The sequence below is a fragment of the Natronococcus jeotgali DSM 18795 genome (assembly GCF_000337695.1).
In the GTDB taxonomy this organism is placed as follows: Archaea; Halobacteriota; Halobacteria; order Halobacteriales; family Natrialbaceae; genus Natronococcus; species Natronococcus jeotgali.
In genome coordinates, this window is the sequence record NZ_AOIA01000122.1 from 1 (window position 1) to 53,501 (window position 53,501).

Consider the following 53,501-nt stretch of genomic DNA (forward strand, 5'->3'; position numbering starts at 1 on the left):
ATCAGGATGCTGTTGGCCGCGTTGCGATCGATACCCTCGCGAAGCCGCTCGGTGTTCGTGACGAACAGGTCGTCGCCACAGACCAGCGTCCGCTCGCCGACCGCGTCGGTGAGCTCGGCGAAGGCGTCGTAGTCGTTCTCGTCGAGGGGGTCCTCGACGTAGGCGAGGTCGTACTCTCGAACCAGGTCCGCAACGTACTCGATCTGCTCGTCGGTGTCGCGGCTGACGCCGGCGGAGTCGTACTCGTAGGTTTCCGACTCGGCGTCGTACATCTCGGCGGCCGCGACGTCGAGCCCGAATCGGATCTCGAAGCCGACCTCGTCTTCGACCGTCGAGACGGCCTCGTCGACGATCTCGAAGGCCTCCTCGTCGTCGATCGAGGGCGCCCACGCGCCCTCGTCGCCCTTCCCCGAGGGGTGGTCGCGCTCCTCGAGAACGTCCGCGACTGCGCCGTGGACGGCCGCGTTGGCGAAGACGGCGTCCTGAACGCTCGGCGCGCCGACGGGCGCCGCGAGGAACTCCTGGATATCGGTCGCGTCGGCGGCGTGTTCGCCCCCGCCGACGACGTTGCCCAGCGGGATCGGGAAGTTGTTCCCGCGGAAGGTCCCGCCGAGGTGCTGAAAGAGCGGCGCGCCGAGCACGTCGGCGCCGGCCTTCGCGGCGGCCATCGAGATCGCGACCGCGCTGTTGGCGCCGATCTTCGAGAAGTCGTCGGTGCCGTCGGCGGCCCGAAGCGCCGCGTCGATCTCGCGCTGGTTGCCCGCGTAGGTCTCGCCGACGAGCCGCGGGACGGCGTGTTCGCGGGCTGCGGCGATCGCCTCGCCGGCCGGCAGTTCGATCGCCTCGAACTCGCCGGTGCTCGCGCCGCTCGGTGCCGCGGCGCGGCCGAAACCGCCGCTCTCGGTGACGACGTCGGCCTCGACCGTGGGGTTGCCCCGCGAGTCGAGGATTCGGCGGAGCCGGACGTCGGTGACCAGCGTCACCGCTTGCCACCCCGTCGTACCGTAAACGGCAGGACGTCCGCGTCGTACTCCTCGGCGGCGATCAGGATCGGCTCGCTCCGGTCGGTCTCGATCAGCACAGGTGCGCCGTAGGAGATCTGCAGCGCTCGCGCGCCCAGAATGCGTGCCTTCTCGTATCGGTTGTGGCGTTCCTGTTGCATCGTTACTGGTAGGGTGAAACCACGTCGACGAGGTCGGTGTGACTGACGAGCATCCGCCGACAGCAGTAGCGGTCGACGCCCAGCTCGTCGAGCACCTTCTGGGGGTCCTCGTCGCCTTGGTTCGCCCGCTCGTCGAACTCCTCCCAGTGTTCGCCGACGACGTTGCCACAGGTGAAACACCGAACCGGTACCATCATGCTTGAATCACCTCAGCGGTAGGACTTCTGGTAGCGAGCCCGTGCGCCCGGGCCGCCCCACTTCTTCGGTTCGGACTGGCGCACGTCGTTGACCAGCAGCGAGCGGTCGAACTCCATGTAGGCGTCGCGGAGTTCGGCGTCGTTCGAGTGCTGGACGATCCCGCGGGCGATGGCGGTGCGGACGGCGTCGGCCTGACCGCTGATCCCGCCACCCTCGACGTGGACCTCGATGTCCATCTCGTCGCGAAGCTCGTCGCCGGCGATGCGGAACGGCTCGAGCATCTTGAGCCGCGACATCTCCGGTTCGACCAGTTCGACCGGTTTCGAGTTGATACGGACGCGGCCCTCGCCCTCGCGGACGGTCGCGCGGGCGACGGCGGTCTTTTTCTTTCCACTCGTGTTCGTTACCATGTGACGTTAGCACCTAACTGTTCGCTGACCTCGTGCAGGTGCACGAAGCGGATGTTCGAGAGTCGATCCAGCGACGTGTCCTCGAGGATCTCGGCCTCGCGGTCGTCGTCCTCGTAGGGGTTACCGACGTAGACGCGAACGCTGTCGAGCGCCTCGCGACCGCGGGGCTTTTTGTACGGCAGCATGCCGCGGATCGAGCGCTTGAAGATCGTGTCCGGCCGCTTCGGATAGTAGGGGCCGCTGTCGGAGCCAAGCTCCAGGCGCTTGCGGTAGGTGCCGAAGATGTCGTCCTCGTCGCCCGTGATGACGGCGTCCTCGGCGTTGACGACGGCGACGCGCTCGCCGTCGAGCGCGCGCTGGGCGACCTGGCTGGCGACGCGACCGAGAATGCAGTCGCGGGCGTCGACGACGACGTCCGCGTCGAACTCCGCTAGACTCATCGAATCACCCGGACGTTGGATCCTTCGGGGTTGTCCTCGAGCACCTGCTCGAGGGCGACGGTGTCACCGACCTGTTCGATCTTCGTCTCCGCGGACGACGAGAAGTCGACGGCGGCGACGGTGACGTTTTTCTGTAGCGCGCCGGATCCCAGCACCTTGCCGGGAACGACGACGGTCTCTTCCTCGCGTGCGTATCGCTCGATGCGGCCCAGGTTGACCTCGGCGTGAGTGCGCCGGGGCTTCTCGAGTCGATCCGCAACGTCTCGCCAGACGTCGGCGTCCCGCTCTCGGGACGTCGACTTCAGCTCGGCGATGAGATCGTTGAGCCTCGGATTGGTTTTACTACTCATTGGTTTCCTCCAAATCTGCGAGATCGACGGACTCGGAGGTGCCGTCGATCGTGTAATCGGTTGGTGAGAAGTGATGCAGGGAGCAGGATTTGAACCGCCGGGAGACGCTGTCGCGACTCCCGTAGCTCAAACCTGCACGTTCCATTTTTGCGGCTCTTCCGTTCGGTCGAGCCGAAAAATGCAGGGAGCAGGATTTGAACCTGCGGACTCCTACGAGACAGCGCCCTGAACGCTGCGCCGTTGGCCTGACTTGGCTATCCCTGCTCGCACTTCCGTGTACCCGTCGCCCCTTCAAACCCCTTTCGATTCCGACTGCCGACGGCTCGCCAGTCTCGTTAGCAACGGCGCTGGCGAGGCGGGCGTCGGCGGCGTGGGTTCGGGGGCGTCGGATCATGATCTATAGCTGTACCGCGTCCTCGAGTTCGGTCGCGCGCGCCTCGATCGAGTCGACGGCCCGCGTGACCAGTTCCTCGACGCTGAAGGAGCCGTCCGTCTCCACGTGGAAGACGAAGGCGTTTGGCACGTCCTCCAGACGAATCTCCTTGCCGGGGTGGCGGGTCGAGAGATCGTGATCGAACTCGCTTGTCGGCACGAGCTCGCCGTTTTCCTCGACGACGCCCCGGACGATCTGGGACTCGGGCTCCTGGAACTCCGGCAGGTCGTCGACGACCTCCACGCGCTGGAGGTGTCGGTAGCCGACCGCGACCCCGCCCTGATGTTTGGCGTGGTCCTTCCCGCGCTCGAGGCGGGCGTCGGCCTCGGCCTCGAGGCGCTGGCCGTCCTTGAGCTCGATGATCGGGACGTTCTCGTCGGCCGGTTCCACGAGGGAGTCGCTCGAGACGAGATCGCCCGAGTAGGCGGTGGCCGGTCCTTCGACGTCGATCGAAAGCGTGACGGTGTCGTCCTCGACGAACTCGCCTTCCGGCGGGGTCGTCAGCGGGACGAGCCCGAGACGCAGGGCGAGCTGTTCGTCGAACATCACCGACGAGTTCTCGATGAACCGGACGGTGTCGATCGCCATCGTCGGGACGTCGGCGACCATCGCGCGACGGATCCCGTTGGCGAACCCGGGCGTGATCCCCCGGACGAGGAATCGAGCCTCTCGATCCCCGCGTTCGACGAACTCGACGTCGTACTCCTCACTCATGGTCTAGTAGCCGCCCTTGCCTTTCGGTGCGCGCGATCCGTCGTGCGGGATCGGCGTGACGTCCTCGATGCGCCCGATCTCGATGCCCGAGCGTGCGAGCGCGCGGATCGTCGCCTGCGCGCCCGGACCGGGGGACTTCTGGAGGTTGCCGCCGGGGCCGCGCACGCGAACGTGCAGGCCCGTGATGCCGGCGGCCTTGACCTCCTCGGCGATCGACTCGGCCATCTGCATCGCCGCGTACGGCGACGCCTCGTCGCGGTTCTGCTTGACCGCGGTCCCGCCGGAGGACTTGGCGATCGTCTCCGACCCGGTGAGGTCGGTGACGGTCATGATCGTGTTGTTGAACGATGCGTGCACGTGGGCTACGCCCCACTTGTCGTCGTCCTGGCTCATGTTATTGCTCCTCCGCGCGTTCGGGGTGCAGGTCGTCCGCGAGCGGACTGTTCTCCTCGAAGTCGACGAGATCCTCCTCGTCGACGTCGACGACGTAGGAGGGGACCCGGTGGCGCTGACCGTCGACCACGATGTGGCCGTGGACGATGAACTGACGGGCCTGCTGGGTCGTGTTCGCAAGCCCCTTCCGGTAGACGACCGTCTGGAGCCGGCGCTCGAGGACGTCCTCGACTTCCAGCGAGAGGACGTCGCCCAGCTCGTCGGCCTCGTCGAGGACGCCGACGCGCTTGAGCCGACCGAGGAACTCCTCGGAGCGGCGGACGACGGTCTCGTCGTCCTGGGCCTGGCCGAGCAGCTCTCGAGCCTCGCGCCGGTAGGAGCGAAGCTCGGACTGGGCTCGCCAGAGTTCTTCCTTGTTCGAGAGCCCGTAGCGTTCGACCAGCGAGTGCTCGTCGGCGATGCGCTCGCCCTGGTAGGGGTGGTTCGGCGTCTCGTACTGCTTGGTGTCGGTTCCGAGCGGCATTATTCGTCACCCTCCTCGGCAGCCTCTTCTTCTTGCTCCTCCCGGATCTCCTCGACGTTGACGCCGATGGTACCCTCCGTCCGGCCGGTGGACTTGGTGCGCTGGCCGCGGACCTTCTGGCCGCGCTTGTGGCGAACGCCCCTGTAGGAGTCGATCATCTTCATCCGGTTGATGTCGTGTTGCCGGGTCAGCTGGAGGTCGTTGCCGATCTCGTGGGTCGTCTCGCCGGTGTAGAAGTCGTGCTGGCGGTTGTTGAGCCAGTCCGGAACTTCGTCGGCGTAGCTCTCCACGACCTCGACGACCTCGTCGATGACGTCGTCGTCGAGTCGGCCGAACGTCGCCGTTCGGTCGACGCCCGCCTTCTCGGCGATGAGTCGGGCGGTCCGACGACCGATCCCGTTCATCTCCGAGAGCGAGCGCTCGACGGACTTCGTCCCGTCGAGGTCGGTTTGACCGATGCGGACGAAGTACTGAAGGTCTTCGTCCTCTTGCTCTTGAGGTTCTTCCTCGCTCATGTGTGGTGAATGTGTGTCTGGTGTGCGCGCGTTGCAAAGCCGACCGACTGGCCGTCGATCGGGTAAGCCGACGTCGTGGCGGGGATTTGAACCCCGGAGGCTTGACGCCACATGGTTAGCAACCATGCGCCTTGGGCCGCTTGGCTACCACGACACGGTCTGGCTATCGTCGCCCGTACGGACTCGGGGACCGCGTCCCCTGCACGTATTGCACTCTCACCTATCGCCGACGGGTACTTAAGCGCAACGAATGCTGGCGCTCGGGGCGTGAATCGTTGCCGATAGCGAAGGACCCACTCGTCCGGTTCGTCACCGACGGCCTCGAGTCGATCGTCGTCGGGTTCGGCGGCGGACGGGCGGGATCGACCCGTCGTCGACGACCCCGTTGCTGAGCCGGAAAGCGACGGAACGTATCGGCCACAATTGTTTTGTGTACTAACAGAAACGGTCGGTGTGGAGCGATGCGCGTTCCTCGCGACGGCGGCGGTCGGGGGGTTCGCCGCCATCGCGGGCTGTCTCGAGCGGCTTCCGGGCGTCGGGCTCGAGGCGACCGCCGGCGAGGGGCTACGTCGGGTCGTTGCGACCGAACACCACGCCTTCGGAGAGAGTTCTCGAGGACGGTCGGCGGACTGGATTAGACCTCGGCGTAGCCCTCGACGTAGTCGTCGTTTATCTCCCACTCGTCGTCGTCGTTTTTGATCATGTACTCGCCGTAGTAGGGAACCCGGTTCGCGACGACCTCGCGGTAGGCCTCGCGGATCTCGGCGTCGGTCATCTCGCCCATCGAGCGCAGATCGTCGCTGCGGTTGAGACAGCCCTTCAGGTACCCCTCGTGGGTGACCCGCACGCGGTGGCAGTTCGCACAGAAGGTGGGGTTCTCGACCGGGTCGACGATCTCGACCATCCCCCGTCCGCCGTCGTCGTTCTCGATCCAGTACCGTTTCCGGTCGTGCATCTCCCGGTGTTCGACCTCGGCGGCCTGCTCGGCGAGCCAATCGTGGACCCGCTGGATATCGATGTTCCACTCCGGCCGACCGGTCAGCTCGGGCATGTACTCGATCAGCTGGAGCTGGAGCCCGTCGTTCTCGGCGACGTGGTCGACCATCTCCGGGACGTATCCCGCAGTGTGTTCGAAAACGACCATGTTGAGTTTGACGGGATCGAGGCCGGCGTCGACGGCCGCCCGGACGCCCTCGAGGACCTTCTCGTAGGCGCCGCTTTTCGTGACGGCGGCGAAGTCCTCCGGGTCGAGCGCGTCCTGGGAGACGTTGACCCGCTCGAGCCCGGCGTCGACGAGGTCCTCGGCCCGCCCCGGGAGGAAGGTGCCGTTGGTCGTCAGCGAGACCTCCATCGAGTCGGGCGTACGCTCGATGATCTCCTCGAGATCTTGGCGGAGCATCGGTTCCCCGCCCGTGAACTTCACGGAGTCGACGTCGAACTCCTCGACGACCTCGAGAAAGCGGACGACGTCGTCGGCGCTCATCTCGTCGTCCTGGGGATCCATCGGTCCCCGCGTGTCCCCCAGCCCTTCGTTGTGGCAGTAGACGCAGTCGAAGTTACACCGGTCGGTGAGCGAGATCCGAACCCCCGTGACCTCGCGTCCGAACTCGTCGGTTAACATACCGCCTACTTTCGGTCGAAACCGCTTAAGTTCGCCGGAGAAGATTGCGTCTCGTAACCGAATTCGGTTTCGTCTCCGCGGGACGCAACCCGCGAGAGGCGACGCGTATACTCTTGCGGCCGGGCGTGGTGACTCTCCGCATGAGCACGATCGCCGAGTTCACCGTCCCCGCGGAGTCGTTCGCGCTCGGATACACGATCGAGCGCGCGCCGTCTCTGGGGATCGAGATCGAACCCGTCGTCGCGGCGCCCCCCGACGCGGTGTTGCCCTGCCTGCGGCTTTCCGGCGACGAGGAGACCCTCGAGCGCGCCGACGTGGCCCTCGCCGCGGATCCGACCGTCGAGGCGGCGTCCCGGGTCCTCGACCTCGAGGGCGAGCGGTGGTATCGGGTGCGGTGGAACGGCACGGTCGTCGACCTCGTGGAACTGCTGACCCGGGAGGAGGCGACGGTGTTCGAGACCGGACTCGAGGGCGATCGGTGGCGGTTTCGGGTCCTCTTTCCGAACCGCGAGGCGCTGGCCCGGAGCTACGAGTACGCCACCGACCGGGGAGTGCCGATCGACCTCCGGAAGATCAACCGCCTCGAGGAGGCTCGCTACGACCGGTTCGACCTGACCGACGCCCAACACGAGACCCTCGTCGCGGCCCTCGAGCACGGCTACTACGACATCCCCCGCGGGATCGACATGGAGACGCTGTCGGACGAGCTCGGCATCTCCCACCAGGCGCTATCCGAGCGGTTGCGCCGGGCCCACCTGGCGCTCGTCGAGGAGGCCGTCGGCGCGGACGACCCGGCGTGAGCGCGCCGGCGGAACGCCTACCCGGATCGGTCGACAACGGATCCGCATGGACCGAGAGATGCTCGCGGATCAGCGACGGCTCGTCGAACTCCTCGAGAACGAGGGCTGGGACGTCACCGACCTCGAGCTCTCGGCCTACGACAGCCCGTGGGCCGACGAGGACGATCCCGAGGCGACCGTGACGATCACCGCCCGCAAACCCTACGAGAGCGAGGACGGTGACGACGACGGCGATCGCGACGGCGAGGACGACGAGAACCCGTTTCGGCTGAAGTGAGCGAAATCAACCCTTGATGTTACAGACGGGAAACGTCCGCGCGACCCTGTCGCCGATGCCCAGTTCGTCCGAGACGCGGACGACCTCGTCGACGTCCTTGTAGACTCCGGGGGCCTCCTCGGCGACGGTCGCGCCCGACTGGGCTTTCACGTAGATCTGTTGCTGGTCCTCGAGTTCCTGCTTTACGTCCCCGCCCCAGTACTCGTTTTTCGCCTGGGTGCGACTCATCAGCCGTCCCGCGCCGTGGGCCGTCGACCCGAAGGTCCGCTCCATCGAGTTCTCGCCGCCCCGCAGGACGTAGCTGCCGGCGCCCATGCTACCGGGGATGATGACGGGCTGGCCGACGTCGCGGTACGCCTTCGGCACCTCGGGGTGGCCCGCGGGGAAGGCTCGAGTCGCGCCCTTGCGGTGGACGTAGAGTTCGCGTTCCGTCCCGTCTACCGTGTGCGTCTCTTTTTTGGCGATGTTGTGTGCCACGTCGTACAGCAGGTCCATCTCCATCGCCTCCCACGAGCGGTCGAACACGCGCTCGAAGACCTGCCGGGTGCGGTGCATGATCAGCTGGCGGTTGACCCACGCGAAGTTGATCGCCGCGTTCATCGCCGCGTAGTAGTCCTCGGCGAGTTGCGAGCCCGCGGGCGCGGCCGCGAGTTCCTTGTCCGGCAGCCGATCGAGCAGCCCCTTGTGCTGTTGCTCGATCTTGCGCAGGTAGTCGTTACAGGTCTGGTGGCCCAGACCTCGGGAGCCACAGTGGATCAGGACGACGATCTGGTCCTCCTCGAGGCCGAACGCCTCCCCGACCTCGTCGTCGAAGACGTCGGTCACGCGCTGGACCTCCAGGAAGTGATTCCCGGAGCCCAGCGAGCCGATCTGGTTCTTCCCGCGATCTTTGGCCTTCTGGCTCACCTTCGAGGGGTCGGCGCCCTCGCGGGTCCCCTCGTCCTCGCAGTGCAGGAGGTCGTCCTCGACGGCGTGGCCGTGCTCGAGGGCCCAGTCGACGCCGCGAGCGAGGATCTCGTCGACGGTGTCGACGCCGGCCTCGACGATCCCGCCGCCGCCGAGCCCGGAGGGGACGTTGGCGAACAGCGAGTCGACGAGCTCCTCCTCCCGACCCTGGAGCTCGTCGTAGGTGAGGTTCGTTTTCATCATTCGTACGCCACAGTTAATGTCGTAACCAACTGCACCTGGGGAAATACAGCCGTTCTCGGCGTCGAGCGCGCCGACCCCGCCGACGGGGAAGCCGTAGCCCTGGTGGCCGTCGGGCATGCAGATCGCGTGTTTCGTGATCCCCGGCAGGTGGGTCGTGTTCTTCAACTGCTGGAGGGTCTTGTCCTCGCTGATCTCCTCGAGCAAGGCCTCGCTGGCGAGCACCCGCGCGGGGGTGCGCATCTCCCCCTCCTGGGGGATCTCCCAGACGTACTCGCGCACCTTCTCGAGGGTGACGTCGCCGGCGTCGAAGGTAGTCATACGCGGTACTCCGAGGGCGACGAGGAAAGAACGTTCGCCTCGAGCCCGCGATCGGGTTCGCCGGAACGCGATCGGTCCCGCCGACTCTCGGCGACCGGGCCCCCGTCCACGATTTGCTGGGTCAGCAAATCGTCGCCCCGCTTACGGTCCGTCGACGAGAACCCCCCCGCAGGTATCTCTATGGAACACGAACGCGACGCGGAAGGCGGTCCGTCCCGCCGGGGCCTGCTCGCCGCCGTCGGCGCCACGTCGACCGCCCTCGCAGGCTGTACGGATCTCCTCTCGAACGACGACGACCCCGCCGACTCCGGACCCTGGCCGGCGCTCGAGTCGGGCGAGGTTCTCTCCGACTTTCAGGATCTCGAGGAGTGGACCGCCCGGACCGGTGCCGTGTCGGGGGCCCCCGAGGAGGCGCTGACGGGGTCCCAGGCTGCGGTTCTGGAAAGCGATGGGGAGACCGCCGAGATGAGTCTGGAGTTCTCCGACGGGTTCGACCTCTCGGAACTGGATCTCTCGGACGGCCTCGACCTCGAGGGGTGGGACGTCTCGCTGGCGGTCAAACCCGAGTCCGCGACCCGGATTCGCGTCGAGTTCGTCGCCCCGAGCCGGGAGGAACGGCTCACGAGCGTCCGACTGGTTCCGGACGGGTTCGACGGCTGGTTTCGCCTCGACTGCGGCTACCAGCAGAAGCCGGCCGAGGAGCCCGACCTCTCGGAAGTCACTCGCATCGACGTCGTCGCCGAGGGGCCGGACGGCGGCCCGACCAGACTGGTGGTCGACGACCTCCGCCGGACGGAGTCGGCCGACAACGGGGCGGCGATCCTCGCGTTCTACGGCGGCCACGACTCCCACTACGACGTCGCGGCGGACCTCCTCGAGGAGCGCGGCTGGACGGCGGCCGTACCGGTTCCCCCCGAGCGAATCGGCGAGGACGGACGGATGACCCGCGAACAGCTTCGCGACCTCGGCGACCGCGGCTGGGACGTCTGTCCGCTCCCGGAGCCGTCGACGCCGCTGCCGGAGCAGTCCGCGGACGGGCAGCGACAGGTTCTCGAGGACGCACGGGCGACCCTCGAAGGGGAGGGGCTCGACGACGGCGCCCGGCACCTGTTCGTTCCGGACGAGGGATTCGACGCGGAGACCTACCGGATCGCGCGGGACGTCTACGACGCCGCGTTCGTCTCTAACTCCGGGACCACGGGCGTTCCCCCGACGGAGATGCACGCGATCCCGTACATCTGGGGACCGGCGCTTCACACCGGCGTTCGCCGCCACGTGAACCTCGCGGACCAGTACGACCTGCTCACCGTGATCCGCGTGCCACGGCTCGTCGACGACGACGCTGCGAACGTGGGCGTCGACGAGAACCGGATGTCGATCGACGACTTCGGGCTGTTGCTCGAGCACGTCGACCACCGCGGCCTCGACGTCGTCACCCCCTCGGACCTCGTCGACGGAACGTTCGAGCGCGACCGCGAGGAACCGGCGGAGCCGGAGCGCCCGGACGGAGTCGTCTTCGAGGAGGGGCGATCCCACGCGTTCGACGGCTCCGGAGCCGGCGAGACGTCGTCGTTCGACCTCGAGGAGGGCCTTATCGTGGCGACCGTCTCCGGCGACGCGTCCGAGATCGCCGTCGATCTGGTGCGGGACGAGGGCGTCGGTATCGACGAGACGCTGGCGCGCACCGACGGAACCGACGGGGAGTCGGTCTCCGTCGTCGACGGCGGCGCCTACCGCCTCGAGGTCGCGGCCGACGGCGCGTGGTCGATCGAACTCGAACAGCCCGCGGTTCGCGGCGACGACCTCGAAGACCTCCCGGTCGAGGCGTCGGGGTCGGGCTCGGCGTTCGTCGGCCCGCTCTGGACAGACGGCGACGTCAGGGTCGTCGCGACCCACGACGGCGACGAACCGTTCGTCGTCGACGGCCACGGCGCCGACGGCCACAGGGAAGTTCTGGTCAATCGGAGCGGCGAGTTCGAGAACTCGCGGTCGTACAAGGCCGGCGGCCCCGTCTGGCTCGACGTCGAGGCCGACGGGAACTGGACCCTGTCGATCACCGACCCGTAGCGCCGACCGCGCCGGACCGCTCAGACGTCGAAGACGACGTAGGCCTCCCAGCCGTCGCCGACGTCCTCGAGGCGCATCTCCGAGTAGGTGACGGCCTTGATCTCGCGGGCGTCGACCGCATCGAGGGGGATCCCGCGGGCGCTGCCCTCGAGGCGCCACTCGCCGTCGTCCGATCCGTCGATTTGCTCGACGCGGTTATCGACCGGCAGGACCGTCCGAACGTCCCGCAGGTAGATCAGCTCGTCGAGGTAGTCGAACAGCAGGGCCTCCCGGCTCTCGGCCGCGACGGAGACGGCGAACCGGTCGCCGCCGTCGTCCGGGATCGCGTCGCAGGAGGCGGCCGCGAGGCCGTCGGCGACCGCGGCGAAGACGTCCTCGAGGCGCTCCCCGGTCGCCGCCACGCCGACGTCGGCGGTGTGGTCGCGAAGCTCGAAACTCATACCCGGTCTTCTCGAGCCCGCGAGGTATGTCCGTCGCTTCGCGTGTCGCCGTCGACGGTCGCGCCGGCGCGGCGAACTGGGACAGTTCGCGGCGAACGGTCGCGCTGCCGGTGGAATTATATTGACGACCCTGCTACACTGTGGTAGTGAGCGTCAACATCGACAGTCGCGTCGTCGCCCCGGGGAGCGACGAGCTCGTCGAGGAAGCCTGGCAGCTCAAGGAGCGTATCAACAGCCAGGAGGGCGTCCTCAAACAGCGCTACGAGTTCTTCACCGACGCGTACCGCCGCTCGACGGTCCACTGCTATCTGCGGGACGACGAACTCGTCGGCTTCGCGGCCGTCCGCCGGGACGGGTACATTCTCTTTCTGGCGGTCTCGACGGAGTTTCGCGGCCGGGGGATCGGCAAGCGACTCGTCGCGCGGGTCGCCGACGACCACGAGTCGATCACCTGCCACGCCCGGACCAGCAACGAGAACGCCCTCGAGTTCTACGAACACCTCGGTTTCGAGGTCAAACGCCGGATCAACGGCTACTACGAGGACGGCGGCGACGCCTACTACCTGAAACTCGGTTCGGACTCCGGACTGGCCGATCGGATCTCGGAGTTCGTTCGGCGCTGATCCGACGACTCGAGCGGAATCGCCCACCCTCGCCTACGCCCCGGTGTCGTCCCTGACGGTCCCCGTCACGAACGCCCGACGGAGGATCGTCGACAGCAGGTACGTCTCGTACTTCTGATCGCGGCAGTGCTCGCAGGGGGCCATCTCGGCTGCGATCCGGTCTATCGTCTCGCCGTACTCGGCCTCGAGGTCGGCCACGATGGCTGCGACCTCGGGCGCGATCGAGTCGGCCATCTCCTCGAGGTCGTCCCGCGCGCTCTCGGGGACCGCATACGAGAGCACGATCGTGTTCGCCCGGTAGTACTTCTCGGTCCCGCCGCTTCGCTCCTCGAGGCGAGCGACCTCGACGAGATTCGCGTCGCGAAGTTCGTTGACGTGGTGACGGACCGTGTTGCGCGTGCGGTCGTAGCCGCGGGCCTCGAGTTCCGCGTCGATCTCGGCAACCGAGTGCTCGGCGTCCGCGAGCATGTCGAGGATCGTCGCGCGGACCGGTTCGTCGACGGCGCTCGAGACGTTCGTATCCCGGATCGCGACGTCCTCGATAGCGACGTCCGACGTGAATTCGACCATTGGATAGCGGATGTAGGTGGCGAGTTCCCAAAGGCGTTCAGCCGAACGCGTCGGTAGTCGGAGTCGACTCGAGGCCGGTTCGTCCACCGTCTAGACGAGTCGTTGAACCGGTAGCAACGTCCGTGCCTGTTCCCGAACACATCATTTGAGTGATGTATTTACGGAGCGGGGTCGTACGACCAATCGAAGACCGATGACTCAGATCGAATACCGCGTGACAGATTTCGACTGTCCGACCTGTGCGAGCAACGTCGAACGAACGCTCGCGAAAACCGAGGGCGTCGACCGCGCCGCGGTCCACTACACGACCGGCCGCGTCGAGGTCGAGTACGACGAGGCCGCCGTCGACGACGCCGAGCTCGAGCGAACCATCGCGAAGCAGGGGTACACGCCCCGGTTACGGTGAGCACCGATGGATCTCAGAAGACAGTTCCAGAAACACCGCAAACCGGCCGTCGTCGTCGCGAGCGGCCTGCTGTTCGCGGTCGGGTGGGTCGCCGGCTACGGCTCCGGCCTCGAGACCGCGAGCGCGACCCTGATGGTTCTCGCGGCGCTCGTCGGCGGCTACGACGTCGCCAGGAAGGCCTACTACACCCTCCGAAGCGGCACCGTCGGGATCAACACCCTCGTCACGCTGGCCGCGATCGGCGCGATCGCCATCGGCGAGTACTGGGAGGCTGCCGCCGTCGTCTTCCTGTTCGCGCTGGGGACCTACCTCGAGGCCCGAACGATGAGCAAGACCCGCTCGGCGCTGACGGAACTGCTCGAGATGACCCCGGACACCGCGCTCGTCCGCCGGGACGGTGATGGGGGCGAGGCGTCGCGCGCCTCGAAGAGTCGAGCGGGTTCCCCGCGAGACTACGTCGAGGTGCCGGCCCGGGACGTCGAACCGGGCGAAACTGTACTGGTCAAACCCGGAGCGAAGGTCCCCGTCGACGGCGACGTGGTCGGCGGCGAAAGTGCGATCGACCAGGCGCCCGTCACCGGCGAGAGCGCGCCCGTCTACAAGCGCGCGGGCGACGAGGTCTACGCCGGCACCGTCAACCAGGAGGGCGCCCTCGAGGTCGTCGCAACCGGCACCGGCCGCGATACGACCCTCGAGCGGATCATCCGTCGCGTCGAGGAGGCCCAGGAGGCGACGGCGCCGACGGAGACGATCATCGAGCGCTTCGCGACGTACTACACGCCCGCGATCGTCGCGCTGGCGGTCGGCGCCTACGCCGTCACCGGTAACGCCGTCCTCGCGCTGACGCTGCTCGTCATCGGCTGTCCCGGCGCGCTCGTCATCGGCCCGCCGGTCAGCATCGTCAGCGCGATCGGGTCGGCGGCCCGGTCGGGCGTGCTGCTGAAAGGCGGCGAGCACCTCGAGACCGCGGGGAAGATCGACCTCGTCGCGTTCGACAAGACGGGCACGCTGACGAGTGGCGAGTCGACCGTCGCGAACGTGACGGGGTTCGGCGTCGACGACGAGACGGTCCTGCGCCACGCGGCCATCGCCGAGAAGCGGAGCGAACACCACCTCGCGGATGCGATCCTCGAGGCCGCCAGCGGTCCCAGCGGCGACTCCGCTCCCGTCGCGGACGGCGGCGCCGTCCTCGAGCGATCGACCGAAGCGACGGGCCTCGAGCCCGACGGCCCGGCGATCCCCGATCCCGACGACTTCGCGGTCGCCGCTGGCAAGGGCGTCCTCGCCGGCCACGACGGTCGGCGGATCGTCGTCGGCAACCGGACGCTGCTCGACGAGCGCGGGATCGACGTCCCGGACCGCGTCGAGCGCCACGTCCGCGACCGGGAGGAGGCCGGCGAGACGGCGGTCTACGTCGCCCTCGAGGACGAGGTCGTCGGCGTCGTCTCGATCCGGGACGAACTCCGCCCCGCCGCGGCCGGCGTCGTGGCGGCCCTCGAAAACGCCGGCGTCCGCACCGTGATGCTCACCGGCGACAACGAGCGCACCGCCCGGTCGGTCGCGGCGTCGGTCGGAATCGACGACTACCGCGCCGGCCTCCTTCCCGAGGAAAAGCAGCGGGCGATCGAGTCGTTCCGGGACGACGGCCACGTCGTGTCCATGGTCGGCGACGGGATCAACGACGCGCCGTCGCTGGCGACCGCCGACGTCGGCGTCGCGATGGGCGCCGCGGGCACCGACACGGCCATCGAGACGGCCGACGTGGCGCTGATGGCCGACGATCTCGAGCGCATTCCCGACGCCGTGGGTCTCAGCAAGGCGACCCGCCGGAACGTCGCCGAGAACGTCGCCGTCGCCGTGGCGACGGTCGGCCTGCTGCTGGCCGGCGTCTTCGGCGGTTACGTCCACATGGCAAGCGGGATGCTGATCCACATCGCCAGCGTCCTGCTGGTGATCCTGAACGGGATGCGGCTGCTGCGGTACTGATACGGTCGGACAGCACTGTTCGACGGGACGACCGTTCGGCGCGACCAGCGCGACCGATTCGAACCACCACCGACACACCCACACGATCCACGATGAGCACCACTCCCCACGAATCCGACTCCGAACTCGAGACCGACCCCGAACCATCCTGCGACCGAACGAGCTGGGCCGTCGACTACGACGTCGACCCGATCCGACTGCGCGATCCAGCCGCCGAGGCGCTGGCCCTCCTCGAGCCCGGCGAACCGATCGTCGTCACCTACGCCGATGTCCTGAAAGCGGCGGGCCACTCCTGTCCCACGACGGCGGGCGCCTACCGGCTCGCGAAGGACGCCCTCGAAGCGCTGTACCCCGACGGACTGCCCGTCCGCGGCGACGTCGCCGTCTTCGCGGGCGGGCCGCGAGACGATCCGGCCTACGGCGTCACGGCGCGTCTGATCTCGTACGTCACGGGCGCCGCGGGCGAGGACGGCTTCGCCGGGCTGGCCGGCGGCCACGGCGGGCGGAGGGACCTGCTGGACTACGGCGCGATCGGCACCGACGGGATCGCCTTCGAGTTCACGCGGACGGACACCGACGAGACCGTCCGGGCGACCTACCACGTCGAGGACGTTCCGGCCGGCGGCCCCGCGACCGCCGACCTGCCGAAGCTGATCGACGGCACCGCGACCGACGCCGAACGCGAGGCCTTCGCCGTGGACTGGCACGACCGCGTCGCGGCGATCCTCCGCGGAGAGCGGTACGTGACCGTCGAACCGCGCTGAACGGCCGTCGGTCGATCGTCGCGAAATCCTCGAGAACCGGTCCCGTAGAGTCGACCATTCGGCAGGGTTATACGGTCCCACTTACGACTACTCGAGTCGTATGGAGGAGCGAACGAGGGCCTACCTTCGGGGTCGATTCCGCGATCACTACCGCCGCACGGAGCTGACGCTGCCGCCCGCGGCCAACGAGCGCGAGTGGGGATACATCCCCTGGACCGAGGGCCCCGACACGACGATGGTTCGCCACCGTTCGCTGCTCGAACTCGGCGACCTCGAGGAGTTCCTCGTCCGCAAGCGACCCCGCCACGTCTACTTCTCGGCGGGGCGGTTTCGCGACCCCGGCGCGGGCTCGATGCACGAGAAGGACTGGCAGTCAGCGGATCTCGTCTTCGACCTCGACGCCGACCACCTGCCGAACGTGACGCTGGGCGAGGACTCCTACGCCGAGATGCTCGCGACGTGTAAGGACGCCCTGCTGCGCCTGCTCGATTTCCTCGAGGACGACTTCGCCTTCGAGGACCTCGAGATCGTCTTCTCGGGCGGGCGGGGATACCACGTCCACGTCCGCGACGAGTCGATCCGCCACCTCGACCGGGAGCACCGCCGCGAGGTCGTCGACTACGTCCGCGGGATCGGTCTGGAGTTCGAGGAGCTGATCGAGACCGAGACCGTCGCCGGGCTGGGCCGAAAGACGCCGACCGAACGCCGCACCCTGCGAACCGAGGGCGGCTGGGGCGCCCGCACCCACGACCGGTTTATGGCCTTCGTCGACGAGTTGCTCGCCCTCGAGGAGGAGGCGGCCCTCGAGCGACTCCGGGAGTTCGACGGGATCGGCGAGGGGAAGGCGACGGCGACGTTAAACGCCGCCCGGAACAACCGCGAGGGGCTCGAGGCGGGCAACGTCACCGTCCACACCGCCGTCGCCCAGCTGGCCGAACGGTTCGCAGAGCGGGCGGTCGAGGCCGACAACGCCCCGATCGACGAGCCCGTGACCACGGACACGAACCGACTCATCCGCCTGCCGGGCAGTCTCCACGGCGGCAGCGGGCTCGAGACGGTCCGCCTCGAGCGCGACGAGATCGACGCCTTCGACCCGCTGGTCGACGCCGTCCCGGAGACGTTCACGGGCCACGAGATCCGGGTCGACGTCGCCGACGGCGGCGAGGTCGAGCTCGGAGGAGATAGTTTTACGGTTCCGGAGGGCGACCAGTCGCTTCCGGAGTACGTCGCCGTGTTCCTCATGGCCCGGGGCCGCGCCGAGAAGGAGAAAGAATGAACCTCGACGAGCTACGATCCGTCCAGAGCAAGGAGCGCCAGAAGGACAGCCTCCAGAACCTGCGCCCCTCGTTCTACCAGGAGGTCGGCGAGTACATCGCCGAACTCGAGGCCGAACGCGACCGCGCGGCCGAGCGAGCCGACGACCCGTTCTCCTCGCCCGAGGTGAGCCGACTCACCGACGAGATCGAGACCGCCAAAGACGTCGTCGAGGCGATCTACGAACGGCGGATGGGCAAACTCGTCAAGCAGGCCAGCCTCGCGGCCGCGGGGATGGCGGCCGACGACGACGGCCTCACCGCCGAGGAGGCCGACCTCTTCGAGGATCTCGTCGACCGCATCGACGCGAACAAGACGCGCGTCCTCGACGTCCTCGAGGGCCTCGAGGCCGAGAGCGGCGATGCGTCCGAGCCCGAGGCGGTCGACGAGTCCGACTCGGCGACGCCCGACGACGCGCCGCCGGCGACGCCGATGGAACCGGATCCGACCGCCAACGTCGCGGATCGCAGCGAGAACGCGGACGTCGACCCGACGACGATCGAGCCCGACGACGACCCCCGGGCGTCGGACGCCAGCGACGTCACGGCCGCGGACGTCATGGGTGGGTCCGGCCCGCCCGTCGACGAGGACGCACCGAAACCCGACGCCGAGCCGACCTCGCCGGCCGACGGCCCCGAGGACGACACCGAGCCGCCGGGCGAATCCGTCGATCCCGAGTTCGACGAGGACACCGCGGGCGATTCGCTCGAGGATTCGGAGCCCGCCGCGGGGTCCTCCTCGGAGTCCGACGACGTCGAGCGGGTCACGGTTCGGATGACCCGCGACGTCGGCTCGATCCTCGGCGTCGACGACCGCGAGTACACCCTCTCGACCGACGACGTCGTCACTCTGCCCGAACAGAACGCCTCGCCCCTGCTCGAGCGCGACGCCGCGGAACGGCTCGACTGAGGAGTCGGACCCGGATCGCGCAACCGGAAGGCATACGACGACTCCCTCGAAGGGACGGTATGCTCGAAATCGGCGACGACGCACCCGAGTTCGCACTACCGAACCAGCGCGGCGAGACGGTTCGCCGCTCGAATTTCGAGGGCGACCGACTCGTCGTCTACTTCTATCCGCGGGCCGGTACCGACGGCTGTACGACCGAGGCCCGGGAGTTCGAGGCGGTTCGCGAGGAGTTCGAGGACCGCGGCGTCGCGGTCGTCGGGATCAGCGACGACCCCGTCGACGACCTCGAGTCGTTCGCCGCCGACCACGATCTCGGGTTCGACCTGCTGTCCGATCCCGAGGGCGAGGTCGCGACGCTGTACGACGCCTACGGCGAGAAGCGGATGTTCGGCAACACCTTCGACGGCGTCTTCCGGACCACCTACGTCGTCGGTCCCGACGGAACGATCGAGGCGACCTACGAGGACGTTTCACCCGCCGGCCACGCCGAGGCGGTGCTCGAGGAGCTCGACGAGCGACGGGCCGGACAGGCCGCCCCGGAGCGGTAAGGTTCCCAGCGGCGAGAACGCGGTATCCGGGGACGATCTTATCCTTGTTGCAAGCTAACGTGAACCATGAGCGTGATGGGTGAGTTCACCGTCCGCGCGTCGGACTTCGCTCTCTACCGGGCGCTGTCGACGGCCCCGGAGATGATCGTCGAGATCGAACGCCTCGTCGTCACCGCGGAGGACCGGATCATGCCGTACTTCTGGGTAACCGGGGATCGGGATCGCATCGAGGCGGCGCTCGAGGGCGATCCTAGCGCGACTCGAGTCGAGCGGGTCGACGAGGCCGACGGAGCGGTGCTGTACCGCGCGGCGTGGACGCGAAACGTCGAGGCGATGGTCTACGCCTACGCCGAAATCGGCGCGACGATCCTCGAGGCGACGGGCACCGACGACCGCTGGGAGCTGACGATGCGGTTCGACGACGAGAACACCGTTTCCGAGTTCCACGAGTACTGCCGGGAGAACGACGTCGCCTTCGAACTCGAGAAACTGTACGAACAGTCCCAGCCGATGGCCGGCGCCCGGTACGGACTGACGTCGCCGCAGCGAGAAGCCCTGGTAACGGCCTACGAAGCCGGCTTCTTCGACGTTCCCCAGCGAACGACGATGACCGATCTGGCGGAGCGACTCGGCATCACCCAGCAGGCGCTCTCGAAGCGGTTACACCACGCCCACAAGAACCTCATCGGAAACGCCCTTACCGTCGGCCAGGTCGGCGAGGGGGATGACGCCGCTCCGTAGCCCTCCAGACTTAAGGCAGTGGTCTATACAACCTCCCCGTTCTTTCATCCGGAATCAGTATGTCGGCGTATGGGCACACAACGGCGCTCTTACGCCGCTGTTCGGATCGACGACCTGTACGAAGGACTCAGCGTCGAGCGTCGTCGCCACGCGCTTTCCTGCCTCCGCGATCACGATCTCCCGATCGCGCTGGCCGATCTCGCCGACGAGGTCGCCGTTCGGGAACGCGGAACGAGACTGCCGGCGGTTCCCGCCGAGGAGACCAACCGGATCTACCTGTCGCTGTACCACGCTCACGTTCCGAAACTCGTCGACGTCGGGCTGGTCACCTACCACCAAGACCGCGATCTCGTGGGTGCGGCGCCGTCAGTCGACCTCGAGGAAGTGCTCGAGGGGCGACTCGAACGATAACCCGAAGGGAAGCTCGATCTACTGGAAGGTGCGGCCGAGCTGGTCCTCGCCTTCGGCTTCGGGTTCGGCGGTTTGGAACTGCTGTTCGATCTCCTCGTAGCGCTCGCGGGTCTCGGGGGTCACGCTCGGCTGGACCTCCTCGAGAGCCCGTTCGAAGTGTTCCTTGCTGATGCGGACGTTCTCGATGGTGTCCGGCATGTCGTCGGGGTCGACCGAGTTGATGAACTCGCGGCTGGCGGCCATCGAGGCCTCGCGGGTGACGGCCTCGATGTCGGCGCCGACGTAGCCCTCGGTCTCGCTCGCGAGCCACTCGAGGTCGACCGCGTCGGCCAGGGGCTTGTCGCGGGTGTGGACCTCGAAGATCTTCCTGCGAGCCTCCTCGTCGGGAACCGGCACGTGGACGTGCCGATCGAGCCGGCCCGGACGCAGCAGCGCCGAGTCGATCAGGTCCGGACGGTTGGTCGTCGCGATCACGACGACGTCCTCGAGCTCCTCGAGGCCGTCGAGTTCGGTCAGGAGCTGGCTGACGACCCGTTCGCCGACGCCGGAGTCACCCTGGCGCTGGCCGCGTTCGCCCGCGATCGAGTCGATCTCGTCGAAGAAGATCACGGTCGGGGCGTTCGAGCGGGCCTTCTCGAAGACCTCCCGAACCCCCTTCTCGGACTCGCCGACGTACTTGTTCAGCAGCTCGGGCCCCTTGATCGAGATGAAGTTCGACTGGGACTCGTTGGCGACGGCTTTTGCGAGCAGGGTCTTCCCGGTGCCGGGAGGACCGTACATGAGGACGCCCTTGGCGGCCTGCATGTCCATCTGCTCGAAGACCTCGGGGTAGTCCAGCGGCCACTGGATCGTCTCGCGCAGGCGTTCCTTGGTGTCGCTGAGGCCGCCGACGTCGTTCCAGGTGACGTCGGGCACCTCGACGAAGACCTCCCGCATCGCCGAGGGCTGGATCCCCTTGAGCGCCTCCTTGACGTCGGCCTCGGTCACCTCGAGGGACTCGAGGATCTCGGCGTCGATCTCCTCGGATTCGAGATCGAGGTCGGGACGGATCCGCCGCAGGGCGTTCATCGCGCCCTCGCGGGCCAGGGACTCGAGGTCGGCGCCGACGAACCCGTGGGTGTTCTCCGCGTAGTGCTCGAGGTCGATGTCCTCGCTGAGGGGCATCCCGCGGGTGTGGACCTGCAGGATCTCCTTGCGCCCTTCCTTGTCGGGGACGCCGATCTCGATCTCGCGGTCGAAGCGGCCGCCCCGCCGCAACGCGGGGTCGATCGCGTCGACCCGGTTCGTCGCGGCGATGACGGTGACTCGTCCGCGCTCCTCGAGGCCGTCCATCAGCGAGAGGAGCTGGGCGACGACCCGTCGCTCGACGTCGCCGCCGGCCTCCTCGCGCTTGGCGGCGATGGAGTCGAGCTCGTCGATGAAGATGATCGCGGGGGCGTTCTCCTCGGCCTCCTCGAAGACCTCCCGGAGCTGCTCCTCGCTCTCGCCGTAGTACTTCGACATGATCTCCGGGCCGGAGATCGTCTCGAAGTGGGCGTCGATCTCGTTGGCGACGGCTTTCGCCATCAGGGTCTTCCCGGTGCCCGGCGGGCCGTGCAGAAGCACGCCCTTGGGCGGCTCGATGCCCAGCTGCTGGAACAGCTCGGGGTGGCGCATCGGCAGCTCGATCATCTCGCGAACCTGATCGAGCTCGTTGTCGAGACCGCCGATATCCTCGTAGGTGACGTTCGGCACGCCCTCGGGCGAGCCGCCGGCGTCGCTGCTTACCTGTTCGGCCGGTGTCTCGGAGATCTCGATGTTCGTCGAGTCGGTGATGACGACCGTCCCGGAGGGGTCGGCGCTCGCGATCTTCAGCGGCACCGACTGTCCGGAGCTGGCCATCGGGCCGAACGACAGCGAGAACGGCACCGTCTGCCCCTCGGTGACGGCCTGGCCCGAGAGCTTGTCCCGGACGAGCGGGCCGATGTCCCCGCGGATGCGGAGGTTCTGGGGGAGCGCGACCGTCACCGAGTTCGCGGGCTGGACGTCGGCGGGCTCGATGTCGACGCTGTCGTCGATCCCGACGTCGGCCTCCTGGCGCAGGCGGCCGTCGATGCGAACGATGCCGCGGCCCTCGTCCTCGGGGTAGCCGGGCCAGACGCGCGCGACGGCCTGACTGTCGCCCTTGCCCTCGATGACGATGTAGTCGCCGTTCTCGAGGTCGAGCTCGCGCATCGAAACGCGGTCGATCGCGGCGAGCCCGCGGCCCGCGTCCTTCTGTTTCAGGGGTTTGACGGTGAGTTTCATTGGTCGTCCTCCAGTTCGACAGTGAGCACGCCGTTTCTGATAAACGTGTTCGCGTCAACTGCACCGTCGGGCAACTCGAGTTCGTACTGATCGTCGTCGTCGACGACGATCACCGTCCCGTCGACGACGTCCACGTCGGCGTCGGTGCTCGCCGTGCCGAAGTCGACGGCCAGCACCGATCCGTCCTCGTACTCGTAGCGACGAACGATCCGCTCGTCTCCACGGGTGAATTGGTCGAGTGTCATTTTGATACTAACTACGGGTAAGTGCTACTAGTATATAAATATTTCTCCGGCCAAATGCAGGACAGCATCGGGGTGGCTTCGAAGAAGCTTGTTCGTAGTTCAGCGTACGGACCTCGGACACACGGCCCTATCGGATCCGTCCGTTCCTGCCGGTTGTGCCGACGGCGGCTCGAGCCTTTATACCGGTACCCCACGTCCGAATGGGTATGGAAACGGTTCGACACCAGGGCCGCGAGACGGCCTACGACGTCGCCGACCGCGGAGGAACGGGACCGACCGTCTGTTTCGTCCACGGCAGCGGCGGCTCGCGAGCCGCCTGGAAGGCACAACATCGACTCGCCGACCGGTACCCGGTCGTCGCCGTCGACCTCAGCGGACACGGCGACTCCGAGGACGTCGACGCCGATCCCGGGTACACGAGGCTGTCGGCCTACGCCGACGACGTCGCGGCCGTCCTCGAGGAAACCGACGCCGACGTCCTCGTGGGCAACTCCCTGGGCGGCGCCGTCGCCATGCACCTCCTGCTCGAGCGCGAGCCCGACGTCGAGGCCGCCGTGCTGACCGGAACCGGCGCTCGGCTGGGCGTGTTACAGGACCTGCTCGAGTGGCTCGCCGACGACTTCGATCGGGCCGTCGAGTTCCTGCACGCCGACGATCGGCTCTTCCACGATCCCAGTCCCGAGCTCCGCGAGGAATCGATCGAGGGGATGTACGACTGCGGGCGGGCCGTCACCGAGCGGGACTTCCTGACCTGCCACCGGTTCGACGTCCGCAAGGAACTCCACGGGATCGACGTCCCCACGCTTGTGGTCTACGGCGAACACGACCAGCTGACGCCGCCGCAGTACCACGAGTCCCTCGCCGACGAGATCGACGACGCCGAACTCGTCGAGATCTCGGACGCGGCCCACCTGGCGATGCTCGAGCAACCCGCCGCGTTCAACGAGGCGGTCGCCGACTTTCTGGACGGACTCGAGTAGGTGCGGAACCGGGGCTCGGGCCCAGTGTCCGACGAAAATCAGTACAGTTCGTCGAGGTCGTCCTCCTCGTGGCTGTGCTCCTCGGCGGGGAACGACCCCGATTCGACGGCGTCGACGTAGCCCTCGACGGCCGAGCGCATCTCCCCGCGAACGTCGCCGAACCGCTTCGCGAAGGAGGGTGACCAGTCGCTGAGGCCGACGGCGTCGTCGACGACCAGCACCTGGCCGTCGCAGTCGGGCCCCGCACCGATCCCGATCGTCGGGATCTCGAGGCCGTCGGTGATCTCCGCGGCCAGGTTCGCCGGGACGTGCTCGAGCACGAGCGAGAACGCGCCGGCGTCCTCGTGGGCTCGGGCGAGTTCGCGGATCCGCTCGGCGCCCTCGCGGTCGGTTCCCTGGCGCGGGTAGCCGCCGTACTGGTTGACGTGCTGGGGAGTCAGACCGAGGTGGGCCATCACGGGAATCCCCAGCTGGACCATCGTCTCGGTCAGCTCGACGGTGTGGGGGCCACACTCGAGTTTCACCGCCGCCGCCCCCTCCTCTTTGAGCATTCGGCCGGCGTTCTCGAGGCTGTCGGCCTCGTCGACGCCGAAGGAGAGAAACGGCATGTCGGCGACGACCAGCGCCTCCTCGGTCGCCCGCGAGACCGCACCGACGTGGCGGGCCACGTCGTCGACGGTCACCGGAAGCGTCGTCTCGTACCCCATCGACGTGTTGCCGAGGCTGTCGCCGACGAGGATCACGTCGACGTCGGCCTCGTCGACGATCTCGGCCGTCGGCGCGTCGTAGGCCGTCAGCATCGTGATCGGCTTCTCCCCGGCCATCGCTCTGAGCTCCCGCACAGTTGGCATACCCGTTCGTTCGTCTCCTCGCGCTAAACGTCATCGTTTGTCACCTCGCGGGAGGGGACCGTGACAGCGCGACGCTTAAGAGGACCCGGTCGACACCTTCAGACGTGCCAGAACGCGTCGAGACGACCACGCCCGACGGCGTCGACTACGGCTGGGTGATGCAGGTCACCTTCGTCACGACGATCCTCGTCGGCGCGCCGGTCGTCGCGCTGCTGTCGACCGGGGCCGACCTGCCGACCTGGGACGCCCGCGCCGAGTTCGCCATCCGCGTCGGCGCGGTCATCTGGTTGGTCGTTGCCCTCTCGGTGTTCGCGTACGCGAAACGAACCCAGGAGTAGACCGCAGGGACCGAACCCCGACGTGCCGGCGTCTCAGACCCCGGACGTACCGGTGCCGACGTACTCGAAGTCGACGCCCGCGCGGATCGCCGTTCGCTCGTCGCGTTCGGTGTCGCCGACGAACAGCGTCGTCGCCGGCTCCGCGTCGAGTCCGCGGACCGTTTCGAGCAGCGGCTCGGGATCGGGTTTCCGCGTCTCGACGGTATCCCGGCCGACGACCGCGTCGACGGCGCTCTCGAGGGCGTGTTCGTCGAGGGCGATCCGACAGGCCGCCTCGCAGTTGAGCGAGCAGACGCCGACCGGAACCGACCGTTCGAGCAGTTCGTCGGCGCGGGCCAGCCGACGCGAGCGTCGAGCGCCCTCGCGTTCGTGATCCGCGATCGTCTCCTCGACGGCCGGTGCGATCTCGAGCTTGCTCGCGGCCTCGAGCAGCTCCCAGAGATTCTCACTCGGCGGATCGGCGGCGGCTCGGGCGTACACCGCGATGACGTCGATCGCGACGGCGTTCCAGTCGACCGCGAGGTCGACCAGGGTCCCGTCCAGGTCGTAGACGATGGCGTCGTATTCGCTCACGATCGGTGCTACGGCGAAGGAGCCAATAGCGGCTTCGATCCCCGGGGATCACTCGAGCAGGTGGCGCGCGATGACCTTCTTCTGGATCTCGGTGGTCCCCTCGTAGATCTCGGTGATCTTGGCGTCCCGGTAGAGCCGCTCGACCTCGCCCTCGGTGACGTAGCCGTAGCCGCCGTGGATCTGGACGGCCTCGTTGGTGACGAACATCGCGGTCTCGCTGGCGAAGTACTTCGCCATGCTCGCGGTCAGCCCGGCGCTGCCCGACGCGCGCTCTCGGGCGGCCTCGCGGGTCAGCAGCCGGCTCGCCTCGATTCGGGTCGCCATCTCGGCGAGCTTGTGGCGAATCGACTGGAACTCGGCGATCGGTCGGTCGAACTGCTCGCGCTCCCCGGCGTACTCGAGCGCTTCGTCCATCGCACACTGGGCGAGGCCGACCGACTGGGCGGCGATGGCGATCCGCCCGCCCGTGAGGATATGAAAGGCCGCCGACAGCCCGCTCCCCTCTTCTGTCAGGCGGTTCTCCGCGGGGATCCGCACGCCGTCGAACGCGAGACTCGTCGTGTCGCTGGCCCGGAGCCCCAGCTTCTCTTCTTTCTCGCCGACCGAGAGCCCGTCGACGTCGCCGGGAACGAGAAACTGCGTTACCGACCCCGGGTCGTCACGGTCGGTCTTTGCGAACAGCACGTAGACGCCCGCCCGCTTCCCGTTCGTGATCCACTGCTTCTCGCCGTCGATGACGTACTCGTCGCCCTCGCGTCTGGCCTCGGTCGACATCTCGGCCGGGTTCGAGCCGGCGTGGGGCTCCGAGAGCGCGAACGCGCCGACGGGACGCCCGTCGGCCATCTCCGGCAGCCACCGTTCTTTCAGCTCCTCGCTTCCGAACTCGGCGATACAGGAGGTCGCCAGCGAGTGGACCGACAGCGCCGTCGCGACCGCCAGCGCGCCGTAGGCGACCTCCTCGTTGACGACGGCCGCCGTCACCGGGTCGGCGTCGTAGCCGCCGTACTCCTCGGGGACGGTGAGACTCGTCAGGTCGAGCTCCGCGAGGCCGTCCCAGACGTCCTCGGGAAACTCCTGGTTCCGGTCGGCCTCGAGCGCCGTCGGTCTGATCTCCTCGCGGGCGAACTCGCGGACGACGTCGCGGACCGCCGCCTGCTCCTCGGTGAGCTCCATACGTCCTCATTCGAGTCGGCCGGCAAAAATCACCACCATCGATCGCTCACCCCCCGCCGAGTCCCCCGGCCGAACGGTCGAGCTGCTCGCCCGCAAGCACGCGGTTCGCACGTCGGAGCCGCTCTGACAGCGCCTGGTGGGAGATCTCGAGCTCGTCGGCCAGCTCCTCGAGGGAGATCTCGCGGGGAACGTCGTAGTAGCCGTGGCGGTAGGCCTCGGTGATCGCCTCCCGCTGGGGGTCGGTCAGCGTCGTCGCCATCTCGAGGTCCTCGTCCTCCTGGGCCTCGACCATGCGCCTGATGTCGACCCGCGCGTCGCGATCCTCGAAGTCGGAGACGGCCTGCGAGACGCCTTCCCTGTGGGGGAACAACAGCGTGACCGTCCAGCGGCCGTTCGCGACCTCGGCCTCGAGGACGGTCCCGTCGTTCGCGTAGACCGCGCTGCAGATCGGCGTGGCCTCGTCGGCGTACCGGATCCGGAACAGCCACGCCTCGCCGTCGGGTCGCTCGAGCAATCGTGTGAACGTCGCAACCGTCGGATCGTCGGCGAGGGCCGTCTCGACGGTCGCGGCGTCAGCGTTCGCAAACCAGATCAACGGCGCGGTCCGGACCGAGTCGTCGACGACGACGCTTTCGACCCGCAGCTCGAACTCCGGCAGCGAGCGGATCGTCGGTTCCAGCGCGAACGATTCCGTGGGAACGGCCAGCTCGGCGATCGTCGTCACGGGCGGATCACCCCGATCGCCTGGTTCGAGCCCAGTCGCTGGTCGCTGGCGGTACCGAACTCGGAGTGGGACTCGAATGCATTCATACCAAATCACTCGACTCGACGCGCGGGCGCCCGACGTGGGAACCGCCCCCGGTCGAACCGTGTTGACCGAACGCACAGCTCCGAGCGGGTTGATGAGCCGGCCTATCTATTCCGGTTATTTAAGAGCGATACGGCTCACCCGAGCCTGGCGAGGCGATTCAGCGCGTACGCCGTTCGAAGGACGTCGACGCTCTTTCCGCGATCGAAGACGAGTTCGTCGGTCCGGAGGACGTGCTCGAGGGTGTCCTGAGAGGCGTGTTCCGGCGCGGCCGCGATCCCGGCGTCGTTCTCGGCGACCCACTCCATGACGCGGCGGTCGCTCTTCGAGTCGCCCATCACGAGCGCGAACGGATCCTCGACGCCGAGGACCTCCAGCGCGCGCTCGACGCCGACGACCTTGTTCAGCTCGAGGCTCCCGATCTCGGCGGCGTCGGCCTCGTAGTAGGCGACGTCGATCCGCTCGAGGACGCCCGCGAGTTCGTCGGGGATCGCCTCCTCGTCCCGGTCCGGGTAGGCGCCCTCCTCCTCGAGGACGGTCCTGATCTCGGGATCCTGGTCGGCGTAAAACGCGCGGGTCCGATCGCGGATCGCCTCGCCGTCGAACCCGATCGCCTCGCCGACCGCGTCGGCCAGCAGGTCGATCAGGTAGACCAGCGCGTCGTCGATGATCTCGCGGGCGTCGGTCGATCCGGTCTCGTAGTTGGGCTTCATCGTGACGTTGAACTCGTTGCCCTGGAGGTGACAGCCCCGCCTGAGCCCGTCGGGAGCCTCCGGCAGGACACGAGTCCGAAGGTCGTCGAACACCTCGCGGATCTCCTCGTCGAGCTCCTCGTATAGCAGCTGTTTGGTCTCGGCGCCGTGGCCCGGCGTGAACACGCCGGTTCCCGCCTCGTAGACGATCGACAGTTCCCCGGAGTGGACGATCTCGCTGCCCAGCCCCTGGATGGCGAAGCCCTTGACGTTCTCTAAGGTCTGGCCCGTACAGATCACGATCGGGACGCCGGCCTCGTGAAACTCCGTCAGGACGTGCAGCGTCTCCCGGGGGATCTCGTTGTCCGTGCCGCCGGCCGAGCGCAGCGTCTCGTCGACGTCGAGTACGAGGACGTTCACCCCGCGGCCGTACTTGGCCTCGAGGTCGAGCGCGGTGAAGGCCTGATCGCGGGTCGCTCGCGCGGCGATCTCCGCGAACGTCTCGCCGGACGCGAACGCCGACCGGATCTCGTCCTTGCGGCCCTCGAGCTCCTCGGTGGCCTCCTGCCAGTGCTCCAGCGCGACCCGCGAGTCGACGGCGGGGAAGACGTCGACGAACTCCTGGTACTCCCGCAGGGTCTTCGTGTCGTACTCGTCGTAGAGCCGGTAGACGAGATCGTACCGTTCCATACTCGGGATACCGGAGAGCCGAGTGATAATCCTTGCCACTGATGAGAGTCTTTCCAGCGACTCGAGGCGACGTTCGTCGACTGCGACACGACTATAAAAACGGCGTGCGAACCTCGAGCCATGAAAAACGTTGACGACCTCATCGAGAGCGCCGCCGAACTCGCCGATCAAGGCCTCTCGAAGGGCGAGATCGCGGACGAGCTGAACGTCTCCCGGGAGACCGCCAGCTGGCTGGTCGAGCGAAGCGGCGCGACGACCGAGCCCTCCAACCAGCCGACCCAGCAGTCGGCGGACAACGGCGGCCCGCAGGACATCCACGTCGACTGGTCGGCGATCGGCCGCGACAGCAAGCGCATGGGCGCGATCGCGGAGGCGATGGCCGACCTGCTCGCCAAACACGGCGAGGACGTCGATCTCACCGTCGGCATCGAGAAGGCCGGCGGCCCCATCGCGACGCTGGTCGCGAGCGAGCTCGAGACCGACCTCTCGACGTACACGCCCGCGAAACACCAGTGGGAGGAGGGCGACATCGACGAACTCGGCGGAACGTTCTCGCGGAACTTCGCCGGCATCCGCAACCGGGAGTGTTACGTCGTCGACGACACCGTCACCAGCGGCACGACGATGCGCGAGACGATCTCGGCGATTCGATCGGAGGGCGGCGAACCGCTCGCCTGCGTCGTCCTCGCGGACAAACAGGGCGTCGAGGAGATCGAGGGCGTTCCCGTCTACTCGCTGTTGCAGGTCATCAGCGTCGGGAAAGACGAGTGACCCGTTGAACGAGATGGGTCGAGTTCCGGTCCGTGACGGGCTCGAGCCGCGGTCGGCGTTCCGGGCAGCGACGTCGCTGCGCGAAGGCGACGTCGCGACTCGAGAGGGAGCGATGCGGCAAAAAAGCGGTACGAAGGGAGTTAGCCGTGGATGCCCATCGCTTCGATCTGTTCCTGGTAGCGGTTCCGGATGGTGACTTCGGTCACCTGGGCGACGTCGGCGACCTCGCGCTGGGTCTTCTTCTCGTTACACAGCAGCGAGGCGGCGTAGATCGCCGCGGCGGCGTACCCGGTCGGGGACTTGCCCGAGAGGAGTCCTTCCTCGGCCGTCTTCTCGATGATCTCGTTGGCCTTGGTCTGGACTTCCTCGGAGAGTTCGAGTTCGGAACAGAAGCGGGGGACGTACTTTTTCGGGTCGACGGGGCGCATCTCGAGGCCGAGTTCCTGCGAGATGTACCGGTACGTGCGACCGATCTCCTTTCGTTCGACGCGTGAAACTTCCGAGATCTCCTCGAGGCTTCGCGGGATGCCCTCCTTTCGACAGGCGGCGTACAGCGCCGAGGTGGCGACGCCCTCGATCGACCGACCGCGGATGAGGTCTTCCTTGAGCGCGCGCCGGTAGATCACCGACGCGACCTCCCGGACCGATCGCGGCACGCCCAGCGCCGACGCCATTCGATCGATCTCCGAGAGCGCGAACTGCAGGTTGCGCTCGCCAGCGTCCTTCGTTCGGATGCGCTCTTGCCACTTGCGCAGGCGGTGCATCTGGCTGCGTTTCTTCGAGGAGATCGAGCGACCGTAGGCGTCCTTGTCCTTCCAGTCGATCGTCGTCGTCAGCCCCTTGTCGTGCATCGTCTGTGTCGTCGGCGCGCCGACGCGGGACTTCTCCTGTCGTTCCTGGTGATTGAACGCCCGCCACTCCGGACCGGGATCGATCTTCTCCTCCTCGACGACGAGCCCACAGTCTTCGCAGATGAGCTCACCCCGATCGGAGTCTTTCACGAGATTGTCCGACTCGCATTCGGGGCAGGCACGTACCCCCTCCTGCTCCTCGGATTCGTCCGTTTCACGCATTCGCTCCCGCTGGCGGGTGGACCGTGTCATCGCGCTTTTATAGTAGTACTACTATGATATATAAGTTCTGGGGTCCCGTTCGCGCCTTGATTCTAGTACTCCCCGAAAACTCCAACGACAGGCGTTTAGAGGTGTGGTTTACGATTTGGAACCGGAAAACATTTATTTGGTTCTCGTCGATCACCGGCAGGAATGCCGGTTATCGAGTGTGACGTCGACGCCGCCCGCGACCGCCTCGAGGAGGCAGGCGTCTCCGTCGAATCGGGAAACACCGAACACGAACGCTGGCGGGCGAGCCGCGAGGGAGCGACCGCCGTCGCCTACGACGACAAGGTCGTGATCCAGGGCGAGACGCCCCGCAAACTCGAGTCGCTGCTCCGGGACGGGGGCGGCCGCGCGCACGTCTACTTCGACGGCGCCAGCCGCGGCAATCCCGGCCCCGCGGCGATCGGGTGGGTGATCGTCACCGGCGACGGGATCGTCGCCGAGGGGAGCGAGCGGATCGGCCGGACGACGAACAACCGGGCCGAGTACGAGGCGCTGATCACGGCCCTGGAGGCCGCCGCGGAGTACGGCTACGGCGAGGTCCACGTTCGGGGCGACTCCGAGCTGATCGTCAAACAGGTCCGGGGTGAGTACGACACCAATAACCCCGAGCTGCGCGAGCGACGCGTCGCCGCCCGCGAACTGCTCTCGCGGTTCGACGAGTGGACCCTCGAGTACGTCCCCCGGGAGGTCAACGACCGCGCGGACGGACTGGCCAACGAGGCACTGGATCAGAGTTAAAACGGCAAGCGAAAAACCCTCGAGTGCGAACGGTGAGTATGAGCGACCTCGAGAACGGGGTGGACGCCGACGGCGACCGGCCGTCCGACGAGCAACGATCGTCCGAGGAACTACCCGACGACGTGATCGACGAGGCCGAACGACTGACGCGGCTGGCTCGCACCGCGACCGACGAAAACGAGCGAGCGGCCCGGCTCGAGCGCCGCGACGACCTGCTCGACGAGCACGAGTTTACCGCCCGCGTCCGGGACGACGAGGACGCGACGCTCGTGCTCCACCCCGCGGAGTGGCACGAGGACGGCGTCATCAGAACCGACCGCATCGAGGACATCGACCGCGCGATCGAGATTCGGCTCGAGGGTACCGAGAACCCCGACGACTGGCGGGCCGTCGACGAGCGAAACCGCGAACTCGCCGCCGCGGTTCGGGAGCGCCGCGGCGACGTCCACGGCGACAACGCGGACGCCCTCGCGGCGTTTTTCGGCAACCACTACGCGAAGCCGATCGCGTCGGCGACGCCCGCGGAGCTCGAGGAGTTTCGAACCGAGTACTTCGTCCGCAACGCCTGGCCCTCCGAGGACCAGCGCGAGGCGATCGAGGAGTCGATCCGGCTGGTCTTCGAAGCGATCGACGAGCCACACCCCGAGCTCCGGGAGTCGTCGGCCGAATAAAAGGGACGGTGGCGCACCCGATCACGACTTCGGCGTGCGATCGGGCGCGAACGACGGTTCTGACACCTTAGTTATCGCTCAGTAGCTCTCGTCGACGAGCTGGCGGATCTCGTCGGCGCGGTCGTCGTCGGTGACGATCTTCGAGAGGGACCACTGGACGCCGTCGAGGACGGCCTCGTAGCCCTCGTCGGTCAGCGAGTACTGGTTCGTTCGCTTGTCGAGTTCGCTCTTCTCGACCAGGCCGAGCTCGACGAGCTCGTCGAGGTTCGGGTACAGCCGGCCGTGGTTGACCTCGGTCCCGTAGTAGTCCTCGAGTTCGCGTTTGATCGCCAGGCCGTACATCGGCTCCTTGGCGAGGATGGTGAGGATGTTGTTCTGGAACGCCGTCAGGTCGCGTGCGACGCTCTGATCGCCGCTGATTGATTGTGCCTCTGACATACTTTCGTGAAAGTATCCGGACTATTTAAGACTTCTCAACTATTCCGTCCAACCGATCCGTCAGACCGCGTCCGACCGACGAACGCCATCGCGCCGAATCCGTACTCGCGGCTCGGTCGGCGACCGTCGGTCGTAGCGTCCGATCCGATTACGAAAGTACTTTTTGACCTACCGTGGAGTTTCAAGCCACATGGTCAATCTCTGGGAAGAGTTAGAGACCGGACCGAACGCACCCGAAGAGATCTACGCCGTCGTCGAGTGTCTCAAGGGCGAGCGCAACAAGTACGAGTACGACAAGGACGTCCCCGGCGTCGTGCTCGACCGCGTGCTCCACTCGAACGTCCACTACCCCGCCGACTACGGCTTCATCCCGCAGAGCTACTACGACGACGAGGACCCCTTCGACGTCCTCGTCCTCGTCGAGGATCAGACGTTCCCCGGCTGCATCATCGAGGCCCGCCCCGTCGCGCTGATGAAGATGGACGACGACGGCGAGCAGGACGACAAGGTCATCGCGGTCCCCAGCGAGGACCCCCGCTACGACCACATCGAGGACCTCGAGGACATCCCCCAGCAGCAACTCGACGAGATCGACGAGTTCTTCGCGACCTACAAGAACCTAGAGGAGGGCAAGGAAGTCGAGACGCAGGGCTGGGAGGACAAGCAGGCCGCCTACGACGCGATCGAACACGCCCAGGAGCTCTACGAGGAGCACTTCTAACGGCGACGCCGTCCCGTCCTTCGTTTCGTCGCGCCCGAATACGCTCGAGTTATTTCCGCCCGCCCGTCGAATACGTTATGAGCATGGGTAATTTTATTGGCCGAGCCGCCGTACCACCGATCGTCATGGCAGCAACCAACCCGTCCGCACGAGAGTCCGACTCGGTCGAACCCGGCTCGGGAATGGCCCACCTCACGGTCGTCCCGACGAACTTCCGGCCCGATCGATCGGAGTCGGACGGGCCCGAGGAGTGAGTTCGACGGACGACGTCCTCGTCGCGTCCCGCTCCGGAGCCGTTTTGCCGCCGTCTACGAGCCGCCGATTCCGGAAACGGCGGGCCGATCGTCGCCGTTTTCGGGAGCGACCGTCACGAGAGCGCCGACGGCGCTCGACTCGCCGTCGTCGATCGTCGAAAACAGTGTCCGGAAACGAACCTTCTTGTATGCGGTCGGACTACGGCCCCCCATGGGTCTGTTCGACCGGTTGCGGGGCGACGACAACCCCCGAGTCGCGTTTATCGGCGTCGACGGCGTGCCGTACAGTCTGCTCTCCGAACACGAGGATCGCTTCCCGAACTTCGCGGCGATCGCGGAAGAGGGCACCGCAAGCGAGATCTCGAGCATCGTTCCGCCCGAGTCAAGCGCCTGCTGGCCGTCGCTGACCACCGGGGTCAACCCCGGCGAGACCGGCGTCTACGGCTTCCAGGACCGCGAGGTCGGAACGTACGACACGTACGTTCCGATGGGTCGGGAGGTCCAGGCCGACCGCGTCTGGGACCGCGTTCAGGACGAGGGGCTGAAGGCGACGGTGATGAACGTCCCCGTCACGTTCCCGCCCCAGCGCAACGTCCAGCGGATGGTCTCGGGCTTTCTCTCGCCCGATCTCGAGAAGGCCGCCTACCCCGACGACGTTCGGGACTACCTCGAGGGGCTCGACTACCGCATCGACGTCAACCCGAAGCTCGGCCACGAGGAGGACAAGGCGGCGTTCATCGAGGACGCCCACGAGACCGTCGACGCGCGCTTCGAGGCGTTCAAACACTACATCGAGGAGGACGACTGGGACCTCTTTTTCGGCGTCTTCATGACGACCGATCGGGTCAACCACTTCCTGTTCAAAGACTACGAGCGCGACGGCCAGTACCGGGAGGAGTTCTTCGAGTTCTACGAGAAGGTCGACGACTACATCGGTCGGCTGCGCGAGGCCCTGCCCGAGGACGTCACGCTGATCGTCGCCTCCGACCACGGCTTCACGAGCCTCGACTACGAGGTCCACTTCAACGAGTGGCTCCGCGAGGAGGGGTGGCTCTCCTTCGGGACGGACGAGCCCGAGGAGCTGGGCGACATCAGCGACGAGACCCGCGCCTACTCCTTTATCCCCGGGCGGTTCTACCTCAACCTCGAGGGGCGGGAGCCGCGCGGCTCGGTCCCCGAAGACGAGTACGACGACGTTCGCGACGAGCTCAAGGCCGACCTCGAGGCCCTCGAGGGCCCCGACGGGAAGAAGGTCGTCGACCGCGTCGTCGAGAAGGAGGCGGCGTTCCGGGGCGACCACGACGACATCGCGCCGGATCTGGTCGCGATCCCGAACAACGGATTCGACCTCAAGTCCGGGTTCAAGGCCGACTCCGAGATCTTCACGACGGGGCCGCGAAACGGGATGCACAGCTTCGACGACACCTCGCTGTACATCGACGACCCCGACGCCTCCATCGGCGACGCCGACCTCTTCGATATCGCGCCGACGATCCTGGAGCTGCTGGAGGTCGAGTACAGCCGCAGCGAGCTCGACGGCGCGAGTCTGATCTAAGCGCGAGTCGGTTCCGTTTTCCGCCCGGCGCGGTTCCGCCGAGGTATGAAGGAAGTGATCCGCGCTCGCGGACACGAGCACGTCAGCGCCGACCACGCGAGCACGTTCGAGGTGACGACCGACGACTACCTCACCCCCGCCGGCGATTGCATCCTCGCGATCGAGGCCGACCGAGCGCCCGCGGACTTCGACCCCGAGTTCGTCGACGCCTGTCGGGACGCCGAGGCGACGATCACCGTCGAGATCGAGGCCGACGGCCACCGCGCGTCCGTCGCGGGACGGGGCGACCCCGACCTCGAGTTCACGAACGAGCGCAGCGCGGTCGGGCGAACCAGCGACTACGTCGACGACCGGACGATCCTGGTCGACGCCGAGTTCGCGGCCGAGGGGTTCGACCGCGACCTCATCGACGCGCTCGCCGAGGGCGCCGAGGCGACGGTGACGCTCACCGTCGAGTGATCGCCCCCGCGGTCCGTCCGCGGCTCGAGCCGCGGCGTCGCTTCCGCGGCCGTTTTGCTTTTCGAACCCGAACGCGCGGCCATGAGTGACGACCGAGAGCCGTCGGTCAACATCAGCGGCGGCGACGCCGGAGGCGGAGCCCCAACCGAGTTCGACCCGGCGGCCGCCGAGACCCGCGCCGAGCGCGTCGTCGACCGCCTCGGCGAACTGTACTGGCAGAAGACCTACGGCGGGCAGGACGCCTTCACCTGTCTCGTACGGACGATCCTGAGCCAGAACACCAGCGACAAGGCGAGCCAGCCGGCTCACGACGCGCTGGTCGAACGGTACGACGGCCCCGACCGGGATCTGGCGGAATCGCTGGCCGACGCCGAACGGTCGGAACTGGCCGAGACGATCAGCTCCGCGGGACTGTACAACCAGAAATCGGAGATGATCATCGGCGCCGCCGAGGAGATCCTCGAGGAGTTCGGCTCGGCAGCGGGGTTCGACGACTTCGTCCGGGAGGAGGAGCCGGAAGACGTCCGCCAGCGGCTGCTCGAGATCCACGGCGTCGGCCCGAAGACCGCCGACTGCGTATTGCTGTTCGCGAGCGGGCGCGGCGGCGTCTTCCCCGTCGACACGCACGTCCACCGCATCTACCGCCGACTGGGGATCGCCCCGCCCGACGCCGACCACGAGGTGGTTCGGGCCGTCCTCGAGCGGGAGGTGCCCGCCGCGAAGTGCGGCTTCGGTCACACCGCCTCGATCCAGTTCGGCCGCGAGTACTGCACGGCCCGGAAACCGGCCTGCCTCGAGGATCCCGACGCGTGTCCGATGGCCGACGTCTGCGAGCAGGTCGGCGTCTACCCGGCGACGGGCGAGGTCGTCGACCCGGCCGAGGCGCCGGAGTCCTGATGCGGTCTGCCGTACCGGATTGTCGGTGCAATCCCGATCGGAGAGCGGTCGCGGTTGTACGGAACTGACGTAGCAGTCCGTGTGAACGGTCGACCGACTACCCACGCGCACTGCCGTGGGCGAATCCTACACCGTGCGTTCCGGACGATCGTTCTCCCCGCGATCGTCTCGCGGAGCGTTCGCACTTCGCTGTACGGCCGCCGCGCCCTCAGTAGCTGAACTGGATCAGCGCCGAGCCGACGAGGACGATCATCGACGCCGAGGCCTTCTGGGCCAGCGTGAACGGATCGAACTGCTCCTCGAGGACGGCGGGCGCGAGCTTCGAGAGCGCGAGCGCGCCGACGAAGACCATCATCACGTCGAGCTTGGTGATCGCGGTCGCCAGCGAGACGGGACCGTTCTCGAGTGCGCGGATGAACGTGAACAGTCCGACGGCGTTGAGCAGGCCGCCGACCAGCAGCAGCTTCGTCCCCTTCGTGAGCCGAACGTGCCCGGCCAGCAGGTCGGTCGGGTCGGGCTCGATTCCGCCGTCGGCCCGGAAGGGAACGACCGCGGCGATCGAGGCTAGGCCGCCGAGGCTGATCCAGAAGAGGATCTCGACGGTGCCGAAACCGTCCGTGAGGACCTTCATTCCGGTGTTGAAGACCGCGAAGGCGATCGCGGCCAGGATCGCGACGCCGACCGTCGAGAAGGTCAGACTCTCGCGGATCGAGCCCGCCTCCCGGTCGTAGGAGATAAACAGCGCGCCGAAGACGACCAGCGCGACCCCGGCGTAGACGCCGGAGGGAAAGGCCTCGTCGAGCACCAGAAACCCCAGCACGAGCACGAAGACGGTCTCGATCGACAGCGCGGGGACGAACCGCGAGACGTCGCCGTTGACCAGCCCCCAGTAGTAGACGCCGTAGGCGATCGTCGAGACGACGCCGAATCCCAGCGCGATCGCGATCGGGACGGGCTCGGCGCCCGGGACTCCCTCGCCGCCGACCCCGGCGAGGCTATTGCGGATCGCGGGCCACTCGAGAGCGAGCCCGACGAGGACGTAGACGGTGTAGAAGGGGATACAGTTGTAGATCGCCAGCGTCAGCGGGTCGTCGATCTCGACGCCGCTGACGATCTTCGACAGCAGCGCGATCACGGCGTAGATCCCCGCGGTCAACAGCGAGTAGCCGAACCACGACGAGATCACGGGCGGTCGACCTCCTCACCGTCGTCCGCTTGCGACCGCTCGGCGTCGTTCTCCTCGAGGCGGCGACCGCGCTCGTCGCGTTCCATCGTTTCCGACGGAGTGGCTCGAGTTCCAAGAGTGCCTTGCAATACGTATCCACTGTCACTTCGTCGCACGATCCCCGACAGTTCGTCCTCCGAACGGCAGTCCGGACCCGTCCAGCGACCGTGGCCGACTCGAGCGCGCGGCTCCGTTCGAGTCGCGCGCTCGAGTCACGGGGGAGGGGCAGGCCGACCGCGCGGCGCGGGGGTTCCCGCGCCGCGTTGCGGGCCTGGTGGACTAAAAGGGCGAGCGAGCGCTGCCAGGCGCTCGCGAGGGCTTTCAGAGGAAGCGGAACGTCTCGAGGTTCTTCGGCGCGAACGTCCGCATATTGTAGTCGTGGTACAGCGCGCTCGAGAGGTCCTGCGTCGAGCGCTCGTCGCCGTGGACACAGAGCACCTTCTCGGGACGCGGGTTCATCGTCTTCACGAAGTTCTCGAGGCCGGCGCGGTCGGCGTGGCCGGAGAAGCCGTCGACGGTCTCGACGTTCATGTTCAGCGAGAGGGTGCCGCGGCCGCCGCCGTTGCCCATCGCGCCGACCTCGCTGGTGGGGATCTCGTCCCAGCCGTTCTGGATGCGCCGGCCGAGGGTCCCCTGGGCCTGGTAGCCGACGAAGACCAGGGAGGAATCCGGATCGGGACCGAGGTGGCTCAGCCAGGACATGATCGGACCGCCGGTGACCATCCCCGACGTCGAGAGGATGATGGAGGGTTCGCCGTCGGCGACGTCCTGGCGTTCCTCCTCGCCGCCGTCGATGTGGTTGAACTGCTCGGCGAGGAAGGGATTCTCGTCGTCGTGGAAGATCCGATCCCGCAGGTCGTCGCGCAGATACTCGGGGTAGGTCGTGTGGATCGCCGTCGCCTCCCAGATCATCCCGTCGAGGTGGACAGGCATCTCGGGGATCTTGCCCGATCGCATCGCCTCCTCGAGGACGAGCATGATCTCCTGGGAGCGACCCACGGCGAAGGCCGGAATGAGGACCTTTCCGTCCCGGTCGTAGGCCTCGTTGATGACGTCGACGAGCTTTCGCTCGGAGTCCTCCTGGTCGGTCTGGTAGTCGTTGCGACCGCCGTAGGTCGATTCCAGTACCAGGGTCTCGACGCGCGGGAAGTCGTTGACGGCGCCATTAAAGAGGCGGGTGTCGTCGTAGTGGATGTCGCCCGAGAACGCGACGTTGTAGAGGCCGTCGCCGATGTGGAAGTGGGAGACGGCCGAGCCGAGGATGTGGCCGGCGTTGTGCAGCGTCAGTTTGACGTCGGGCGCGATGTCGGTGACGTCACCGTACTCGAGCGGGATGGTGTGTTTGATCGCCTCGCGGACCATCTCGGAGTCGTACGGCGGGGTGCGTCCCTCCTTGGCGGCGACGTCGAGGTAGTCGAGCGTCAGTAGCCCCATCAGGTCGCGCGTGGGCTCGGTGCAGTAGATCGGTCCGTCGTAGCCGTACTTAAAGAGAAGCGGGATGAGCGCGGAGTGGTCGAGGTGGGCGTGGGTGAGCACGACCGCGTCGATCGTCTGTGCGCCCGCACCCAGCGCCTCGGGGGCGTGGAGGTACGGCACCTCGCCCTCGGCGCCGGGCTTGTCGCCGCAGTCGACGAGGATGCGGGTCTCGGGCGTCGAGAGGATGAAGGAGGCCCGCCCGACCTCGCGACAGCAACCCAGCGTCGTGATCCGAACGTACTCGTCGTCGGACATCTCCTCGCGGTGGATCTGGCGGCCTACTCGCTCCAGAATGTCCCGTCGGTCGTCCCGTTCCTGCTTGAGGAAGCTCCGGACGTTCGAGACCGTCGAGGACTCGATCGGCGGGGTTCGGACGACTTCGGGCGTCCAGCCGACGGTTTTCGTGATGTCCCGGAGCGTCGAGCCGTGACGGCCGATGACCATACCGGGCTTTTCGGCCTCGATGACGACTTCGCCGGTGTCGGCGTGGAAGTCCAGGTCCGTGACGCCGGCGTCGTCGGGGATGACGTTCATGATCTCCTCGCGGGCCTCGTCGGGCCGCGAGAGGACGCTCGGGTCCGGACGGACGGTGATCCGCTTTCGCAGTTTGCTCGCCAGCTGCCGGACGAGGTCGCCCTGCTGGGCGAACTCCTTGGGGTCGCGCGTGTAGATGACCAGTTCGGGACCTTCGTACTTCACCGAGGAAACCGAGATATCGTTCGGTAACTCGCTCGTGATCTCTGCTTTCAAATCGTCGAGTTGCTGCTCTACAGTGCTCATAGTCGCCAGTTATCGATTGCGTGAACTCGCCGACGTGGGGGGCGTCACAGCCGTCGAAACGAACGCACCACCGCGGGGACCGGGACCGCCGGCGGCTCGTCGGTCGACGGTCGTCGGCCGCCGCAGTACTGCCGAGGACCGCGAGCGACGGCACCGTCGGACGACGGAATTACCGTTCCGTCCGGTGTCTCGAGTCATCGTGTGGTGGTTCGCCCGATGAAGACGCTCCCGGGTCGGTTATCCTGGTTCGTGCGGGAAGATTCCAGGGAGAACCCGCTTACACGAGGCTATTCTTTGCGTGGTATAAAAGCCTTCGCAAAACCCAGGGTGATTCGGGCCGAAGCGACCGCATGCACCTCACGCCGAACCGAGTCGCCGCCGAGTACGAGTGGGTCCGCGGACGCGCGGACACCGTCGTCCCGATCGTCAACGACGTGCGCGAAGACCTCGGATCGATCTTCGAGACCGACGTCGATCCCGTCACCGAGGCGGCCTACCGCGAGGAGGTCGACGCCGTCTTCGCCGACGGCGACCTCGCGGTCAACGTCGCCGCGATGGTCGCGATCCTGCGCGAGCTCGACGTCGACGGCGACTACCCCGGCTTCGTCGTCGACGAGATCCTCGGCCGCGAGCTGGCGGCGACGATCGCGGGCGCCCAACCCCTGCGGACGCTCGGCGAGGCGACGTTTCACTACGCCGACCTGCGGGTCCACGGCGACGAGAGCGAGAACGCCGGCGTCGACGACTGCGAGGCCGCGCTGGCCGCCGGCTTCCAGGAGCGACTGCCGGGCTGGGACTGGACCGATCGAAAGAGCCCCTTCGGCGTCGAGTAGGAGTTACGCGACTTCCTCGCCGGAGCTCGCGTCGGTCGGGCCGTCGTCGCTTTCGGTTCCGTTCGTACCCTGCCCGCCGTCGTCGGTTTCGTCGTTCCTCTCGCCGTCCGGATCGCTCTCGTTGGAGTCGGTCTCGCCGTCTGGGTTGACGTTGCCCCCTTCCGACCGCCGTTCCCGCTCCGCGAGGATGCGGTCGTAGGCCGCGCCCTCCGAGAGCGACGCGATCGATCCCCCGTTGAGCTCGTCGACGATCGTCCCGGCGTCGCCGTCGACTCGGTAGAGGCCGTACTCGGGACTCGCGTCCTCGATCGAGAGACCGTCGTCGTCCTCGGCCCGGGTCTCGAACGCCTCGATCGCGTCCTCGACGAGCTCCTGCTGGCGCTGCTGGGCCTCGGTCATGTCGAGTTCCTCCTCGGCGACTCGCTCCCGGAGCTCCTCGATCTCCGCAGTGCTCGGACCGACGACGGCGGTGAGAACGTCGCCGTTCTCGCCGTTGTCCCCGCCGTCGCTCAGCGGGTTGATGTCGGCGCAGCCGGCCACCGCCGCGGCGGCGCTCGTTCCGGTAAGCTGAAGGAATCGGCGACGATCGTGTTCGCTGGTCATCGTAGTTCGAACGCGCCTGCCCACGAGAATAAGGGTTTTCGATCGCCGACCCGTCGCCGAGCCGACCCGCGTTCGGGCCTCTTTTCTCCCTGAACCGGTTACTCCGATGCGTGACATCCGGTACGCGACCCCCGCAGGCGACGACGCTCGAGCACCCCGCCCTCGAGACCGCCCGGGAGGCGATCGCCGACGGCATCGACCGCGAGGCGATGATCACCGTCTTCGGCCGCTGCACCGTCGACTACGACGGTCGGGCCTCGAGCCGGCTCGAGGAGGGCGACCGCCACCTCATGCTCAAACCCGACGGCGCGGCGCTGGTCCACACCGACGAGGGTCAACAGCCCGTCAACTGGCAGCCGCCCGGCTGCGACCGCTCGGTTCGCTGCGAGGACGGCGCGCTCGTGATCGAGAGCGTGCGGTCCTCGCCCGACGAGCGGCTGGTCGTCCGTTTCGAGCTGGTGGTGCAGGTTTCGACGTTCGCGGGCTCGGACCCGACCGAACTCGCTGTCGTCGGCACCNGGCACCGAGGAGGATCTCCGCCGGCGGATCCTCGAGGAACCCGGCCTGCTCGAGGAGGGGTTCACGCCGCTTGCGACCGAGCGGGACACGCCCGCCGGAGCGATCGACGTCTACGGCGAGGACGCGGCCGGGCGATCCGTCGTCGTCGAACTCAAGCGCCGACGGGTCGGCCCCGACGCGGTGAGTCAGCTTCGCCGGTACGTCGACGCCTTGGAACGGGATCTGCACGCCGACGCCTCGGTTCGGGGCGTCCTCGTCGCGCCCTCCGTGACCGACCGGGCCGATCGGCTGCTGGCCCGCCACGGCCTCGAGTTTGTCGCCCTCGAGCCGACCGATTGAGCTACGGCGCGTAGGTCCCCTCGAGCCGCGCGTCCGCGAGCACGCGGCCCTCCATCGCCTCCCGGAGGGCGTCGGCGTCGGTTTCGGAACCGAGTTCGAGGGCCGTCTCGAGGGCGAACGCCGCGAACCGGTAGGTGTGTTCCCGGTCCGGCGGGCTCGGACCGCCGTAACCGACCGCGCCGAAGTCGTTCGTTCCCTCCGTCGCGTCGTCGGGGATCCAGTCCTCGGGGATCGTCCCGATCTCCGGGGGGACGTTCCAGACGATCCAGTGGTCCCAGACCTTGCCCGCGGGCCCGACCGCGTCGGGGTCGTCCACGATCAGCGCGAGCGACTCGGCCGCCTCGGGAACGCCCTCGATCTCGAGGGGCGGGTTGACGTTTTCCTCGTCGTAGCCGTACCGATCGGGAATCCGTTCGCCGTCGTCGAACGCCGGGCTCGAGAGTGTGAGCGTCGCCATCGTTCGACGCTCCCACTCCGCCCACGAAATAAGTTACAGGCGGAACAGTGCAATGCCACGGCCTTTAGGCCGTGGATACGCGTGTAATATCGATGACGCTTCGAACCGAAGACGGCAGTACCGGAGTTCCCATGTTGGGAAACGTCGTCTTCGACGGCACCACGGCTTTGCCGTGACTTCCCGCGTGGTAACAAATCCGACTGAACCACTCCGCCACGTCCCGGCTCACGGGTCGGACGCGAATGGCGGTACCACGCGGGCTGAATACCCCGCTGGTGAGGACGAGCGGCATTCGGTCCGTTGACCCACTCGGCGCGTCCGAGGTGGAAGGCCCCATTGACAGGGCTGCACGCGCTGGAATCCACGCCCTCAGTCATAATTGGGCGGGTACTGTCGAAGGGAGGACGCGAAAGCGTACTTCGCTCCCGAGGAAACGCGCAACCTTGAACCCCGCTTCGCGGATTCCCGCGCCTAAAGTCGCGGGAGGATGTCAAACCGGAGCGCAGTAACATCGGTGTCAGCGCGGACTTATCCCGCTCGATCCACTAGCGCTGGTGATGGCACTTGCCTCTCGACTCACGAGCCGCAGCGACAGCGACGACGAACCCAGCGAGCGCACCGAGACCGTCGCGGAGCCGACCGACGACGACGGTTCGGTAACCGACACCGCACTCTTCCGTCTCGGGCGCGTCCTCTTCGGGGGCGTCCTCGCGTTCAACGCGATCGACAACCTGCGGAACCTCGAGGAACGCATCGGCTACGCCGAGTTCAAGGGCGCACCCGAGCCCGACCGCACCGTCCCCGCGGCGAGCGTCGGCCTGCTGCTTGGCGGGCTCGGCGTCGTCCTCTGGCGGCTTCCGGCCGCGGCCGCGCTCGGGATCGCGGGCTTTCTGGCCGGCACGACCCCGGTGATGCACGACTTCTGGAACCAGGACGATCCCGAGGAGAAACAGCAAGAGCAGATCCAGTTCCTGAAAAATACCGCGCTGTTCGGCGCCGCGCTCGCGTTCGCGCGGATCGCCCGTCGCTCGAAGTAACGCCACCGATCGCTTCTTCGCCGTTTCGACTACTCCTCGAGCAGTCGCTGTAACCGATCGAGCTCCGTCAGCGCCTCGACGGGCGTGAGGTGGGCCAGCTCGAGCGAGCGGAGCTCGGCCGCGACGTCGTCGGGAACCCCCTGGCTCCCGCCGTCGGTCGACGCCGGAACGTGGGCGTCCCCGTGTTCCTGTGAATCGGTCCGCGGGTCCGGCCTCTCCAGCTCGTCGGCGTGTTCCGCGACGAGCTCCCGGGAGCGCTCGACGACGTCCTCGGGGACCCCCGCCGCGGTCGCGACCTCGACACCGTAGGACCCCGTCGCCGCGCCGGGGGCGATCTCGTGGTGGAAGACGACCTCCCCCTCGCGTTGCTCGACCTGGAAGTGGAGCGTGAACGCGGCCGGGAGCGCCTCGGCCAGCTCGGTCAGCGGGTGGTGGTGGGTCGCGAACAGCGTCGGCGCGCCGACCTCGTCGTGGAGGTGCTCGGTGATCGCCCGCGCGATGGCGAGGCCGTCCGCCGTCGAGGTCCCCCGTCCGACCTCGTCCAACAGGACCAGCGAGCGCTCGTCGGCCTCCCGCAAAATGGTCGCGAGCTCGTCCATCTCGACCATAAAGGTCGAGCGCCCGCCCGCGATGTCGTCGCTGGCGCCGACTCGAGTGAAGATCCTGTCGACGGGCGAGATCCGGGCCGACTCCGCGGGGACGAAGCTGCCGACCTGTGCGAGAAGAACGATCTGGGCCACCTGGCGCATGTACGTCGATTTCCCGGACATGTTCGGCCCCGTGATCACCGCCAGCCGCCGATCGGGCGAGAGGCTGGCGCCGTTGGGGACGAACGACTCCTGGGTGCGCTCGACGACGGGGTGGCGCCCGCCTTCGATATCGATCTCGAGGTCGGCGTCGCGGTCGCGGATCTCCGGTCGGCAGTAGTCGTACTGGGCCGCGACGGTCGCAAGCGAGACCAGGGCGTCGACCGTCGCCAGCGCGTCGGCCAGCGCCTGGACGCGCTCGACTTCGTCGGCGACCGCGCTTCGCACCTCGCAGAACAGCTCGTACTCGAGCTCGTCCGCGCGCTCCTCGGCCCCGACGATCTCGTCCTCGCGCTCTTTGAGCTCGGGCGTGACGAATCGCTCGGAGTTCTTCAGCGTCTGGCGGCGCTGGTAGTCTTCGGGTACCGCCTCGAGGTTCGGGTTCGTCACCTCGATGTAGTAACCGTGGACGGAGTTGTAGCCGACCTTCAGCGAGTCGATCCCCGTCCGCTCGCGTTCGCGGGCCTCGAGGTCGTCGATCCACTGCTTGCCGTCCCGCGCGGTCCCCCGGAGCTCGTCCAGATCCGCGTCGTACCCCTCCGCGACGATCCCGCCCTCGGTGATCTCGATGGGGGGATCCGCGACGACCGCGTCGTCGATCAACTCGCGGACGTCGGCGAGGGGATCGAGCTCCTCGCGTAGCTCCCGAAGCCGCGCGCAGTCGGCGTCGGCCAGCCGATCCCGGATCTCCGGGACGACCGCCAGCGTGTCCCGCAGCGAGCGCAGGTCCCTGGCGTTGGCCCGTTCGCGGGAGATCCGCCCGATCAGGCGCTCGAGGTCGTAGACGTCCCGCAGCAGCTCGTGCAGTTGCTCGCGGCGTCGGACCGCACCCGTCAGCTCCTCGACGGCGTCGAGGCGGGCCTCGATCCGCTCGGGCTCGAGCAGCGGTCGGCGGAGCCAGTCGCGAAGCGCCCGCCCGCCCAGCGCGCTGGCGGTCTCGTCGAGGACGTCGATCAGGGTCGCGTCCTCGCGGGCCCGGACCGCACGCGGTTCGAACAGCTCGAGGCTGCGCAGCGCGACGGCGTCGAGCAGCAGGTACTCGCGGGGGTCGTACCGCGTGAGGTGGGTGAGATACTCGAGATGGGGTCCCTCGCGCTCAGTTGCGTCAGCGTCCTCGTCCACGTCGCTCTCGGCACCCCCGCGGGCGTACTCGGCGTACTCGAGCAGGGCGCCGCAGGCCCGGACCTCGGCGTCGGCCGCCAGCAGGGCGTCGGGCTCGCCGAAGTACCCCGAGACGGTCTTGGTCGCGCGCTCGAGGGCGAACGCGTCGGGGTCGAACGGCGTCACCATGCAGTCCTCCGGGAGGAGGTCGTCGCTCGCGTCGGGGCCGACGACGGCCTCCGAGGGGGCGAACCGGCTCACCTCGTCGGCGATCGCCTCCCTCGAGCTCGAGCTCGTCGCGAGGAAGTCGCCCGTCGAGACGTCCAGCAGGGCGACCGCGAGCTCGTCGGCGCTTCCGCCATCGCCGTCCCCCCGCGCGAGTGCGGCGACGAAGTTGTTGTCGTCGCCAGCCAGCAGCTCGTCCTCGGTGAGCGTTCCGGGCGTGATGACGCGGGTGACCGCCCGCTCGACGACTCCCGGGGACTCGCCGGGCTCCTCGATCTGGTCGGCGACGGCGATCCGGTAGCCGGCCTCGAGGAGTTCCTCGACGTAGGACTCGGCGTTGTCGACCGGAATCCCGGTCATTGGGTACTCCCCCGTGCTGTCCTCCCGACTGGTCAGCGTCACCTCGAGCAAGCGGGCGGTGCGCTCGGCGGCGCCACAGAAGGTCTCGTAGAAATCGCCCACCTGGAAGAGCACGAGCGCGTCGTCGTAGCGCGCACAGAGGTCGTGGTACTGGCGCATCATCGGCGTCAGCTCGTCGCGTTTCTCGGCCATCGCGTCTGGCGGGCCAAGCGCCGGATCCATACCCGCACTCGGCCGCTCGGCGGGGAAATAACTTGCTGGATCAGCGCTCGACTTTGCGAGTCATCGTTCGAGGTAGCGCTCGAGATGGTCCTTGCAGCCCGGGTTGAACGGCGCTTTACAGACCGGACACCACGAATCCGAGTCGAGGTACGTCGGCGCCGTCAGCGTCGTCCCGCAGGCGCCACACAGCACCGACGGCTCGTCGAACCGCGCCTCGGGCCAGCCGACCGCGTCGTGGTCGGCGACGGCCGCGTGACAGCGAAAACAGGGGTAGTACCGCTCGCAGCAGGCGAACCGGAACGCGACGACGTCGCGCTCGCCGCGGTAGTGCTCACAGCGGGTTTCCGGGCCGACCTCGAGGCCGTACACGGCCGTCTCGCCGACGAGTTGCACGGTCGTCTCGAGGACGGCCAGCGGCTTGGCGGTTTCGACGGAACGTCACGGAAAACGGTGGACTGGAGAGTGATCGCCGGAGCGAGCCGGCGGCGACGGGCGCGCTACTCGAAGGCCTTCGTGTCGCCGCGGCGGTAGCGACCGAGTCGTCGGTACCCCTGGACGACGCCGTCCTCGTCGAGTTCGATCTCGTAGCGGCCGATGATGTCCTGGGTATCGGGGACCGCCGAGCGCTCGACGACCTCGACGACCGCGCGCCAGCCCTCGTCCATCGGCGAAATCTCGCTGACGCCGTCGAACTCGTGGCCGACGAGCTTGCCCGCGGTCTCCCGGACCGTCTTCCGGATCGCGAGCACGCCGCCGAGCTGGTCGTCGGCGTCGACGTCCTCGGCGTCGACGTCCTCGGGGTCGGCGGCGTCCTCGTCGGCCATCTCCGCCGACTGGACGTCCCCTTCCTGGGTGTCGTCCTCGGCCTGCTCCTCCTGGTCGTCGTCCTGTTCGTCCTGCTCTTGTGCTGATTGGCTGTCGCTCACGGTCGGATCACTCTCGTCGTGTTGGTAACAGAACCCGTTCTCCTGGGCCGGACGGGAGCACCGCTGGCCGTCCCCGGTGCGCGCCCGGCACTGCTCTTGATCGGTCGTCTCGGCGTCGGCCATAGCTTACAGCGCGTCGGTGATCGTCTCTCGAAGGTCGTCGATCTCGTCGTCCTCGCCGGCGAGTTTCGGCGCCAGCACGTCGGTGAACACGTCCGCCAACAGCTCGTCGTCGACCTCGTCGGCGTCCGCCGCGAAGACGGTCAGCCCCTCCGCGGCGGTGATCGCCGCGCGGGTCCCGACGACGACGTCGAGTTCGTCCCGCAGCGTCCGGGTGGCGTCGACGACGCGCTCGACGGTCTCCTCGGGGGCGTCGACGTGGGCGGCGACGATCTCGCGTTCGGTCTCCGCGTCGTGGTAGTCGACGTGGACGCCGACGAACCGGTCCAGCAGGGCGTCCTGCTGTTCGTGAACGCCCGCGTACTCGACGTCGTTCGAGGTGACGAGCAGCCGGAACTCGGGGTGGACGTCGATCGTCCGATCCTCGCCGTGTTTGCCCGGGCGCTCGAGGACGCCCTCCTCGAGCACCGACAGCAGGACGTTGTGGGCCGCGGGATCGCTCCGGGAGAACTCGTTGTACACGAGCGTCGCGCCCTCCTTGACCGCGACCGACAGCGGGTTGTCGACCCACCGCTCGCGGACGACCTCGGTCGTCTTGCTGACGCCGCTGACGAACTGGTCGCGCTCCTCGTAGCGCTCGCCGCCGGAGTGGGTGCCCACGAGCTCGGCGGTGCCGACTGCCTCGTCGCCGTTGAGCCAGACGACCGGGCGGCCCCGTTCCGCGGCCGCCGACAGCGCCAGCGCCGTCTTCCCACAGCCCGTCGGACCGATCAGGTGGACCGGCTGGCCAGCCTCGAGCCAGCCGGTGATCCGGTCTCGCACCGCGGTGACGGCGTCGGTTTCGACGAACGGGTCGGGGGCGATCTCCTCGGGACTCGTCAGCGTGGACGGGTCGGTACCGTTCCCGCTTCCGCCGCCGGTGGCGGCGCCGTTCGACGCACGCTGCTTTTTCGCTTGCTTCTTGGCCTTCCGGCGTTTCTTCTTGCTGCGATCCGACCTGATCTTCCGGCCGCGAACCTTTCGGTCCCGCGAAGACGAATCCCCCATGTGGATTACTCGGCGGACTGGGGCGAGGACTCGGGTCGCTCTTCGATCTCGAGCTCCTCGAGCTCCTCGAGATCGCCCTCTGCGGTGGCTTGCTCAATTTTTGAGATCTCCTCCGCGTAGTGGAGGAAGGTGTCGACGGAGGCGACGACGACGCGGGCCTCTATCGTCAGGAGTTCGATCCCGACGACCGAAACGCGTGCCCAGACGTCGATGACGACGCCCTTGTCGAGTACGCGGTCCAGCACTTCCGCGAGACTGGAGGCGTCAGGTCTTCGTTGGGATGCCATTGTAACCGGCCGTTCTCGCGCGACCCGTAACAGTACTGTCGCTGCGCATGCAAGCTAGCGGAAGGCGGCGGGGGGTACTCGCCGACACTGCGTCTGCAAGCAGCACCATAACGCGCGCGGGCGCCGTACCCCGAGCTACGAGTTGTCGATCCAGTGGGGTCTTATCTTATGGTATGGACACACGCCTCGTTCCGAGTATCGAGACGGCCGCGTCGACGGACGGTGGTGCCGTCGTGAGCCACAAGTACGTCTACGGCGTCGTCGAGGCGAGCGACGACGTCGAGTTCGAGACCGACGCGGTCGGCGACGCGGATCGGGTCTACACCGTTTCCCACCGCCGCTACGCCGCGGTCGTCTCGGACATCGACACGACCGAACCCGAGGAAACCGACGAGGACGCCCAGCGCCACGACGACGTGCTCCGGGAGATCATGGAGCACGACGGCGGGCAGACGATCGTCCCGATGCGGTTCGGGATGGCCTTCGAGGGCGACCGCGAGCTCAAAAACGTCCTGCGAAACGCCCAGCCCGCCTTTCGCCGGGCGCTGCGGGATATCGACGGCAAGATCGAACTCGGGCTCAAGCTCGTCGAGGAGGAAGACGCCGAGGTCGACCGGGAGGCGATCGAGGAGGACGTCGCCGACGTCCTCGAGCCGATCGCCGACCAGTCGGTCCCGAACGACCTGTTCAGCGATCGGCTGGTGTTTAACCGCTCGTACCTCGTCGACGAGGACGACCGGGAAGCCTTCGACGACGCGGTCGCCGACCTCGAGGACCGATACGAGGACCGACTCATGGTCCGATACACCGGACCGTTCGCGCCGTACAGCTTCGTCGACGTCAAGATCGGCGCCCAGTAACCATGTTCGTGCTCGACGACCTCCTGTTTCGACCGTTCATCGGCATCGTCGACGCGTTGCACTCGATCGCGCTCGACGAGCTGTACGATCTCGACGAGCTCGAGGACCAGCTCAAGGAGAACCAGCTGCTGTACGAGCTCGGCGAGCGCTCCGAGTCGGAGTACCGCGAGCGCAAGGAGGAACTCGAGGAGGAGATCGAGATCGCCCGCGAGGTCCACGAGCGATTCTCGAGCGGCCGTGTAGAGGTAAAACGATAATGAGCGACCACACGAACGATCCGACCGAACCGAACGACGACCGTATCGACTCCGACCACTGGCTGACGAGCCTGCTGTCGGCACTCGAGCGCGGCGACGCGTCGGCGACCGGTCGCCGACGCGGGAGCTCGATGCGCCTGAACTACGACGTCTCGATCGGCTCCGGGCTCGATCGAGCGCTCGACAAGGTGCGGACGCCGATCGACGGCGACCGACTCCGGAGACGACCGCGCCGCCGTCCGTCCTCGTCGGACGGACACGTGACCTCGCGGCTCCACGAGGCGGAACTGCTCGTCACGGCCGACGTCGGCGGCGCCGGCGCGGACGACGTCACGGTCGGGTTCGACGGGGACGAGCTCGTCGTCGCCGTCTCGAGGAGCGAACTCGACCGGGTCGAGGTTCCGTGGTCCGAGCGAACGGCGACGGCGTCGTTCAAAAACGGCGTCCTCACGGTCGTCGTCGAGCCGACGGAGGAGCGGCGATGAGCGAGGAGGAGCCCTTCGAGGAGCTGCTCGAATCGGGCGAGTCGAGCCTCGATCACCTCCAGACGGTACTCGAGGACGTCGACGCTCCCGAGGAGCTCGGCGACGACGAACTCGAGGAGGTGCTCGGCGACGTCGACGCGCTCGTCCGGGTCGCCCAGGAGACCGCGGAGCTGGTCGAGGCGCTCGACCTGAGCGAACTGCCGGAGGCCGTCGATGGCGAGGAGCTGCTCGAGGCGATCGAAACCGGCGAGATCCCCGACGCCGTCGCCGAGGAGGAAACCGGCGCGAGCGACGTCGTCGACCTCACCCAGCTGTTCTCGGCGCTCGATCTGCTGAGCGTGTGGGACGCGGCGGATCTGACCGACATCTGGGAGCAAAAACGCGAGCTCGACGAGGCGACCGACGCGCTCGGCGACGGCGAGGACGAGGGCACTCTCGAGGGCGCCGCCGAGACGGTCGTCGACGAGGGGACCGACCTGGTCGGCGGCGACGACGGCGACGGGCTCCTCGACGAGGTCGATCCGAAGGAGGCCGCGATGGAGGCGTTCGGGACGCCCGACGTCGAGGAGGATCCCGAAGCGTACCAGGTGTTTATCCAGCAGCAGGCGATGCGGGGCATCGACGCCTTCCGCGACGCCCTGCTCGAGACCCACGAGACGTTCCAGAAGCTCTACGAGACCAACCGGGAGAAGATGCGCCGGGAGGACACGAGCCCGTCCTCGCGGAATCCGACCGCCGCCTCGACGATCGCAACCGAGCGACGCGATATCGGCACCAGCAACACGCGCCACTCGACGGTCCCACAGCAGGTCAAGCTCTCGACGGCGCCGACCCGCAGGCGAATCTACGGACGCCGGTTCGAACTCGAACTCGAGCGAAAACGACGCCAACAGAACGATGACTGAGAACCCACACAGCAACCGGACGGAGCGAGCGGCGACCGTGGCGGGCGCCGACGCCCGCGCTCGGGCGAGAACCGCGTCGGGGACGGACCGACGGCCGACCCGCGGTGACGGAGGTGGTCGCCGTGGTCGATGAGTTCCAGCCCAGCCGCCAGAAGGCCGATCTCGCCGAGGTCGTCGAGATGCTGCTCGACAAGGGGATCGTCATCAACGCCGACATCGCCGTCTCGATCGGCGATACCCAGCTGCTGGGGGTTCAGCTCCGCGCCGCGATCGCCTCCTTCGAGACGGCGGCGAAGTACGGCCTCGAGTTCCCCGAGGGGACGGACATGCAACGGCTCGCCGAGGCCGTCGACGACCCCGAACTCGCCGCGGAGCGCCAGTCGACCGCGCCGATCGATCCGACCCGCGGCGTCAACGTGACGGCCGAGTCGGACGCCGACGAGGGGAGCCGATCCGCTGGCGGCGGGGCCGACTCCGACGGCGAGGACGAAGACGTCGCGGCGCCCGACCACCCGGGTCTGAGTCCGGACCCCGACCGGCCGACCAGCGGCGGGTTCGACCTGCTCAGCGACGACGCCGAGGACGCCGACGAGAGCGGCGAATCGGAGTCGACGGCGAACGACGACGAAACGGAGGAGGAGGACTGAACCGTGTCCACGATCGACGTCGGCGACGGCGAGAACGCGCGCGACGGGCTGATGACCCTCGTGATCGCCGTCGTCGAGATCCTGATCGAGGCCCTCGAGGGCGAGGCCGTTCGACGCATGGAGTCGGGCGATCTCACCGACGAGGAGATCGAACGGCTCGGGACCCAACTCGCGACGATCGAGGACGAGATCGACCAGCTCAAGGCCGACGAGGGGATCGAGGACGGCGTCGAGGACCTCCGTGACGACCTGGACGGGCTGGTCTCGGACGCGATCGAGCAGCTCCAGGGGGAGACGACCCCGACCGACAAACCCGGCTACTCCGTCTTCGGAGGTGACCAATCGTGAGCTCCGACGAGCGCGATCTCGAGGGCGATCCGGAACCGGTCGTCGACGCCGACGACGTCCCCGAGATCGAGGAGGGACGGTACCTCTACTGTCTGGTTCGGGCCGACGAGAACGCCGCCCTCGAGATCGAGGGAATCGACGGCGAGCCGGTGTCGATCCTCGTCGAGGACGGGATCGGCGCGGTCGTCCACGCCTGCGAGGGGATCTACGACTCGGCGGACCTCGCGCAGGTCAAGCGCTGGCTCGTGCGCCATCAGACGGTCATCGACGAGGCCAGCGAGCGGTTCGGAACGCCGATCCCGTTCCAGTTCGACACGATCCTCCGAGGCGACGACGAGCGCGTCCGCGAGTGGATCGACGGCGAGCGGGCGACCCTCGAGCGCGCGCTGTCGGGACTGGCCGACCACTGGGAGTACCGCGTCGAGGTCGTCGAGGTCGACCCCGTCGACGACGAGGCGCTGATCGAGCGCGACGATCGGCTGCAGGAGCTTCGCGCGAAGATCGACGATTCCGAGGAGGGGACGGCGTTCCTGCTCGAGAAGAAACTCGAGCAGCGCCTGGCCGCGGTGCGGGCGAACCGCCGGGAGTCGGCGACCGACGACCTCGAGCAGCGCCTGGCCAGCGAGGCCCGGGAGGTGCACTCCCTCGAGCGCTCCCCGTCGGCGTCGCTGTCGGACGAGGTTGCCGACGACGGCGACGACGGCGACGGCGGCGAGACGCTGTGTCGGCTCACGCTGCTGGCCCACGAGGACGACGAGGGGGCGATCGGCTCGATACTCGACGACGTGGCGGCGACCGACGGGCTCGAGGTCCGCTTTACGGGGCCGTGGCCGCCGTACACGTTCGCGCCGGAGCTGGGCGGCGACGGAACGGAGGGGAGCGGATCGTGAAGCCGCGAAACGACGAGGACGCGCTGGTCGACCTGCTCGACGTCGTGTTGCGCGACGGGGCGATCTTGCGCGCGGACGTGATCGTTTCGGTCGCGGACGTACCGTTGGTCGGAATCAAACTCTCGGCGGCGATCGCCGGGATGGAAACGATGACGGAGTACGGACTGTTCGAAAAATGGGACGTCGATCGCCGTGCCAGGGCGGTCGAACGCAGACGGTACGGGCGGGCAAGCGAGGACGGGACCGAATCGATCACCGTCAACGGCCGCGAGCGAGACGAACTCGAGTAGCGGTACGGCGGCCGTCGCCCCCTTCTTCGGGGGCGACCGGTCAGGCGAACGTCGGCCGCTCGGTCGTGAGTTCGACCTCGCCCGAGACGGACTCCTCCTCGCGAGCCTCGTCG

66 protein-coding genes, 2 tRNA genes and 1 pseudogene (1 of these 69 running past the window's edge) are annotated in these 53,501 nt (G+C 67.7%); 33 read left to right on the forward strand and 36 right to left on the reverse strand.

Features of this window, described 5'->3' with window-relative positions:
• The 13 genes from eno to moaA all read right to left on the reverse strand — a co-directional run.
• The coding region (eno, locus tag C492_RS13415; protein ID WP_008424455.1) for a phosphopyruvate hydratase at positions 1-983 on the reverse strand (983 nt) is incomplete at its 3' end.
• Complete coding sequence (locus C492_RS13420; protein ID WP_008424457.1) at positions 980-1,162, reverse strand: DNA-directed RNA polymerase subunit K; 183 nt, start codon at positions 1,160-1,162, stop codon at positions 980-982. The genes C492_RS13420 and eno, both read right to left, overlap by 4 nt.
• Positions 1,163-1,164: 2 nt before the next feature.
• Positions 1,165-1,359: a DNA-directed RNA polymerase subunit N gene (locus C492_RS13425; protein WP_008424458.1), complete on the reverse strand. Its 195-nt coding sequence runs from the start codon at positions 1,357-1,359 to the stop codon at positions 1,165-1,167.
• A gap of 12 nt (positions 1,360-1,371) precedes the next feature.
• Complete coding sequence (locus tag C492_RS13430) at positions 1,372-1,770, reverse strand: 30S ribosomal protein S9 (RefSeq protein WP_008424460.1); 399 nt, start codon at positions 1,768-1,770, stop codon at positions 1,372-1,374.
• A complete protein-coding gene (locus C492_RS13435) occupies positions 1,764-2,210 on the reverse strand; it encodes a 50S ribosomal protein L13 (protein WP_008424462.1) in 447 nt (148 codons plus the stop codon). Before C492_RS13435 ends, C492_RS13430 begins: the two co-directional genes overlap by 7 nt.
• On the reverse strand, positions 2,207-2,560 hold the full coding sequence (locus tag C492_RS13440) for a 50S ribosomal protein L18e (RefSeq protein ID WP_008424464.1): 354 nt from the start codon (positions 2,558-2,560) through the stop codon (positions 2,207-2,209). The genes C492_RS13435 and C492_RS13440 overlap by 4 nt, the downstream gene beginning before the upstream one ends.
• Positions 2,561-2,739: 179 nt before the next feature.
• A tRNA-Leu gene (locus tag C492_RS13445) sits at positions 2,740-2,824 on the reverse strand.
• 133 nt (positions 2,825-2,957) lie between these two features.
• Positions 2,958-3,707: a DNA-directed RNA polymerase subunit D gene (locus C492_RS13450; RefSeq protein ID WP_008424466.1), complete on the reverse strand. Its 750-nt coding sequence runs from the start codon at positions 3,705-3,707 to the stop codon at positions 2,958-2,960.
• 3 nt (positions 3,708-3,710) lie between these two features.
• The gene (locus C492_RS13455; protein WP_008424468.1) at positions 3,711-4,100 is read right to left on the reverse strand and encodes a 30S ribosomal protein S11; all 390 of its coding nucleotides are present in this window, start codon (positions 4,098-4,100) and stop codon (positions 3,711-3,713) included.
• A gap of 1 nt (position 4,101) precedes the next feature.
• Positions 4,102-4,623: a 30S ribosomal protein S4 gene (locus tag C492_RS13460; RefSeq protein ID WP_008424470.1), complete on the reverse strand. Its 522-nt coding sequence runs from the start codon at positions 4,621-4,623 to the stop codon at positions 4,102-4,104.
• On the reverse strand, positions 4,623-5,138 hold the full coding sequence (locus C492_RS13465) for a 30S ribosomal protein S13 (protein ID WP_008424472.1): 516 nt from the start codon (positions 5,136-5,138) through the stop codon (positions 4,623-4,625). The genes C492_RS13460 and C492_RS13465 overlap by 1 nt, the downstream gene beginning before the upstream one ends.
• 71 nt (positions 5,139-5,209) lie before the next feature.
• Positions 5,210-5,292: transfer RNA gene (locus tag C492_RS13470), tRNA-Ser, on the reverse strand.
• Between the two features lie 480 nt (positions 5,293-5,772).
• Positions 5,773-6,759, reverse strand: a complete 987-nt coding sequence (moaA, locus tag C492_RS13475) for a GTP 3',8-cyclase MoaA (RefSeq protein WP_008424474.1) — start codon at positions 6,757-6,759, stop codon at positions 5,773-5,775.
• Between the two features lie 140 nt (positions 6,760-6,899).
• Here moaA and C492_RS13480 point away from each other — a divergent pair, with 140 nt between their 5' ends.
• Positions 6,900-7,559, forward strand: a complete 660-nt coding sequence (locus C492_RS13480; protein ID WP_008424476.1) for a helix-turn-helix domain-containing protein — start codon at positions 6,900-6,902, stop codon at positions 7,557-7,559.
• Between the two features lie 46 nt (positions 7,560-7,605).
• Positions 7,606-7,836 (forward strand): hypothetical protein, encoded by a 231-nt coding sequence (locus C492_RS13485; RefSeq protein WP_008424478.1) that lies wholly within the window; start codon positions 7,606-7,608, stop codon positions 7,834-7,836.
• A 6-nt stretch (positions 7,837-7,842) separates the two neighbouring features.
• On the opposite strand, the gene C492_RS13490 is transcribed toward C492_RS13485, so the two are convergent.
• Positions 7,843-9,303 (reverse strand): RtcB family protein, encoded by a 1,461-nt coding sequence (locus C492_RS13490; RefSeq protein ID WP_008424480.1) that lies wholly within the window; start codon positions 9,301-9,303, stop codon positions 7,843-7,845.
• Positions 9,304-9,483: 180 nt separating this feature from the next.
• Between C492_RS13490 and C492_RS13495 the strand changes: the two genes are divergently transcribed.
• Positions 9,484-11,370, forward strand: a complete 1,887-nt coding sequence (locus C492_RS13495; RefSeq protein ID WP_008424482.1) for a polysaccharide deacetylase family protein — start codon at positions 9,484-9,486, stop codon at positions 11,368-11,370.
• Between the two features lie 20 nt (positions 11,371-11,390).
• Here the strand turns inward: C492_RS13495 and C492_RS13500 are convergent, their stop codons facing one another.
• The gene (locus C492_RS13500) at positions 11,391-11,810 is read right to left on the reverse strand and encodes an archease (protein ID WP_008424484.1); all 420 of its coding nucleotides are present in this window, start codon (positions 11,808-11,810) and stop codon (positions 11,391-11,393) included.
• A gap of 146 nt (positions 11,811-11,956) precedes the next feature.
• Between C492_RS13500 and C492_RS13505 the strand changes: the two genes are divergently transcribed.
• On the forward strand, positions 11,957-12,433 hold the full coding sequence (locus C492_RS13505; RefSeq protein WP_008424486.1) for a GNAT family N-acetyltransferase: 477 nt from the start codon (positions 11,957-11,959) through the stop codon (positions 12,431-12,433).
• Positions 12,434-12,466: 33 nt separating this feature from the next.
• Here C492_RS13505 and C492_RS13510 read toward each other — a convergent pair whose 3' ends face one another.
• Entirely contained in the window at positions 12,467-13,003 is a 537-nt protein-coding gene (locus C492_RS13510; protein ID WP_008424489.1) for an ArsR/SmtB family transcription factor, read from the reverse strand.
• 193 nt (positions 13,004-13,196) lie between these two features.
• Here C492_RS13510 and C492_RS13515 point away from each other — a divergent pair, with 193 nt between their 5' ends.
• The 8 genes from C492_RS13515 to C492_RS13550 all read left to right on the forward strand — a co-directional run bounded on the left by C492_RS13515 (position 13,197) and on the right by C492_RS13550 (position 20,082).
• Positions 13,197-13,409 (forward strand): heavy-metal-associated domain-containing protein, encoded by a 213-nt coding sequence (locus C492_RS13515; RefSeq protein ID WP_008424491.1) that lies wholly within the window; start codon positions 13,197-13,199, stop codon positions 13,407-13,409.
• A gap of 6 nt (positions 13,410-13,415) precedes the next feature.
• The gene (locus tag C492_RS13520; protein WP_008424492.1) at positions 13,416-15,395 is read left to right on the forward strand and encodes a heavy metal translocating P-type ATPase; all 1,980 of its coding nucleotides are present in this window, start codon (positions 13,416-13,418) and stop codon (positions 15,393-15,395) included.
• A 92-nt stretch (positions 15,396-15,487) separates the two neighbouring features.
• Complete coding sequence (locus tag C492_RS13525; RefSeq protein ID WP_008424495.1) at positions 15,488-16,159, forward strand: hypothetical protein; 672 nt, start codon at positions 15,488-15,490, stop codon at positions 16,157-16,159.
• 100 nt (positions 16,160-16,259) lie between these two features.
• Positions 16,260-17,435 carry a DNA primase small subunit PriS gene (priS, locus tag C492_RS13530; protein WP_008424497.1) on the forward strand — a complete coding sequence of 392 codons (1,176 nt, stop codon included), beginning with the start codon at positions 16,260-16,262 and terminating at the stop codon, positions 17,433-17,435.
• A complete protein-coding gene (locus C492_RS13535) occupies positions 17,432-18,382 on the forward strand; it encodes a DNA replication complex subunit Gins51 (protein ID WP_008424499.1) in 951 nt (316 codons plus the stop codon). Before priS ends, C492_RS13535 begins: the two co-directional genes overlap by 4 nt.
• 59 nt (positions 18,383-18,441) lie before the next feature.
• Positions 18,442-18,930 (forward strand): thioredoxin-dependent thiol peroxidase, encoded by a 489-nt coding sequence (bcp, locus tag C492_RS13540; RefSeq protein ID WP_008424501.1) that lies wholly within the window; start codon positions 18,442-18,444, stop codon positions 18,928-18,930.
• Positions 18,931-18,996: 66 nt separating this feature from the next.
• Complete coding sequence (locus C492_RS13545) at positions 18,997-19,671, forward strand: helix-turn-helix domain-containing protein (protein WP_008424504.1); 675 nt, start codon at positions 18,997-18,999, stop codon at positions 19,669-19,671.
• 69 nt (positions 19,672-19,740) lie between these two features.
• Positions 19,741-20,082 (forward strand): DUF7344 domain-containing protein, encoded by a 342-nt coding sequence (locus C492_RS13550; RefSeq protein ID WP_008424505.1) that lies wholly within the window; start codon positions 19,741-19,743, stop codon positions 20,080-20,082.
• 18 nt (positions 20,083-20,100) lie between these two features.
• On the opposite strand, the gene C492_RS13555 is transcribed toward C492_RS13550, so the two are convergent.
• Positions 20,101-22,368, reverse strand: coding sequence for a CDC48 family AAA ATPase (locus C492_RS13555; RefSeq protein ID WP_008424507.1), 2,268 nt, complete (start codon positions 22,366-22,368; stop codon positions 20,101-20,103).
• The gene (locus C492_RS13560) at positions 22,365-22,613 is read right to left on the reverse strand and encodes a DUF7127 family protein (protein WP_008424509.1); all 249 of its coding nucleotides are present in this window, start codon (positions 22,611-22,613) and stop codon (positions 22,365-22,367) included. Before C492_RS13560 ends, C492_RS13555 begins: the two co-directional genes overlap by 4 nt.
• 206 nt (positions 22,614-22,819) lie before the next feature.
• Between C492_RS13560 and C492_RS13565 the strand changes: the two genes are divergently transcribed.
• Positions 22,820-23,593 (forward strand): alpha/beta fold hydrolase, encoded by a 774-nt coding sequence (locus tag C492_RS13565; protein ID WP_008424510.1) that lies wholly within the window; start codon positions 22,820-22,822, stop codon positions 23,591-23,593.
• A 38-nt stretch (positions 23,594-23,631) separates the two neighbouring features.
• Here C492_RS13565 and panB read toward each other — a convergent pair whose 3' ends face one another.
• A complete protein-coding gene (gene panB / locus C492_RS13570) occupies positions 23,632-24,444 on the reverse strand; it encodes a 3-methyl-2-oxobutanoate hydroxymethyltransferase (RefSeq protein ID WP_008424512.1) in 813 nt (270 codons plus the stop codon).
• Positions 24,445-24,548: 104 nt separating this feature from the next.
• On the opposite strand from panB, the gene C492_RS13575 reads away from it, so the two are divergent.
• Entirely contained in the window at positions 24,549-24,782 is a 234-nt protein-coding gene (locus C492_RS13575; RefSeq protein WP_008424514.1) for a DUF5822 domain-containing protein, read from the forward strand.
• A 33-nt stretch (positions 24,783-24,815) separates the two neighbouring features.
• On the opposite strand, the gene C492_RS13580 is transcribed toward C492_RS13575, so the two are convergent.
• The 4 genes from C492_RS13580 to C492_RS13595 all read right to left on the reverse strand — a co-directional run bounded on the left by C492_RS13580 (position 24,816) and on the right by C492_RS13595 (position 28,718).
• Positions 24,816-25,355, reverse strand: a complete 540-nt coding sequence (locus C492_RS13580; protein ID WP_008424516.1) for an HAD family hydrolase — start codon at positions 25,353-25,355, stop codon at positions 24,816-24,818.
• Positions 25,356-25,403: 48 nt separating this feature from the next.
• Complete coding sequence (locus C492_RS13585) at positions 25,404-26,528, reverse strand: acyl-CoA dehydrogenase family protein (protein ID WP_008424518.1); 1,125 nt, start codon at positions 26,526-26,528, stop codon at positions 25,404-25,406.
• 46 nt (positions 26,529-26,574) lie between these two features.
• Positions 26,575-27,252, reverse strand: coding sequence for a helix-turn-helix domain-containing protein (locus C492_RS13590; protein WP_008424519.1), 678 nt, complete (start codon positions 27,250-27,252; stop codon positions 26,575-26,577).
• 221 nt (positions 27,253-27,473) lie between these two features.
• Complete coding sequence (locus C492_RS13595; RefSeq protein ID WP_008424522.1) at positions 27,474-28,718, reverse strand: HAD family hydrolase; 1,245 nt, start codon at positions 28,716-28,718, stop codon at positions 27,474-27,476.
• 120 nt (positions 28,719-28,838) lie between these two features.
• Between C492_RS13595 and gfcR the strand changes: the two genes are divergently transcribed.
• Complete coding sequence (gene gfcR, locus C492_RS13600) at positions 28,839-29,489, forward strand: transcriptional regulator GfcR (RefSeq protein ID WP_008424523.1); 651 nt, start codon at positions 28,839-28,841, stop codon at positions 29,487-29,489.
• A gap of 140 nt (positions 29,490-29,629) precedes the next feature.
• Here the strand turns inward: gfcR and C492_RS13605 are convergent, their stop codons facing one another.
• A complete protein-coding gene (locus C492_RS13605; protein ID WP_015321996.1) occupies positions 29,630-30,592 on the reverse strand; it encodes a transcription initiation factor IIB in 963 nt (320 codons plus the stop codon).
• A 162-nt stretch (positions 30,593-30,754) separates the two neighbouring features.
• Between C492_RS13605 and rnhA the strand changes: the two genes are divergently transcribed.
• Both rnhA and C492_RS13615 read left to right on the forward strand, forming a co-directional pair.
• A complete protein-coding gene (gene rnhA, locus C492_RS13610) occupies positions 30,755-31,348 on the forward strand; it encodes a ribonuclease HI (RefSeq protein WP_008424528.1) in 594 nt (197 codons plus the stop codon).
• Positions 31,349-31,386: 38 nt separating this feature from the next.
• On the forward strand, positions 31,387-32,019 hold the full coding sequence (locus C492_RS13615) for a DUF7108 family protein (protein ID WP_008424529.1): 633 nt from the start codon (positions 31,387-31,389) through the stop codon (positions 32,017-32,019).
• Between the two features lie 78 nt (positions 32,020-32,097).
• Here the strand turns inward: C492_RS13615 and C492_RS13620 are convergent, their stop codons facing one another.
• Complete coding sequence (locus C492_RS13620; protein WP_008424531.1) at positions 32,098-32,457, reverse strand: PadR family transcriptional regulator; 360 nt, start codon at positions 32,455-32,457, stop codon at positions 32,098-32,100.
• Between the two features lie 190 nt (positions 32,458-32,647).
• Between C492_RS13620 and C492_RS13625 the strand changes: the two genes are divergently transcribed.
• Positions 32,648-33,178, forward strand: coding sequence for an inorganic diphosphatase (locus tag C492_RS13625; protein WP_008424533.1), 531 nt, complete (start codon positions 32,648-32,650; stop codon positions 33,176-33,178).
• Positions 33,179-33,303: 125 nt separating this feature from the next.
• Positions 33,304-33,432: a hypothetical protein gene (locus tag C492_RS25600; protein WP_049893060.1), complete on the forward strand. Its 129-nt coding sequence runs from the start codon at positions 33,304-33,306 to the stop codon at positions 33,430-33,432.
• Positions 33,433-33,486: 54 nt separating this feature from the next.
• On the opposite strand, the gene C492_RS24240 is transcribed toward C492_RS25600, so the two are convergent.
• On the reverse strand, positions 33,487-33,645 hold the full coding sequence (locus C492_RS24240) for a hypothetical protein (protein WP_160166995.1): 159 nt from the start codon (positions 33,643-33,645) through the stop codon (positions 33,487-33,489).
• Between C492_RS24240 and C492_RS13635 the strand changes: the two genes are divergently transcribed.
• From C492_RS13635 to C492_RS13645, 3 genes are all read left to right on the forward strand, one after another.
• Positions 33,644-34,987 carry an alkaline phosphatase family protein gene (locus C492_RS13635; RefSeq protein ID WP_008424535.1) on the forward strand — a complete coding sequence of 448 codons (1,344 nt, stop codon included), beginning with the start codon at positions 33,644-33,646 and terminating at the stop codon, positions 34,985-34,987. The genes C492_RS24240 and C492_RS13635 overlap by 2 nt on opposite strands.
• 45 nt (positions 34,988-35,032) lie before the next feature.
• Entirely contained in the window at positions 35,033-35,446 is a 414-nt protein-coding gene (locus C492_RS13640; RefSeq protein WP_008424537.1) for a DUF371 domain-containing protein, read from the forward strand.
• Between the two features lie 81 nt (positions 35,447-35,527).
• The gene (locus C492_RS13645; RefSeq protein ID WP_008424539.1) at positions 35,528-36,343 is read left to right on the forward strand and encodes an endonuclease III domain-containing protein; all 816 of its coding nucleotides are present in this window, start codon (positions 35,528-35,530) and stop codon (positions 36,341-36,343) included.
• Positions 36,344-36,551: 208 nt separating this feature from the next.
• Here C492_RS13645 and C492_RS13650 read toward each other — a convergent pair whose 3' ends face one another.
• Both C492_RS13650 and C492_RS13655 read right to left on the reverse strand, forming a co-directional pair.
• On the reverse strand, positions 36,552-37,529 hold the full coding sequence (locus tag C492_RS13650) for an EamA family transporter (RefSeq protein WP_008424541.1): 978 nt from the start codon (positions 37,527-37,529) through the stop codon (positions 36,552-36,554).
• A gap of 360 nt (positions 37,530-37,889) precedes the next feature.
• Entirely contained in the window at positions 37,890-39,824 is a 1,935-nt protein-coding gene (locus tag C492_RS13655; protein WP_008424544.1) for a beta-CASP ribonuclease aCPSF1, read from the reverse strand.
• 350 nt (positions 39,825-40,174) lie between these two features.
• On the opposite strand from C492_RS13655, the gene C492_RS13660 reads away from it, so the two are divergent.
• Positions 40,175-40,657 (forward strand): hypothetical protein, encoded by a 483-nt coding sequence (locus C492_RS13660; protein ID WP_008424546.1) that lies wholly within the window; start codon positions 40,175-40,177, stop codon positions 40,655-40,657.
• Between the two features lie 3 nt (positions 40,658-40,660).
• On the opposite strand, the gene C492_RS13665 is transcribed toward C492_RS13660, so the two are convergent.
• Complete coding sequence (locus C492_RS13665; RefSeq protein ID WP_008424548.1) at positions 40,661-41,260, reverse strand: hypothetical protein; 600 nt, start codon at positions 41,258-41,260, stop codon at positions 40,661-40,663.
• A gap of 110 nt (positions 41,261-41,370) precedes the next feature.
• On the opposite strand from C492_RS13665, the pseudogene nucS reads away from it, so the two are divergent.
• Positions 41,371-42,118: pseudogene (gene nucS, locus C492_RS13670) on the forward strand (endonuclease NucS).
• A gap of 1 nt (position 42,119) precedes the next feature.
• On the opposite strand, the gene C492_RS13675 reads toward nucS, so the two are convergent.
• A complete protein-coding gene (locus C492_RS13675) occupies positions 42,120-42,575 on the reverse strand; it encodes a YbhB/YbcL family Raf kinase inhibitor-like protein (protein ID WP_008424550.1) in 456 nt (151 codons plus the stop codon).
• Between the two features lie 557 nt (positions 42,576-43,132).
• Between C492_RS13675 and C492_RS13680 the strand changes: the two genes are divergently transcribed.
• On the forward strand, positions 43,133-43,612 hold the full coding sequence (locus C492_RS13680) for a DoxX family membrane protein (RefSeq protein WP_008424552.1): 480 nt from the start codon (positions 43,133-43,135) through the stop codon (positions 43,610-43,612).
• A 29-nt stretch (positions 43,613-43,641) separates the two neighbouring features.
• Here C492_RS13680 and mutS read toward each other — a convergent pair whose 3' ends face one another.
• The 5 genes from mutS to gvpA all read right to left on the reverse strand — a co-directional run bounded on the left by mutS (position 43,642) and on the right by gvpA (position 48,706).
• Positions 43,642-46,326, reverse strand: coding sequence for a DNA mismatch repair protein MutS (gene mutS / locus C492_RS13685; RefSeq protein ID WP_049893061.1), 2,685 nt, complete (start codon positions 46,324-46,326; stop codon positions 43,642-43,644).
• 60 nt (positions 46,327-46,386) lie between these two features.
• Positions 46,387-46,719, reverse strand: a complete 333-nt coding sequence (locus tag C492_RS13690) for a CHY zinc finger protein (protein ID WP_008424555.1) — start codon at positions 46,717-46,719, stop codon at positions 46,387-46,389.
• A 104-nt stretch (positions 46,720-46,823) separates the two neighbouring features.
• Complete coding sequence (gene gvpO, locus C492_RS25375; protein ID WP_008424556.1) at positions 46,824-47,375, reverse strand: gas vesicle protein GvpO, halophile-type; 552 nt, start codon at positions 47,373-47,375, stop codon at positions 46,824-46,826.
• A 3-nt stretch (positions 47,376-47,378) separates the two neighbouring features.
• Positions 47,379-48,419, reverse strand: coding sequence for a gas vesicle protein GvpN (gvpN, locus tag C492_RS13700; RefSeq protein WP_008424557.1), 1,041 nt, complete (start codon positions 48,417-48,419; stop codon positions 47,379-47,381).
• 5 nt (positions 48,420-48,424) lie between these two features.
• The gene (gvpA, locus tag C492_RS13705) at positions 48,425-48,706 is read right to left on the reverse strand and encodes a gas vesicle protein GvpA (protein WP_015322023.1); all 282 of its coding nucleotides are present in this window, start codon (positions 48,704-48,706) and stop codon (positions 48,425-48,427) included.
• Between the two features lie 233 nt (positions 48,707-48,939).
• Here gvpA and C492_RS13710 point away from each other — a divergent pair, with 233 nt between their 5' ends.
• From C492_RS13710 to gvpM, 8 genes are all read left to right on the forward strand, one after another.
• A complete protein-coding gene (locus C492_RS13710) occupies positions 48,940-49,566 on the forward strand; it encodes a GvpL/GvpF family gas vesicle protein (RefSeq protein ID WP_049893063.1) in 627 nt (208 codons plus the stop codon).
• 2 nt (positions 49,567-49,568) lie between these two features.
• The gene (gene gvpF, locus C492_RS13715; RefSeq protein ID WP_008424560.1) at positions 49,569-49,823 is read left to right on the forward strand and encodes a gas vesicle protein GvpF; all 255 of its coding nucleotides are present in this window, start codon (positions 49,569-49,571) and stop codon (positions 49,821-49,823) included.
• Entirely contained in the window at positions 49,823-50,308 is a 486-nt protein-coding gene (locus tag C492_RS13720; protein WP_008424561.1) for an Hsp20/alpha crystallin family protein, read from the forward strand. Before gvpF ends, C492_RS13720 begins: the two co-directional genes overlap by 1 nt.
• Entirely contained in the window at positions 50,305-51,213 is a 909-nt protein-coding gene (locus C492_RS13725; RefSeq protein WP_008424562.1) for a hypothetical protein, read from the forward strand. Before C492_RS13720 ends, C492_RS13725 begins: the two co-directional genes overlap by 4 nt.
• A gap of 113 nt (positions 51,214-51,326) precedes the next feature.
• On the forward strand, positions 51,327-51,860 hold the full coding sequence (gene gvpJ, locus C492_RS13730; protein ID WP_239643441.1) for a gas vesicle protein GvpJ: 534 nt from the start codon (positions 51,327-51,329) through the stop codon (positions 51,858-51,860).
• Positions 51,861-51,863: 3 nt separating this feature from the next.
• Positions 51,864-52,208 carry a gas vesicle protein K gene (locus tag C492_RS13735; protein ID WP_008424564.1) on the forward strand — a complete coding sequence of 115 codons (345 nt, stop codon included), beginning with the start codon at positions 51,864-51,866 and terminating at the stop codon, positions 52,206-52,208.
• Positions 52,205-53,098 (forward strand): gas vesicle protein GvpL, encoded by an 894-nt coding sequence (gene gvpL / locus C492_RS13740; RefSeq protein WP_008424565.1) that lies wholly within the window; start codon positions 52,205-52,207, stop codon positions 53,096-53,098. The genes C492_RS13735 and gvpL overlap by 4 nt, the downstream gene beginning before the upstream one ends.
• Positions 53,095-53,388 carry a gas vesicle protein GvpM gene (gvpM, locus tag C492_RS13745; protein ID WP_008424566.1) on the forward strand — a complete coding sequence of 98 codons (294 nt, stop codon included), beginning with the start codon at positions 53,095-53,097 and terminating at the stop codon, positions 53,386-53,388. Before gvpL ends, gvpM begins: the two co-directional genes overlap by 4 nt.
• A gap of 40 nt (positions 53,389-53,428) precedes the next feature.
• Here gvpM and C492_RS13750 read toward each other — a convergent pair whose 3' ends face one another.
• Positions 53,429-53,501, reverse strand: partial view of a hypothetical protein gene (locus C492_RS13750; RefSeq protein ID WP_008424567.1) — the 3' portion only. The gene runs 143 nt beyond the window's last position; only the last 73 of its 216 coding nucleotides appear in the window; its start codon lies off the right edge, out of view; it ends in the stop codon at positions 53,429-53,431.

Excerpts from the sequence above, each read along its gene's own strand:
- C492_RS13425 (WP_008424458.1), bottom strand. The coding sequence starts at position 1,359 with ATGATGGTACCGGTTCGGTGTTTCACCTGTGGCAACGTCGTCGGCGAA.
- gvpA (WP_015322023.1), bottom strand. The coding sequence starts at position 48,706 with ATGGCATCCCAACGAAGACCTGACGCCTCCAGTCTCGCGGAAGTGCTG.
- C492_RS13545 (WP_008424504.1), top strand. The coding sequence starts at position 18,997 with ATGAGCGTGATGGGTGAGTTCACCGTCCGCGCGTCGGACTTCGCTCTC.
- C492_RS25600 (WP_049893060.1), top strand. The coding sequence starts at position 33,304 with ATGGCAGCAACCAACCCGTCCGCACGAGAGTCCGACTCGGTCGAACCC.
- C492_RS13660 (WP_008424546.1), top strand. The coding sequence starts at position 40,175 with ATGCACCTCACGCCGAACCGAGTCGCCGCCGAGTACGAGTGGGTCCGC.
- gvpO (WP_008424556.1), bottom strand. The coding sequence starts at position 47,375 with ATGGCCGACGCCGAGACGACCGATCAAGAGCAGTGCCGGGCGCGCACC.
- C492_RS24240 (WP_160166995.1), bottom strand. The coding sequence starts at position 33,645 with ATGGGGGGCCGTAGTCCGACCGCATACAAGAAGGTTCGTTTCCGGACA.
- C492_RS13625 (WP_008424533.1), top strand. The coding sequence starts at position 32,648 with ATGGTCAATCTCTGGGAAGAGTTAGAGACCGGACCGAACGCACCCGAA.
- C492_RS13655 (WP_008424544.1), bottom strand. The coding sequence starts at position 39,824 with ATGAGCACTGTAGAGCAGCAACTCGACGATTTGAAAGCAGAGATCACG.
- C492_RS13640 (WP_008424537.1), top strand. The coding sequence starts at position 35,033 with ATGAAGGAAGTGATCCGCGCTCGCGGACACGAGCACGTCAGCGCCGAC.
- bcp (WP_008424501.1), top strand. The coding sequence starts at position 18,442 with ATGCTCGAAATCGGCGACGACGCACCCGAGTTCGCACTACCGAACCAG.
- C492_RS13480 (WP_008424476.1), top strand. The coding sequence starts at position 6,900 with ATGAGCACGATCGCCGAGTTCACCGTCCCCGCGGAGTCGTTCGCGCTC.
- C492_RS13550 (WP_008424505.1), top strand. The coding sequence starts at position 19,741 with ATGGGCACACAACGGCGCTCTTACGCCGCTGTTCGGATCGACGACCTG.
- mutS (WP_049893061.1), bottom strand. The coding sequence starts at position 46,326 with ATGGATCCGGCGCTTGGCCCGCCAGACGCGATGGCCGAGAAACGCGAC.
- C492_RS13460 (WP_008424470.1), bottom strand. The coding sequence starts at position 4,623 with ATGCCGCTCGGAACCGACACCAAGCAGTACGAGACGCCGAACCACCCC.
- C492_RS13665 (WP_008424548.1), bottom strand. The coding sequence starts at position 41,260 with ATGACCAGCGAACACGATCGTCGCCGATTCCTTCAGCTTACCGGAACG.
- C492_RS13560 (WP_008424509.1), bottom strand. The coding sequence starts at position 22,613 with ATGACACTCGACCAATTCACCCGTGGAGACGAGCGGATCGTTCGTCGC.
- C492_RS13525 (WP_008424495.1), top strand. The coding sequence starts at position 15,488 with ATGAGCACCACTCCCCACGAATCCGACTCCGAACTCGAGACCGACCCC.
- C492_RS13490 (WP_008424480.1), bottom strand. The coding sequence starts at position 9,303 with ATGACTACCTTCGACGCCGGCGACGTCACCCTCGAGAAGGTGCGCGAG.
- gvpF (WP_008424560.1), top strand. The coding sequence starts at position 49,569 with ATGTTCGTGCTCGACGACCTCCTGTTTCGACCGTTCATCGGCATCGTC.
- C492_RS13585 (WP_008424518.1), bottom strand. The coding sequence starts at position 26,528 with ATGGAGCTCACCGAGGAGCAGGCGGCGGTCCGCGACGTCGTCCGCGAG.
- C492_RS13440 (WP_008424464.1), bottom strand. The coding sequence starts at position 2,560 with ATGAGTAGTAAAACCAATCCGAGGCTCAACGATCTCATCGCCGAGCTG.
- C492_RS13555 (WP_008424507.1), bottom strand. The coding sequence starts at position 22,368 with ATGAAACTCACCGTCAAACCCCTGAAACAGAAGGACGCGGGCCGCGGG.
- C492_RS13465 (WP_008424472.1), bottom strand. The coding sequence starts at position 5,138 with ATGAGCGAGGAAGAACCTCAAGAGCAAGAGGACGAAGACCTTCAGTAC.
- C492_RS13430 (WP_008424460.1), bottom strand. The coding sequence starts at position 1,770 with ATGGTAACGAACACGAGTGGAAAGAAAAAGACCGCCGTCGCCCGCGCG.
- C492_RS13450 (WP_008424466.1), bottom strand. The coding sequence starts at position 3,707 with ATGAGTGAGGAGTACGACGTCGAGTTCGTCGAACGCGGGGATCGAGAG.
- C492_RS13675 (WP_008424550.1), bottom strand. The coding sequence starts at position 42,575 with ATGGCGACGCTCACACTCTCGAGCCCGGCGTTCGACGACGGCGAACGG.
- C492_RS13635 (WP_008424535.1), top strand. The coding sequence starts at position 33,644 with ATGGGTCTGTTCGACCGGTTGCGGGGCGACGACAACCCCCGAGTCGCG.
- C492_RS13615 (WP_008424529.1), top strand. The coding sequence starts at position 31,387 with ATGAGCGACCTCGAGAACGGGGTGGACGCCGACGGCGACCGGCCGTCC.
- gfcR (WP_008424523.1), top strand. The coding sequence starts at position 28,839 with ATGAAAAACGTTGACGACCTCATCGAGAGCGCCGCCGAACTCGCCGAT.
- C492_RS13485 (WP_008424478.1), top strand. The coding sequence starts at position 7,606 with ATGGACCGAGAGATGCTCGCGGATCAGCGACGGCTCGTCGAACTCCTC.
- C492_RS13510 (WP_008424489.1), bottom strand. The coding sequence starts at position 13,003 with ATGGTCGAATTCACGTCGGACGTCGCTATCGAGGACGTCGCGATCCGG.
- panB (WP_008424512.1), bottom strand. The coding sequence starts at position 24,444 with ATGCCAACTGTGCGGGAGCTCAGAGCGATGGCCGGGGAGAAGCCGATC.
- C492_RS13535 (WP_008424499.1), top strand. The coding sequence starts at position 17,432 with ATGAACCTCGACGAGCTACGATCCGTCCAGAGCAAGGAGCGCCAGAAG.
- C492_RS13500 (WP_008424484.1), bottom strand. The coding sequence starts at position 11,810 with ATGAGTTTCGAGCTTCGCGACCACACCGCCGACGTCGGCGTGGCGGCG.
- C492_RS13420 (WP_008424457.1), bottom strand. The coding sequence starts at position 1,162 with ATGCAACAGGAACGCCACAACCGATACGAGAAGGCACGCATTCTGGGC.
- C492_RS13595 (WP_008424522.1), bottom strand. The coding sequence starts at position 28,718 with ATGGAACGGTACGATCTCGTCTACCGGCTCTACGACGAGTACGACACG.
- rnhA (WP_008424528.1), top strand. The coding sequence starts at position 30,755 with ATGCCGGTTATCGAGTGTGACGTCGACGCCGCCCGCGACCGCCTCGAG.
- C492_RS13620 (WP_008424531.1), bottom strand. The coding sequence starts at position 32,457 with ATGTCAGAGGCACAATCAATCAGCGGCGATCAGAGCGTCGCACGCGAC.
- C492_RS13515 (WP_008424491.1), top strand. The coding sequence starts at position 13,197 with ATGACTCAGATCGAATACCGCGTGACAGATTTCGACTGTCCGACCTGT.
- priS (WP_008424497.1), top strand. The coding sequence starts at position 16,260 with ATGGAGGAGCGAACGAGGGCCTACCTTCGGGGTCGATTCCGCGATCAC.
- C492_RS13455 (WP_008424468.1), bottom strand. The coding sequence starts at position 4,100 with ATGAGCCAGGACGACGACAAGTGGGGCGTAGCCCACGTGCACGCATCG.
- C492_RS13725 (WP_008424562.1), top strand. The coding sequence starts at position 50,305 with ATGAGCGAGGAGGAGCCCTTCGAGGAGCTGCTCGAATCGGGCGAGTCG.
- C492_RS13645 (WP_008424539.1), top strand. The coding sequence starts at position 35,528 with ATGAGTGACGACCGAGAGCCGTCGGTCAACATCAGCGGCGGCGACGCC.
- C492_RS13435 (WP_008424462.1), bottom strand. The coding sequence starts at position 2,210 with ATGAGTCTAGCGGAGTTCGACGCGGACGTCGTCGTCGACGCCCGCGAC.
- gvpN (WP_008424557.1), bottom strand. The coding sequence starts at position 48,419 with ATGGGGGATTCGTCTTCGCGGGACCGAAAGGTTCGCGGCCGGAAGATC.
- C492_RS13565 (WP_008424510.1), top strand. The coding sequence starts at position 22,820 with ATGGAAACGGTTCGACACCAGGGCCGCGAGACGGCCTACGACGTCGCC.
- C492_RS13720 (WP_008424561.1), top strand. The coding sequence starts at position 49,823 with ATGAGCGACCACACGAACGATCCGACCGAACCGAACGACGACCGTATC.
- C492_RS13605 (WP_015321996.1), bottom strand. The coding sequence starts at position 30,592 with ATGACACGGTCCACCCGCCAGCGGGAGCGAATGCGTGAAACGGACGAA.
- C492_RS13520 (WP_008424492.1), top strand. The coding sequence starts at position 13,416 with ATGGATCTCAGAAGACAGTTCCAGAAACACCGCAAACCGGCCGTCGTC.
- moaA (WP_008424474.1), bottom strand. The coding sequence starts at position 6,759 with ATGTTAACCGACGAGTTCGGACGCGAGGTCACGGGGGTTCGGATCTCG.
- C492_RS13680 (WP_008424552.1), top strand. The coding sequence starts at position 43,133 with ATGGCACTTGCCTCTCGACTCACGAGCCGCAGCGACAGCGACGACGAA.
- C492_RS13495 (WP_008424482.1), top strand. The coding sequence starts at position 9,484 with ATGGAACACGAACGCGACGCGGAAGGCGGTCCGTCCCGCCGGGGCCTG.